The 56,176-nt window shown below is 71.9% G+C and carries 49 protein-coding genes, 1 pseudogene and 2 riboswitches; of the genes and pseudogenes, 21 read left to right on the top strand and 29 right to left on the bottom strand.

All coding sequences use genetic code 11. The features are described from left to right. Positions 1–17: 17 nt before the first annotated feature. Together ACWGPF_RS10495 and ACWGPF_RS10490 are read right to left on the bottom strand one after the other, a co-directional pair. Positions 18–1,682, bottom strand: a complete 1,665-nt coding sequence (locus ACWGPF_RS10495; protein ID WP_452332775.1) for a DHA2 family efflux MFS transporter permease subunit — start codon at positions 1,680–1,682, stop codon at positions 18–20. A gap of 155 nt (positions 1,683–1,837) precedes the next feature. Continuing rightward, on the bottom strand, positions 1,838–2,515 hold the full coding sequence (locus ACWGPF_RS10490) for a YqaJ viral recombinase family protein (RefSeq protein WP_345440498.1): 678 nt from the start codon (positions 2,513–2,515) through the stop codon (positions 1,838–1,840). A 287-nt stretch (positions 2,516–2,802) separates the two neighbouring features. Here ACWGPF_RS10490 and rplJ point away from each other — a divergent pair, with 287 nt between their 5' ends. From rplJ to ACWGPF_RS10465, 5 genes are all read left to right on the top strand, one after another. After that, the gene (gene rplJ / locus ACWGPF_RS10485) at positions 2,803–3,291 is read left to right on the top strand and encodes a 50S ribosomal protein L10 (RefSeq protein ID WP_345440501.1); all 489 of its coding nucleotides are present in this window, start codon (positions 2,803–2,805) and stop codon (positions 3,289–3,291) included. A 51-nt stretch (positions 3,292–3,342) separates the two neighbouring features. Beyond that, a complete protein-coding gene (gene rplL / locus ACWGPF_RS10480) occupies positions 3,343–3,723 on the top strand; it encodes a 50S ribosomal protein L7/L12 (protein ID WP_345440504.1) in 381 nt (126 codons plus the stop codon). Between the two features lie 169 nt (positions 3,724–3,892). Further along, positions 3,893–5,230, top strand: a complete 1,338-nt coding sequence (locus ACWGPF_RS10475; protein WP_452332774.1) for an ABC transporter substrate-binding protein — start codon at positions 3,893–3,895, stop codon at positions 5,228–5,230. A 10-nt stretch (positions 5,231–5,240) separates the two neighbouring features. Further along, complete coding sequence (locus tag ACWGPF_RS10470) at positions 5,241–6,374, top strand: carbohydrate ABC transporter permease (RefSeq protein ID WP_345440510.1); 1,134 nt, start codon at positions 5,241–5,243, stop codon at positions 6,372–6,374. Then, positions 6,374–7,309, top strand: a complete 936-nt coding sequence (locus ACWGPF_RS10465) for a carbohydrate ABC transporter permease (protein WP_345440513.1) — start codon at positions 6,374–6,376, stop codon at positions 7,307–7,309. Before ACWGPF_RS10470 ends, ACWGPF_RS10465 begins: the two co-directional genes overlap by 1 nt. Positions 7,310–7,358: 49 nt before the next feature. Here ACWGPF_RS10465 and ACWGPF_RS10460 read toward each other — a convergent pair whose 3' ends face one another. Then, complete coding sequence (locus ACWGPF_RS10460) at positions 7,359–8,033, bottom strand: DUF305 domain-containing protein (protein ID WP_452332773.1); 675 nt, start codon at positions 8,031–8,033, stop codon at positions 7,359–7,361. Between the two features lie 7 nt (positions 8,034–8,040). Then, positions 8,041–8,754: a DUF3105 domain-containing protein gene (locus ACWGPF_RS10455; RefSeq protein WP_452332772.1), complete on the bottom strand. Its 714-nt coding sequence runs from the start codon at positions 8,752–8,754 to the stop codon at positions 8,041–8,043. A gap of 187 nt (positions 8,755–8,941) precedes the next feature. Between ACWGPF_RS10455 and ACWGPF_RS10450 the strand changes: the two genes are divergently transcribed. From ACWGPF_RS10450 to ACWGPF_RS10440, 3 genes are all read left to right on the top strand, one after another. Continuing rightward, entirely contained in the window at positions 8,942–10,303 is a 1,362-nt protein-coding gene (locus ACWGPF_RS10450) for a multidrug effflux MFS transporter (protein ID WP_452332771.1), read from the top strand. Between the two features lie 37 nt (positions 10,304–10,340). Then, positions 10,341–10,973: a phosphatase PAP2 family protein gene (locus ACWGPF_RS10445; RefSeq protein WP_452332770.1), complete on the top strand. Its 633-nt coding sequence runs from the start codon at positions 10,341–10,343 to the stop codon at positions 10,971–10,973. Positions 10,974–11,127: 154 nt separating this feature from the next. Beyond that, complete coding sequence (locus ACWGPF_RS10440) at positions 11,128–13,005, top strand: helicase HerA-like domain-containing protein (protein WP_452332769.1); 1,878 nt, start codon at positions 11,128–11,130, stop codon at positions 13,003–13,005. A gap of 83 nt (positions 13,006–13,088) precedes the next feature. On the opposite strand, the gene ACWGPF_RS10435 is transcribed toward ACWGPF_RS10440, so the two are convergent. The 4 genes from ACWGPF_RS10435 to ACWGPF_RS10420 all read right to left on the bottom strand — a co-directional run bounded on the left by ACWGPF_RS10435 (position 13,089) and on the right by ACWGPF_RS10420 (position 19,615). Next, positions 13,089–14,072, bottom strand: a complete 984-nt coding sequence (locus tag ACWGPF_RS10435) for a malate dehydrogenase (protein WP_452332768.1) — start codon at positions 14,070–14,072, stop codon at positions 13,089–13,091. A 45-nt stretch (positions 14,073–14,117) separates the two neighbouring features. Further along, positions 14,118–14,912 carry an alpha/beta fold hydrolase gene (locus ACWGPF_RS10430; RefSeq protein ID WP_452332767.1) on the bottom strand — a complete coding sequence of 265 codons (795 nt, stop codon included), beginning with the start codon at positions 14,910–14,912 and terminating at the stop codon, positions 14,118–14,120. 22 nt (positions 14,913–14,934) lie between these two features. Next, complete coding sequence (locus ACWGPF_RS10425) at positions 14,935–18,102, bottom strand: sigma-70 family RNA polymerase sigma factor (protein ID WP_452332766.1); 3,168 nt, start codon at positions 18,100–18,102, stop codon at positions 14,935–14,937. Between the two features lie 346 nt (positions 18,103–18,448). Continuing rightward, positions 18,449–19,615, bottom strand: a complete 1,167-nt coding sequence (locus tag ACWGPF_RS10420) for an N-acetylglucosamine-6-phosphate deacetylase (protein WP_452332765.1) — start codon at positions 19,613–19,615, stop codon at positions 18,449–18,451. A gap of 31 nt (positions 19,616–19,646) precedes the next feature. Then, a riboswitch (ZMP/ZTP riboswitch) is annotated at positions 19,647–19,730 on the top strand. 34 nt (positions 19,731–19,764) lie between these two features. On the opposite strand from ACWGPF_RS10420, the gene glyA reads away from it, so the two are divergent. From glyA to ACWGPF_RS10405, 3 genes are all read left to right on the top strand, one after another. Next, entirely contained in the window at positions 19,765–21,063 is a 1,299-nt protein-coding gene (gene glyA, locus ACWGPF_RS10415) for a serine hydroxymethyltransferase (protein WP_452332764.1), read from the top strand. Between the two features lie 115 nt (positions 21,064–21,178). Beyond that, the gene (locus ACWGPF_RS10410; protein WP_452332763.1) at positions 21,179–22,060 is read left to right on the top strand and encodes a bifunctional methylenetetrahydrofolate dehydrogenase/methenyltetrahydrofolate cyclohydrolase; all 882 of its coding nucleotides are present in this window, start codon (positions 21,179–21,181) and stop codon (positions 22,058–22,060) included. Positions 22,061–22,118: 58 nt separating this feature from the next. Beyond that, a complete protein-coding gene (locus tag ACWGPF_RS10405; protein WP_452332762.1) occupies positions 22,119–23,690 on the top strand; it encodes an AMP-binding protein in 1,572 nt (523 codons plus the stop codon). Between the two features lie 2 nt (positions 23,691–23,692). Here ACWGPF_RS10405 and ACWGPF_RS10400 read toward each other — a convergent pair whose 3' ends face one another. From ACWGPF_RS10400 to ACWGPF_RS10380, 5 genes are all read right to left on the bottom strand, one after another. Continuing rightward, positions 23,693–24,142, bottom strand: coding sequence for a hypothetical protein (locus ACWGPF_RS10400; RefSeq protein ID WP_452332761.1), 450 nt, complete (start codon positions 24,140–24,142; stop codon positions 23,693–23,695). Positions 24,143–24,154: 12 nt separating this feature from the next. Next, positions 24,155–24,328, bottom strand: coding sequence for a hypothetical protein (locus tag ACWGPF_RS10395; protein WP_452332760.1), 174 nt, complete (start codon positions 24,326–24,328; stop codon positions 24,155–24,157). Between the two features lie 171 nt (positions 24,329–24,499). Next, a complete protein-coding gene (locus ACWGPF_RS10390) occupies positions 24,500–25,261 on the bottom strand; it encodes an amino acid ABC transporter ATP-binding protein (RefSeq protein WP_452332759.1) in 762 nt (253 codons plus the stop codon). After that, positions 25,258–26,118, bottom strand: coding sequence for an amino acid ABC transporter permease (locus ACWGPF_RS10385; protein ID WP_452332758.1), 861 nt, complete (start codon positions 26,116–26,118; stop codon positions 25,258–25,260). Before ACWGPF_RS10385 ends, ACWGPF_RS10390 begins: the two co-directional genes overlap by 4 nt. 28 nt (positions 26,119–26,146) lie before the next feature. Continuing rightward, complete coding sequence (locus tag ACWGPF_RS10380; RefSeq protein ID WP_452332757.1) at positions 26,147–26,992, bottom strand: ABC transporter substrate-binding protein; 846 nt, start codon at positions 26,990–26,992, stop codon at positions 26,147–26,149. Positions 26,993–27,228: 236 nt separating this feature from the next. Here ACWGPF_RS10380 and ACWGPF_RS10375 point away from each other — a divergent pair, with 236 nt between their 5' ends. Next, the gene (locus ACWGPF_RS10375; protein ID WP_452332756.1) at positions 27,229–28,788 is read left to right on the top strand and encodes a glucoamylase family protein; all 1,560 of its coding nucleotides are present in this window, start codon (positions 27,229–27,231) and stop codon (positions 28,786–28,788) included. Between the two features lie 42 nt (positions 28,789–28,830). On the opposite strand, the gene ACWGPF_RS10370 is transcribed toward ACWGPF_RS10375, so the two are convergent. Continuing rightward, positions 28,831–30,288: a helix-turn-helix domain-containing protein gene (locus ACWGPF_RS10370; protein WP_452332755.1), complete on the bottom strand. Its 1,458-nt coding sequence runs from the start codon at positions 30,286–30,288 to the stop codon at positions 28,831–28,833. A gap of 121 nt (positions 30,289–30,409) precedes the next feature. Between ACWGPF_RS10370 and ACWGPF_RS10365 the strand changes: the two genes are divergently transcribed. Beyond that, positions 30,410–32,263, top strand: coding sequence for a phosphoenolpyruvate carboxykinase (GTP) (locus ACWGPF_RS10365; protein ID WP_452332754.1), 1,854 nt, complete (start codon positions 30,410–30,412; stop codon positions 32,261–32,263). Between the two features lie 98 nt (positions 32,264–32,361). Here ACWGPF_RS10365 and ACWGPF_RS10360 read toward each other — a convergent pair whose 3' ends face one another. After that, positions 32,362–33,438, bottom strand: coding sequence for a winged helix DNA-binding domain-containing protein (locus ACWGPF_RS10360; RefSeq protein ID WP_452332753.1), 1,077 nt, complete (start codon positions 33,436–33,438; stop codon positions 32,362–32,364). 34 nt (positions 33,439–33,472) lie between these two features. Further along, on the bottom strand, positions 33,473–35,326 hold the full coding sequence (locus tag ACWGPF_RS10355; RefSeq protein WP_452332783.1) for an ABC transporter ATP-binding protein: 1,854 nt from the start codon (positions 35,324–35,326) through the stop codon (positions 33,473–33,475). A gap of 82 nt (positions 35,327–35,408) precedes the next feature. On the opposite strand from ACWGPF_RS10355, the gene ACWGPF_RS10350 reads away from it, so the two are divergent. Beyond that, complete coding sequence (locus ACWGPF_RS10350) at positions 35,409–36,809, top strand: dihydrolipoyl dehydrogenase family protein (RefSeq protein WP_452332752.1); 1,401 nt, start codon at positions 35,409–35,411, stop codon at positions 36,807–36,809. A gap of 55 nt (positions 36,810–36,864) precedes the next feature. Here the strand turns inward: ACWGPF_RS10350 and ACWGPF_RS10345 are convergent, their stop codons facing one another. The 7 genes and pseudogenes from ACWGPF_RS10345 to ACWGPF_RS10315 form a co-directional block, all read right to left on the bottom strand. Further along, entirely contained in the window at positions 36,865–38,280 is a 1,416-nt protein-coding gene (locus ACWGPF_RS10345; RefSeq protein WP_452332751.1) for an MFS transporter, read from the bottom strand. 125 nt (positions 38,281–38,405) lie between these two features. Further along, positions 38,406–38,756, bottom strand: coding sequence for a Fe-S protein (locus tag ACWGPF_RS10340; RefSeq protein WP_345440599.1), 351 nt, complete (start codon positions 38,754–38,756; stop codon positions 38,406–38,408). Between the two features lie 55 nt (positions 38,757–38,811). Then, positions 38,812–39,291: a 6,7-dimethyl-8-ribityllumazine synthase gene (ribH, locus tag ACWGPF_RS10335; protein WP_452332750.1), complete on the bottom strand. Its 480-nt coding sequence runs from the start codon at positions 39,289–39,291 to the stop codon at positions 38,812–38,814. Beyond that, on the bottom strand, positions 39,288–40,574 hold the full coding sequence (gene ribA, locus ACWGPF_RS10330; protein ID WP_452332749.1) for a GTP cyclohydrolase II: 1,287 nt from the start codon (positions 40,572–40,574) through the stop codon (positions 39,288–39,290). Before ribA ends, ribH begins: the two co-directional genes overlap by 4 nt. Before the next feature lie 200 nt (positions 40,575–40,774). Further along, positions 40,775–41,380: pseudogene (locus tag ACWGPF_RS10325) on the bottom strand (riboflavin synthase); the annotation flags it as partial. A 1-nt stretch (position 41,381) separates the two neighbouring features. Then, complete coding sequence (gene ribD / locus ACWGPF_RS10320; protein ID WP_452332748.1) at positions 41,382–42,413, bottom strand: bifunctional diaminohydroxyphosphoribosylaminopyrimidine deaminase/5-amino-6-(5-phosphoribosylamino)uracil reductase RibD; 1,032 nt, start codon at positions 42,411–42,413, stop codon at positions 41,382–41,384. A gap of 58 nt (positions 42,414–42,471) precedes the next feature. Next, positions 42,472–42,613, bottom strand: a riboswitch (FMN riboswitch). A 64-nt stretch (positions 42,614–42,677) separates the two neighbouring features. Further along, a complete protein-coding gene (locus ACWGPF_RS10315) occupies positions 42,678–43,541 on the bottom strand; it encodes an Fpg/Nei family DNA glycosylase (RefSeq protein WP_452332747.1) in 864 nt (287 codons plus the stop codon). A gap of 54 nt (positions 43,542–43,595) precedes the next feature. On the opposite strand from ACWGPF_RS10315, the gene ACWGPF_RS10310 reads away from it, so the two are divergent. Both ACWGPF_RS10310 and ACWGPF_RS10305 read left to right on the top strand, forming a co-directional pair. Next, on the top strand, positions 43,596–44,108 hold the full coding sequence (locus ACWGPF_RS10310) for a GNAT family N-acetyltransferase (protein ID WP_452332746.1): 513 nt from the start codon (positions 43,596–43,598) through the stop codon (positions 44,106–44,108). Between the two features lie 245 nt (positions 44,109–44,353). Then, positions 44,354–45,232 (top strand): endonuclease domain-containing protein, encoded by an 879-nt coding sequence (locus ACWGPF_RS10305; protein ID WP_452332745.1) that lies wholly within the window; start codon positions 44,354–44,356, stop codon positions 45,230–45,232. Positions 45,233–45,435: 203 nt separating this feature from the next. Here ACWGPF_RS10305 and ACWGPF_RS10300 read toward each other — a convergent pair whose 3' ends face one another. Genes ACWGPF_RS10300 through ACWGPF_RS10280 form a run of 5 tightly spaced genes read right to left on the bottom strand, consistent with a single transcriptional unit; the run spans position 45,436 to position 50,996 of the window. Beyond that, entirely contained in the window at positions 45,436–46,086 is a 651-nt protein-coding gene (locus tag ACWGPF_RS10300) for a GNAT family N-acetyltransferase (protein WP_452332744.1), read from the bottom strand. Next, positions 46,079–47,086, bottom strand: coding sequence for a tryptophan--tRNA ligase (gene trpS, locus ACWGPF_RS10295; protein ID WP_452332743.1), 1,008 nt, complete (start codon positions 47,084–47,086; stop codon positions 46,079–46,081). Before trpS ends, ACWGPF_RS10300 begins: the two co-directional genes overlap by 8 nt. Positions 47,087–47,115: 29 nt before the next feature. Continuing rightward, positions 47,116–48,060, bottom strand: a complete 945-nt coding sequence (locus ACWGPF_RS10290) for an NUDIX hydrolase (protein ID WP_452332742.1) — start codon at positions 48,058–48,060, stop codon at positions 47,116–47,118. Continuing rightward, on the bottom strand, positions 48,057–50,240 hold the full coding sequence (locus tag ACWGPF_RS10285) for an RNA degradosome polyphosphate kinase (protein ID WP_452332741.1): 2,184 nt from the start codon (positions 50,238–50,240) through the stop codon (positions 48,057–48,059). The genes ACWGPF_RS10290 and ACWGPF_RS10285 overlap by 4 nt, the downstream gene beginning before the upstream one ends. Before the next feature lie 54 nt (positions 50,241–50,294). Further along, positions 50,295–50,996, bottom strand: a complete 702-nt coding sequence (locus tag ACWGPF_RS10280) for a response regulator transcription factor (RefSeq protein ID WP_452332740.1) — start codon at positions 50,994–50,996, stop codon at positions 50,295–50,297. 146 nt (positions 50,997–51,142) lie between these two features. On the opposite strand from ACWGPF_RS10280, the gene ACWGPF_RS10275 reads away from it, so the two are divergent. The 4 genes from ACWGPF_RS10275 to ACWGPF_RS10260 all read left to right on the top strand — a co-directional run bounded on the left by ACWGPF_RS10275 (position 51,143) and on the right by ACWGPF_RS10260 (position 54,470). Next, entirely contained in the window at positions 51,143–51,433 is a 291-nt protein-coding gene (locus ACWGPF_RS10275; protein WP_452332739.1) for a hypothetical protein, read from the top strand. Between the two features lie 160 nt (positions 51,434–51,593). Continuing rightward, positions 51,594–52,196: an FABP family protein gene (locus ACWGPF_RS10270; RefSeq protein ID WP_452332738.1), complete on the top strand. Its 603-nt coding sequence runs from the start codon at positions 51,594–51,596 to the stop codon at positions 52,194–52,196. Between the two features lie 38 nt (positions 52,197–52,234). Next, positions 52,235–53,341 carry a CAF17-like 4Fe-4S cluster assembly/insertion protein YgfZ gene (gene ygfZ, locus ACWGPF_RS10265; RefSeq protein WP_452332737.1) on the top strand — a complete coding sequence of 369 codons (1,107 nt, stop codon included), beginning with the start codon at positions 52,235–52,237 and terminating at the stop codon, positions 53,339–53,341. Positions 53,342–53,351: 10 nt separating this feature from the next. After that, entirely contained in the window at positions 53,352–54,470 is a 1,119-nt protein-coding gene (locus tag ACWGPF_RS10260) for an FUSC family protein (protein ID WP_452332736.1), read from the top strand. Positions 54,471–54,507: 37 nt separating this feature from the next. On the opposite strand, the gene ACWGPF_RS10255 is transcribed toward ACWGPF_RS10260, so the two are convergent. Next, entirely contained in the window at positions 54,508–55,335 is an 828-nt protein-coding gene (locus tag ACWGPF_RS10255; protein ID WP_452332735.1) for a class I SAM-dependent methyltransferase, read from the bottom strand. 69 nt (positions 55,336–55,404) lie between these two features. Between ACWGPF_RS10255 and ACWGPF_RS10250 the strand changes: the two genes are divergently transcribed. After that, positions 55,405–56,148 (top strand): phosphoglyceromutase, encoded by a 744-nt coding sequence (locus ACWGPF_RS10250; RefSeq protein ID WP_452332734.1) that lies wholly within the window; start codon positions 55,405–55,407, stop codon positions 56,146–56,148. The last annotated feature ends 28 nt before the right edge of the window (positions 56,149–56,176 follow it).

Here is a 56,176-nt window from a genome sequence, read left to right as displayed (position 1 = left end):
GACGACATTCTCTCGCGTCAGCGCGTGCGGTCCGCGTCGTCGGCCACGTGCACCGGGATGGACCCGGTCTCCGCGGTCGCCACCGCGAGCTCGCCCTCCAGGCGCTGGGCGCGCATCCGCTCGACGTTGTTCTGGCGCGTGAGCGGCTTGTTCGGGAGGAAGGCGATCGCGATGAGGCTCAGGACGGCCAGCGGCACGCCGATGAGGAACGCGTGCGAGATGGCCTGGGCCGATGCGTCCTCGATGATGACGGCGATGGCCTCCGGCATGTCGCGCGTCGTGGGCAGGGCACCCGACTGGAGCTCGGCGAGGATGGTCTGGCCCTGCTCGCCGAGGGTCGCGATCGCGGCCCCGATCTCGGCCATCCGGTCGGTGAGCTGCTGCGACAGGCTCGACGCCAGCACGGAGCCCATCACGGCGACGCCCGTCGTGCCGCCGACGGTGCGGAAGAAGTTGACACCCGAGCTCGCGACGCCGATCTCCTGCGGCTTCGTCGTGTTCTGGACGACGAGGACGAGGTTCTGCATCGTCATGCCCGTGCCGGCGCCGAGGAGGAACATGTACGTTCCCACGAGCCAGAGCGACGTGTCGTAGCGCAGGGTGGAGAGGAGGCTCGTGCCGGCGATCATGAGGATCGCGCCGACGACGAGGTAGCTCTTCCAGCGGCCGAAGCGCGTGACGAGCTGGCCGACCACGGTCGAGGCGATGAGCATGCCCGCCGCCATCGGGATCGTGAGCAGGCCGGCCTCGGTGGGACCGTAGCCGCGCGAGATCTGCATGTACTGGCCGAGGTAGACCGACGTGCCGAACATGGCGACGCCGATGGAGATCGAGGCGAGCACCGAGAGCGTGAACGTGCGGTTGCGGAAGAGCGTGAGCGGGATGAGAGGCTCCGACACCCTGAGCTCGACGAGCACGAAGGCGACGGCCGCGATCACGGCGATGCCCACCATGTACAGCGTCTCCCAGCTCGCCCAGCCGTAGTCGGAGACGTTCGAGATCCAGATCAGCAGGAGCCCGGCCGCGACGCTCAGCAGCACGATGCCGAGGTAGTCGATGCGCACCTTCGCGGCGCGGACCTGGTCGATCTTGAGCGTGCGCAGGAGGACGACGAAGGCGATGATGCCGAGGGGCACGCCGACGTAGAAGTTCCAGCGCCATCCGATCGTGTCGGTCATGACGCCGCCGAGGAGCGGGCCGCCCACGGTCGCGACCGCCATGACGCCCGCGAACAGGCCCATGTACTTGCCGCGCTCGCGCGGGCTGATGATGTCGGCCATCAGCACCTGGCTGAGGGCGGCGAGTCCGCCGCCGCCGAGTCCCTGGAAGGCGCGGAAGGCGATGAGCATCTCGGCGCTCGTCGACATGCCGGCGCCGGCGCTCGCGAGCACGAAGATCGCGAGGGCGAGGAGCATGAGCGTCTTGCGGTTCACGAGGTCGGCGAGCTTGCCCCAGATGGGGGTCGAGATGGCCGTGGTGAGGAGGGTGATGGTGACGACCCAGGTGTACGACGCCTGGGTGCCGCCGAGCTCGGGGACGATGATCGGCAGCGAGGTGCCGACGACGGTCGTGGAGACCATGGAGCAGAACATCGCCAGGAGGAGGCCCGAGAGGGCCTCCAGCACCTGGCGTCGGGACATCCGCGCGGCCGTGGCCTGCGTGTCCGTGGAGTGCGCGCTCATATGCGCCTTTCGATGAAGCGGTGGAGAGGGCATGGCGACGTCGGCATGCAGAAGTTGATGGAAGTCAACGATACCCGGAACGTTGACCTGGCGCAACTAATTCCCGGGCGCGCTCGTCTGTCGGCCGGATGGCCGTCCGCCGCGTCCGCCCAGCCTCAGTCCATGAGCGCGAGCGCGCGGTACGCGGAGCGCTGGATGGCGCGCTCGCGCGGCGTGGGCGCGTCGTCGGCGCGCCGCGTCGGCGGCTCGTTCCCCGTGGTGCGGCGGTACAGCTCGTCGATCAGCGCCGTGGCGAGACGCACGAGCTGGCCGATCTCCGCGTCGTCGCGCTCGATCCAGAGGCACTTCGGCTCGTCGTGGAGAGGGCGGAAGTCGCGGTGCTCCTCCCAGGCGAAGAGCGTCCGCTCCGCGCCCAGCACGTGCTGCTGCCACCACACCTGCCGCAGGTAGGAGCGGGGGATCGACCGCCACGACTTGTTCGTCGTCTTGATCTCCGCGAGCAGCACGCGACCGCCGCCGTCCACGGCGATGCCGTCGGGTGTGGCGAGGTGGCGCCGCTCGACCTCCGCGTGGAAGAGCGCGCTCGACGGCTGGATGCCGTGCGTCGCGGCGACCCATGCCGCGATCTCGGGCTCGCGTCGGCGGCCGTGGTCGGTGTACGCGTTGCCGCCGAACGACGATCCGCGCAGCTTCTGCTCGGCGGCACGCGGGATGACGCGCTCGCTCGTGATGGTGGCGATGTCGGTGGCCGTGATGCCCTGCGACCGCGCCCGCAGCCACGCGACCCGGTCGCGCGAGTCCGCGACGATCCGGGCGGCGAGTTCGGGGGTCACGGCTCGACCCTAACCCCGGCGCCCGACAGGTCCCCGCGCGGACGCGCCCGATTCGGCGGATGGCCGTCCGGCCTGCTACAGTGGACGAAGCCGAAGACCGCCGGTCATCGTCGTGTGCGCAAGCGCCGACGATCGAAGCTCTGCGAAAGCAGGGGCCCGCGCAGGTGTCACGAAATCTCCTCAGAGCTCCGTGCGCTTGCGCCGGGGCTCTTCCTGTTTCTCCGGGGCGGGCGGCGCGGCCGGTGCCCCACCACCGTGGGGCTCCCCGTATCCACCAAGGAGTGACCATGGCGCAGAAGGATGCAACGGTCTCCGAGCTCACGAAGTCTTTCGAGAACTCGAACGCCGTCCTGCTGACCGAGTACCGCGGTCTGACGGTTGCCCAGCTCAAGCAGCTGCGCAACAGCATCCGTCAGGACGCCGAGTACGCCGTGGTGAAGAACACGCTGACCAAGATCGCCGCGAACAACGCGGGGATCACCACGCTGGACGACGACCTCAAGGGTCCGTCGGCCGTCGCGTTCGTGCACGGCGACTTCGTCGCCACCGCCAAGGCTCTGCGTGACTTCGCCAAGGCCAACCCGCTTCTCGTGATCAAGGGCGGCGTGTTCGAGGGCAACACCCTCACCGCCGCCGAGGTCGAGAAGTACGCATCGCTCGAGAGCCGCGAGGTTCTGCTGGCGAAGGCCGCGGGCATGATGAAGGCGACGATGGGCAAGGCTGCCGCCACCATCGACGCGCTTCGCGAAAAGCTGGAGACCGCCCAGGCCGCGTGAGCGGACGGCGCTTTCTTTCCCCACAAACCCCATCTATCTAGGAGATACATCATGGCGAAGCTCACCACTGACGAGCTGCTCGAGCAGTTTGCCGACCTGACCCTCGTCGAGCTCAGCGAGTTCGTGAAGGCGTTCGAGGAGAAGTTCGACGTCACCGCCGCCGCTCCCGTCGCGATCGCCGGTGCCGGCGGTGGCGCCGCTGCCGAGGAGGTCGAGGAGAAGGACTCGTTCGACGTCATCCTCGAGGCTGCCGGCGACAAGAAGATCCAGGTCATCAAGGTCGTCCGCGAGCTCACCTCGCTCGGCCTCGGCGAGGCCAAGGCCGTCGTCGACGGTGCTCCCAAGGCCGTGCTCGAGGGCGCGAACAAGGAGACGGCCGACAAGGCGAAGGAGGCCCTCGAGGGCGCCGGCGCCACGGTGACGCTCAAGTAAGTCTTCCCCGCGAAGAACCTCGAAGGCCCCGGGCTCGTCCCGGGGCCTTCGTGCGTCTGCGGACGTTACGTCTCCGTGACTGTCAAGAGATTGTGGAAGCGCTCCTACGGCTCCTACGTTGGGGACCGTACCCGTTCCACGAAGACATGGCTCGAGATGGGAGCAGACGATGGAGACTGCAGGACGCAAAAGGATCCTCCTCGCGACGGCGGGGCTGGGGATCGCGGGGCTCGCGCTCGCGGGCTGCACGAGCGGCCCTGGCGCCTCGGACGGAGGCGGCGGATCGGACGGCGGGGGCGACGGAGACACGCCCCAGGTGACGGTCTACGGCACGATCGTCGACGCCGAGGCCGAGCTGCTCGAGGAATCGTGGGCCGACTGGGAGGAGGAGAACGGCATCGACATCGTGTACGAGGGCTCGCAGGAGTTCGAGGCGCAGATCGCGGTGCGCGCCCAGGGCGGCAACCCGCCCGATCTCGCGATCTTCCCGCAGCCGGGACTGCTCGCCGACATGGCGAGCCGCGGCTACCTCACGGAGGCGCCGGAGGGCGTCGTGTCGAACCTCCGCGACTACTGGGCGGAGGACTGGGAGACCTACGCGTCGGTCGACGGGACCGTCTACGGCGCACCGCTCATGGCGAACGTGAAGGGATGGATCTGGTACCAGCCCGGCGTGTTCGAGGAGAACGGCTGGGAGGTGCCGACCGACTGGCAGGGGCTGCTCGACCTCACCGCGCAGATCCGCGAGGAGACCGGTGCGGCGCCGTGGTGCGCCGGCTTCGGCTCCGACGCCGCGACCGGATGGCCGGGCACCGACTGGATCGAGGACCTCGTCCTCCGCCAGGCCGGCCCCGACGTGTACGACCAGTGGGTCGCCAACGAGGTGCCGTTCACGGACCCGCAGATCACGGCGGCCTTCGACGCGACGGGCGAGATCCTCCTCAACCCCGATTACGTGAACGCCGGGTTCGGCGACGTCGCCTCCATCGGGTCGACGCCGTTCGGCGACGTGGCGAACGCGCTCGTCTCGGGAGACTGCCTCCTCACGCACCAGGCGTCCTTCCTCGACGGCTTCATCGTCGAGGCGGGCGGCGAGGTCGGCGAGGACGGCGACGTCTGGGCCTTCATGCTCCCGCCCGTCGAGGCCGGCTCCGGCCAGGTCATCACGGGTGGCGGCGAGATCGTCGGCGCCTTCAGCGACGACGAGAACGTCGTGAAGGTGCAGGAGTACCTGTCGAGCCCGGAGTGGGCGAACTCGCGCGTCGCGCTCGGCGGCGTCATCAGCGCCAACACGGGCCTCGACCCCGCCAACGCGCAGAGCCCCATCCTGCAGGCGGCGATCGAGATCCTGCAGGACGAGAACACCACGTTCCGCTTCGACGGCTCCGACCTCATGCCCTCCGCGGTGGGCGCCGGCACCTTCTGGACCGGCATGCGCGACTGGGTGAACGGCTCGTCGACCGACTCCGTGGTCGAGCAGATCGAATCGGGCTGGCCGGAGGAGTGACGGCCCGGCCATGAAAGCCTTCCTCGACTGGCTGAGCACCCTCTCGCCGTGGCTCGAGATCCCGATCATCATCGGGGTGTTCCTGCTCGCGGTGGGCGTGCTGCTCTTCTTCATCGAGATCGCGCCGCGCGCGGGCCGGATGTACACCGTCATCCGGCTCGCCGCGTGCGTTCTCTTCCCCCTCGCGATCCTGTGGATCCTCCAGTCGTACTGGTGGGCCATCCTCGCGGCGGGCGCGCTCGGCCTCCTCTTCTTCTGGCTCGACTACCGGTCGAAGCAGGGGGCGGGCTACCTCTTCCAGCTGGTCGGATTCCTCGCGCCCGCGCTCATCCTCCTGCTCATCGGACTCGTCTTCCCCGTCATCCAGACGTTCGGGCAGTCGATGTTCAACGCGGCGGGCAACCGCTTCGTGGGGCTCGACAACTTCATCTGGATCTTCACGCAGCCGCAGGGCATCCGCACGGTCGTCAACACGATCGTCTGGGTGCTCGTGGCGCCCGTGGTTTCGACCGTGATCGGCCTCGTGTACGCGTACTTCATCGACAAGACCCGCGGGGAGAAGATCTACAAGATCCTCGTGTTCCTGCCGATGGCGATCTCGTTCGTGGGGGCGTCGATCATCTGGCGCTTCATGTACACCGCGCGGCCGGCCGATGCCGAGCAGATCGGCTTCGTCAACCAGATCCTCGTCTGGCTGGGCGGCTCGCCCGTGCCGTTCCTGCAGGTGGAGCCGTGGAACACCCTGTTCCTCATCATCGTCTTCGTCTGGATCTACACGGGCTTCGCGATGGTGGTGCTCTCGGCGGCGATCAAGGGGGTTCCGGCGGAGCAGCTGGAGGCGGCGGAGCTCGACGGCGCGAACGCGTTCGAGCGGTTCATGAACGTCGTCGTGCCGGGCATCCGCGCGTCGATCGTCGTCGTGTTGACCACGATCGCCATCGCGTCGATGAAGATCTTCGACATCGTGCGCACCATGACGGCGGGCGCGAACAACACCTCGGTCCTCGCGAACGAGATGTACTCGCAGTTCCGCAGCTTCGAGGCCGGACGGTCTGCGGCGTACGCCGTCGTGCTGTTCGTGCTCGTGCTGCCGCTCGTCATCTACAACGCCCGTCAGCTCAAGGCACAGAGGGAGGTGCGCTGATGACCGCGACGGAGCTCGTCACGACGGCAGGGAAGCCGTCGAGGAAGCGCGCGCTGAGCGACACCAAGCGCCGGCTCACCAACCCGTGGGCGACGGTCGCGGCCCTCGTGATCGCCGTGATCTGGACCATCCCGACGTTCGGCGTCTTCATCTCGTCGTTCCGTCCGCGCGTGGAGATCCAGACGACGGGATGGTGGACCGTCTTCGAGAACTGGGGCTGGACGTTCGACAACTACGTCGAGGCGCTCGGCACCTCGACGGGCGGTCTCACGATGCTGAGCGCGTTCGTGAACTCGTTCGCGATCACGCTGCCGGCGTCGATCATCCCGCTCATCATCGCGACGCTCGCGGCGTACGGCTTCGCGTGGATGGACTTCCGCGGCAAGAACGTGCTGTTCGTCCTCGTGTTCGCGCTGCAGATCGTCCCCATCCAGATGGCGTTCATCCCGCTCCTGCAGCTGTTCTCGCAGGGCACGCTGTTCGGCGTCGAGGTGATCCAGGCGGTGGGGTCGTCGGGCTACGCGCAGGTGTGGATCGCGCACACGATCTTCGGCCTGCCGCTCGCGATCTTCCTGCTGCACAACTTCATCGCCCAGATCCCCGCCGACGTGATCGAGGCGGCGAAGGTGGACGGTGCGGGGCACGGGCAGATCTTCTTCCGCATCGTGCTGCCGCTGTCGATGCCGGCGATCGCGTCGTTCGCCATCTTCCAGTTCCTCTGGGTGTGGAACGACCTGCTCGTCGCCCTCATCTTCGCGGACGGCAACGTGGCGCCCGTCACGAAGCTGCTCGCCCAGATGACGGGCTCGCGCGGTCAGGACTGGCACCTCCTCACGGCGGGCGCGTTCATCGCGATCATCGTGCCGCTGCTGGTGTTCCTCTTCCTGCAGCGCTACTTCGTGCGGGGCCTGCTCGCGGGATCGGCGAAGGGCTGACGCACGACGAAGGGCCCGCCGCGAGGCGGGCCCTTCGTCGTGTCCGGCATCAGGCGGAGCAGCCGAGGCGCTCCTGGATGTCCTGCATCGCGGCGATCTCCGCGGTCTGGTTCTGTCCCATGTGCCGTGCGGTGTCGATGACGCGCGGGTCGCTGCCGAGCTCGACGACGGCGTCCGTCATCTCGATGGCGCCGGCGTGGTGCCGGATCATGAGGTCGAGGAACAGACAGTCCCGCGCGGTTCCGGACGCCTCCTGCAGCCGCGCCATCTCTTCGTCGTCCGCCATCCCCATGGCGGCCTCGAGCTCGGCCGTCGTCGCCTCGGCGCCCGCCCCGTGGTCGTGGCCCGTGCCCGACATCCACGACATGAGCGGATCTCCCGACTGCGGCAGGCCCCATCCCACGAGCCAGCCGTACATCTCGCCGCGCTGCCCTGCCTGTGCCGTCGCGATGTCGTAGGCGAGCACGCGCAGCTCTTCGTCGGCGGTCGAGCGGTATTCGATCATCGCCATCTCCACGGCCTGCGAGTGATGCACCTGCATGTCGCGGGCGAAGCCGGCATCCGCCGCGTTCGGCCCGGCCGTCGCCCCCGTGGCCTCGGAGAGGAGACCGAACGTCGAGAAGCGGCCGATGGCGAACGCGAGCGCGCCCACGAGCACGATCGCGACGACCGCGAGCAGCCAGGGGATGCCCGGTCGTGCGGGTCTCTCGACGGGGTCGCTCATGACGCCGTCAGGCGGTCTTGCCGGGGCCGTCGATGGCGCCCGTGCAGACGGCGTTCGGCTCCGGCACGTTCTGGTTGCGCCAGTACTCCTCGAAGAACTCGGGGATGCGCTCGTCGTCGACCGAATCGAGCTTCAGCTGCGCGTTCCATGCGCTCACGGCGACCGCGGTGCCGAGGTCGGGATAGGGGGAGAGGATGGTGTAGCTCGAGGGCAGGTAGCTCTCGAGCGTCGCGACGCCCTCCTCGTCCACGAGCTCGGGGTCGTAGGTGACCCACACGGCGCCGTGCTCCATCGAGTGGACGGCGTTCTCGTTCGTCTGGGGGTCGGTGTAGACGCCGCAGTTCAGCCAGTACGGGTTGTGGGGGCCGCCGGCAGGCGGGGTCTGCTCGTAGTCGACCGTCCCCTCGACGTGCGTGTTGGTGTTGGAGAACGTCTCGACGCCTTCGATCTCCACGCCGTCGCCGCCGGCCGTGTACGTGACGCGGTTCGACTGCGGCGTGAACACGATGGAGGCGACGATGGCGCCGACGACGGCCACCGCGGCGACGGAGCCGACCGTCCACCAGACGACCTTGCCGCGCTGGCGCTTCTGGAGCTGCCGCTGGTACTCGGCCAGCTTCTCCTGGCGCTTCGCCTCGCGCTGCTGCTTCACGGACTGGTTGATCTCGGCCTGCTTGGCGGGGTTGCCGCTCGACCGCTGGGGGCGCTTCTGCGTCGACACGCCTCGATCCTATGCGGGCGCATGGACGCCGTGCCTGGGAGAACCGGGCGACGATCCTGGCTTTCTCCCCTATGCATCGCCTGGCCGCGGGCCTAGGATCGGGTGAGTCCCCATCGCCTGTCGAGGAAGCGGTGTCCGGGACCTCTTTTCTTTTCTCCCCCATCTGCGAAAGCGCCGACGCCTCACGATGACCCACGAAGAGCACGACTCCGCCCATCCCCGTACCGGGATCATCCCCACCGCGACGGGCGTCATCCCCGTCCCGACGGGGTCGTTCCGCCTCCCGGACGCTGCGCGCGCGGCGGCGGGCGAGCTGCCGCCCACGCATCGGGGCGATGCGCTCTCGAGCCGTCGGCGTCTCACCTACGTGCTGCTGCTCGGCGCGCTCACGGCGCTCGGGCCGTTCACGATCGACCTCTACCTGCCGGCGTTCCCCTTGCTCGAGCGCGACTTCGACACGACGAGCGCGGCCATCCAGCTCACCCTGACGGGGACCATGATCGGGTTCGCGCTCGGCCAGCTCATCGTGGGGCCGCTGAGCGACAAGGTCGGGCGGCGCGTTCCGCTGCTCGTCGTGACCGCGCTGCACGTCGTGGCGAGCATGGCGGCCGCGTTCGCGCCATCGCTCGCCCTGCTGGGCGCTGCGCGCGTGCTCATGGGGGTGGGCGCGGCGGCGGGCGGCGTCGTCGCGATGGCGATGGTGCGCGACCTGTTCGGCGGTCGGCGCCTCGTCGTGATGCTCTCGCGGCTCGCGCTCGTGACAGGCGTCGCGCCGGTCGCGGCGCCGCTCATCGGCTCGGCGCTGCTCGCCGTCATCCCGTGGCGGGGCATCTTCATCGTGCTGGCCGCGTACGGCGTCGTGATGCTCGTCTGCGCGATCTTCGCGCTGCCCGAGACGCGCCCCGCGGCGGATCGGACGTCGCACGAGACCGTGTCGGTGCTGCACCGCTACCGCGTCGTCCTCACGGATCGCGTCTTCCTGGGCGTGCTCGTCATCGGCGCCATGACGTTCTCGGGGCTGTTCTCCTACCTCTCCGCGTCGTCGTTCCTCTTCCAGGAGACCTACGGCTTCACGCAGGTGCAGTACGGCCTGCTGTTCGCGGCGAACTCGATCGGGCTCGTCATCGGGAACCAGATCGCCGCGCGGCTCGCCGCGCGGTTCGGACCGCAGTGGGTGCTGGCCTGGTCGACCGCGTCGCTGCTGGTGTCGGCCACGGCGATCATCGTGTGCGATCAGCTCGGCCTCGGCGTCTGGGGCATCGTCGTCCCCCTCTTCGTCTTCATGTCGACGTGCGGTTTCACGTTCCCGTGCGCACAGGTGCTCGCGCTCGACCGGCATCCCGAGGCGGCGGGAACGGCGGCGTCGATCCTCGGAGCGACCAACAACGGCATCGCCGGCGTGATCTCGCCCGTCGTCGGGCTGATCTCCGCGGCGTCGGGGATCACGGGCACGACGATGGCGGTCGTCATGGTCGGCTGCGCGGCGATCGCGGTGCTGTCGCTGTGGACGGTCGTGCGACCGCGCTCGCTCGGGCAGCTGGCCGATTGAGCGGTCATCCGCCGTCCGCAGCGGGCACAATGAGGCGATGAGGCTGTCGCGCAGAGCGGAGGGATGGTGGGGGCTCGGGCTGCTCGTCGCGGCCGCGGTCCTCGGCTACGCGACGATGCTCCACGGCATCCCGTTCGCGATCGACACGTGGTGGGCCGGCGTGCTCGCCGATCCGCCGCCGGGCGCGCGACTGGCGTTCTCGCTCCTGCTCGACGAGGTCGGAGGCGGCTGGTGGGCCATCCTCGTCGTGCCGCTCGCGGCGGTCGCCGTGCTGCTCATCCGGCGGAGGCGGGTGGGTGCGCTGTACTTCGCGCTCGCCACGGCGACGAGCGCCGCGCTCGTGCAGCTGCTCAAGGCGCTGTTCGGGCGGGAGCGACCGGAGGACATCCTCGTCATCGTCGACGAGGGCTCGTTCCCGTCGGGGCACGTCGCGAACGCCGCGACGGTCGTCTTCGCGCTGTGGGTGATCGTCGACCGGTGGTGGATGGCCGCCATCGCCGTCGTCTGGACGCTGTCGATGGCCTTCGCCCGCACCTACCTCTCCGCGCACTGGGCGAGCGACACCCTCGGCGGCGCCCTCATCGGCGTGGGGATCGCGCTCGTGCTCGCCGCGCTGCTGCACGCACCGCTCGATGCGGAGGAGCAGCGGCTTCGCGCCCTGCGGGCGTGACGCCGGCCGGCGCGTGCCGTGACACAGCGCAGGAAATCCGGGGTCGCGGGGCGGCGGGTGGCCGCGGGATGCCGGCGACGCGCGCGCTGACAGGGCGGGGATCTCCTGCATCGTGTCCGCCGGATCGGCGCCGCGCCCTGGCTAGGCTGTCGCCATGAGTGCCGAGAACGCGCCCGATGCCGCTGCCGCAGAACTCGAGAGACTCCGCGCCGAGGCCGCCGCGGCCGACGCGGCGCTGAAGGCCGCGGAGGCCCGCGCCAAGCTCGCGGCGGCGGAGGCGGCCGCGGCGGCCGCCCGCGACGGTGCGGCGGGGGAACCGCCGGCGCCCGCCGAGACGGCGTCCGCGGAGCCCCCGGCGTCCGCGGCGTCCGCGGCGGAGCCATCGCAGTCCGCGCCCGCCGCGGCGGCGCCATCCGGGGGGCCGCTCGACGAGGCCGAGGTGCAGCGCATCCGCGACGGATACGCGTTCGCGGGCGAGACGCTCGACCTCGGGGCGCTCGTGAACGGGGAGCCGAGGGCCGACGTGCAGGTGCGCATCCCGCTGCCGATGCTCAACCGTCACGGGCTCGTGGCAGGGGCGACGGGCACGGGCAAGACCCGCACGCTGCAGGGACTCGCCGAGCAGCTCGCGGCGAAGGGTGTCCCCGTGTTCGCCGCCGACATCAAGGGCGACCTCACGGGGATGGCGTCGCCGGGCGCCTCGAGCGACAAGCTGCTCGCCCGCACGACCGCGATCGGGCAGGAGTGGGAGCCCGAGGCGGCCGCCGTCGAGTACTTCGCGCTCGGCGGCCTCGGAACGGGCGTTCCCGTGCGGGCCACGGTGACGGGGTTCGGGCCGCTCCTGCTGTCGAAGGTGCTCGGGCTCAACGACACCCAGGAATCGAGCCTCGGGCTCGTGTTCCACTACGCCGACGAGAAGGGGCTCCCGCTCGTCGACCTCGCCGACCTCCGCGCCGTCCTGCAGTACCTGACGAGCGACGAGGGCAAGGGCGAGCTGAAGGGCATCGGCGGCATCTCGGCGGCGACCGCCGGGGTGATCCTGCGCGAGCTCGTCGCGTTCGCGGAGGGCGGCGCCGACGTCTTCTTCGGCGAACCCGAGTTCGACGTGCAGGACTTCCTCCGGACGGCGCCGGATGGCCGCGGCATCGTCTCGCTGCTCGAGGTGCCGGGCGTCGTGGACCGCCCGCAGCTGTTCTCGACGTTCCTCATGTACCTGCTGGCCGAGCTGTTCGAGCTGCTCCCCGAGGTGGGCGACGCCGACAAGCCGAAGCTCGTGTTCTTCTTCGACGAGGCGCACCTGCTCTTCCGAGACGCCTCGAAGGACTTCCTCGCCGCGATCACCCAGACCGTGCGGCTCATCCGGTCGAAGGGGGTCGGCGTCTTCTTCGTGACGCAGACCCCGAAGGATGTGCACGGCGACGTGCTCGGGCAGCTCGGCTCGCGCGTGCAGCACGCGCTGCGCGCGTTCACGCCCGACGACGCGAAGGCGCTGCGTGCGACGGTCGGCACCTATCCGACCTCGGGATACGCGCTCGAGCGCGTGCTGCAGGAGCTCGGCACGGGCGAGGCGATCGTCACCGTGATGAGCGAGAAGGGCGCACCGACGCCGGTCGCGTGGACGCGGATGCGTGCTCCGCAGGGGCTCATGGACGCGTCGCCCGCTGCGACGGTCGAGGCGGCCGTGGCCGCTTCGCCGCTGCTCGCCGCCTACGGCGAGAGGGTCGATCGGGAGTCGGCCTACGAGATGCTCACCGCGAAGATGAACGCCGCCGCCGCGGCGGCCGAGACGGAGGAAGCGGCGCTCGAGAAGGCCAAGACCGACGCGGAGTACGAGAAGCAGCGGGCCGCGATCGAGAAGAAGGCGCAGAAGGAGTACGACCGGCTGCTGAAGGCGACGACGGGGCGCTCGACGACGAAGCGGCAGACGCGCACGAGCACGGACCGCGTCGTGGAGCGCGTCGTCGGGTCCGCCGCCACGACGCTCGTCAACAGCGTCATCCGGGGGCTGTTCGGCACGGGGCGGCGGCGCTGATGCGCGTCTCACCGTGAGACGCACGGTCGCCTCGACGCGGGAGCAGACGTCCGAGGGCGCGCAGGCGCGCTTCGCGGCCGCTGTCAGCGCGGGATGAGCCCGAGCGCGCGCACGGCCTCGCGCTCGGCGGCGAGCTCCGCGACGGACGCGTCGATGCGCGACCGCGAGAACCCGTCGATCGCGAGGTCGGGGACGATCGCCCAGCGGCCATCCGACGTCGTCACGGGGAACGACGACACGAGCCCGTCGGGGACGCCGTAGGAGCCGTCCGAGACGACGGCCATCGAGGTCCAGTCGTGCGGAGCGGTGCCGTTCAGCCAGTCGCGCGCGGCATCCACCGTCGCGCTCGCCGCGGAGGCGGCCGAGGAGGAGCCTCGCGCCTGGATGACCGCGGTGCCGCGGTTCGCGACCGTGGGAAGGAAGTCGTCCTCGACCCAGGCGCGGTCGACGAGGTCGAGCGCCGGGCGGCCATCGACCAGGGCATGCGAGAGGTCGGCGTATTGCGTCGCGGAGTGGTTGCCCCAGATCGCAAGGCGCGTGATGACGCGGACGGGCGAACCGGTCTTCTGCGCGAGCTGGGCGACGGCGCGGTTGTGATCGAGCCGCGTGAGCGCGCTGAAGCGGTCGGCGGGGATGTCGGGCGCGTTCTGCTGGGTGATGAGCGCGTTCGTGTTCGCGGGGTTGCCCGTCACGAGCACGCGGACGGCGTCGCCCGCCGCATCGTTCAGCGCGCGACCCTGGGCGGTGAAGATGGCGCCGTTGGCGGAGAGCAGGTCGGCGCGCGTCATGCCGACTGTGCGGGGCCGGGCTCCGACGAGGAGCGCGAGGTCGGCGCCCTCGAACGCGACGCGCGGGTCGTCGGTGAGGGTGAGACCCGCGAGCTGCGGGAAGGCGCCGTCGACGAGCTCCATCGCGACGCCGTCGGCCTTCTCGAGAGCCGGCGTCACCTCGAGGAGGCGCAGATCGACGTCGCGTGGGCCGAGCGCGCCGGCGGCGAGTCGGAAGAGCAGGCTGTAGCCGATCTGGCCGGCGGCACCCGTGACGGCGATGCGGAGCGGAGCGGTCATGTGGCCGACGCTATCGCGGATGGCGAGGGCGGGGGAGGTGACGTGTCAGCTCGGGAGGTCCCGGCGCAGGAACCGGTCGGCGATCTGCAGGCCGAGGCCGCCATCCAGCACGATGCCGTGGCGGGCCCCTTTGACGATCGTCAGCCGCGCGGTCGGGATGTGATCGTCGAGGATGCGCGCGTTGTCGACCGGGGTGAGCTCGTCGTGCTCCCCGTGCAGGACGAGCGTCGGCGCGGAGATGCGCGAGAGGTCCGCGAGGGCATCGTGGTGACGGCTCGCGCGATGATGCCGCGCGAGCGCCGTGCGGTCGCGCCCCACAGCGAGCAGCCGGACGAGGTCGCGACCGGAGTCGTCCCAGAACACGCTCGCGACCACCTCGGGGTCGGGCGAGCGGATGGCGCGGTCGACCTCGTCGGTTCGGCGCGTGCCGTAGGCGTCGCCGGCCGAGGTCGACGCGAGGACGAGCCGCCTGACCCGGTCGGGATGGTCGGCCGCGAGCCACTGCGCCACGCGACCGCCCATCGAGTGGCCCAGCACGTCGGCGCGTTCGACTCCGGCGTCGTCGAGGACGTGCACGATGTCGTCGGCGAACAGGCGCGTCGTGAAGCGATCGGCGTCCCCGAGCTCGCTGTCGCCGATGCCGCGGTGGTCGAAGACGATCACACGGCGCCCCGGCAGCAGCATCGGACCGGCGATCTGCCATGACCGGTGGTCGACCGCCTGACCCGCGATGAGGATCAGCGGATGGCCCTCGCCGGCGCTCCAGTACGCGAGCCGGATGCCGTCGGCCGCGATCGCATCACGGCGCACCCATTCGGGCCCGTACGGGTGTTCGGTCACGAAAGGCGATCGTAGCGGGGGATCAACCACCGGAGAAGGGAGGGATGAGATCGCTGAGCGGTGCGAACCGCGATCCGTCCGCGTTGCTGATCTCAACCTCAGCGCCGGTCAGATACAGAGCCGTGAGATTGACCAGCGAACCGGTGATCGTGACCGTTGCCTCGCCGAAGCCGTCGTGGTCGGTGTCGTCGTCAAGAGGTTTCGTGGCTTCAGAGTTGTTGAATCGGGCGGTGAATTGGGTGCCCGGCTCGCCGCGCACGATGAAGGTCAGCTCGACGTTCACGCCTGCCGGCGTCACGGTGGATTCCTGCACGGAGCCGAACTCGAGCCACCGATCAGGGGCCCAGTCGAGGACGCCGAGTTCCGCCAGAGAATCGTCTGTCCCCTTCGCGTACACGGGAGCGGCGTAGGTGGCGGACACTCGCGAGTCGTATGCACGCGAGGGGTCATCCTCGACGAGGAACTGGACGAAGGTGCCGTCTGGATCGATGACGACCGGCGCCTCTTGACCCTCATAGGTCAACACAGCCGAAATCCCCGCAGTGCCGTACACCTCGAAGCCGACGGTGAAGTGATTGCGATCTACTCGCGTGGCGCTGGTGATCGGTCCCAGCACGAGGTCATCATCGCTCAATGCCTGAAGGACACCGAGCTGGTCCAGTTTCTGAGAAAGCGAGGGAGCGCTGGCGTGAGCCGCGACGTACGAGATGACGAGGCCTGTCGAGCTCGCCGCGTGGTACTGCTCGACGCTCACAGGAAAGGACACCTCGGCGTGACCATTGACGAGGGTGGTGGCCTGGATGCTGTCACCGAAAACCACGGTGACGGCGGCGTTGACCTCGCCTGATATGACGAGTTCCAGGACCTTCGAACCAGGAGCGACGGAGCCGAGCGCCGATATCGGCTCGTCGATCGCGACGTCGTCGATGTCGATGAGCGCACCCAGCGTCGTCGTGGCATCCCGTTCGCTCAGACCCTCGCCGGTGTACGCGACGCGGATCGGGAGGTTCGCGACGGCCTGACCGGCCCCGAGCGAGAACTCGAGCTCGCCGGTTCCGTTTCCGCGCAGCCTCACCGAATCCGCGGCAGCATCGCTGTCGCCGATATAGACGGCGACGTCATACTTGCCTTCTCCGCGCACTTCGATCTCGACGCGTCCGGCGTTCTTGTCGACGACCGTCCCGCCCTCCACGGTGAGCGACGCGATCGGGGCAGGCGTCTCGATGGGCGGAGTGATCGTCGGTGTCGGTGTCGGTGTCGGTGTGGGCTCGGGTGTCGGTGTCGGCGTGACCGTCGGCGTCGGCGTGACCGTCGGGCTCGGCTCCGGCGTCGCCGTCGGCTCGACCGCGGCGAGCAGCGGATCCCGCACTCCGGCCGCCGAGAGCGTGAACGTCAGCGCGTCGCCCTCGACCTCGGCGTAGGAGACGACGACGTCCACATCCTCCGCCACCTGCTCGGCCGTCAGCTCCACCTGCAACTCGGCGAGACCGTCATCCGAGAACGACGCCGTGCCGAGCGAACCCGCGAGCGTCGTGAAGAACGACATCATCCGCACCGACGACACCGGCGACACCGACGACACGGGCGACGCCTCGCCCGTCGCGACCGTCACGGTCTCATCGGGCTCGCCGGAGAGCTCGAGCGACACGATCCGCTGCGCCGCATCGACGACGGACGCCCCCTCCAGCGCGATGGGCGCCGCGACCGCGGGTGACGCGGAAGGCGCAGGCGACTCCGAGGGGGACGGAGTCGGCGCGGGCGACGGAGAGGCCGTGGGCGACGGAGTGGCCGTGGCCGAGGCCGTCGGCTGCGGAGCCGGCACGACGGGAGCGGCGGGCTCGGTCGGCTCGGGCTCCGGCTCCGTCGGCTCAGCCGTCGGCTCGGAGGTCGGCGCCGCCGTCGGCGCAGCGGTCGGGGCCGCCGGCGGCACGGGCGCGAGGGTCGGCGACGGCGAGGGCGCGGCGGTCGGCGTCGCGCTTGGCTCGGGCGTCGCGAGCGGGGGCTCGACGACGTCCTCCGCTTCGGTCATGAGCTCGTCCGACGCCTCGATCGACGCGTCCTGCTGCGCCGGGTCGTCGAACGACGACGCGGCCTCGCTCGCCGAGCCTCCGAAGCCGCCCGTCAGCGTCGCGGCCAGCACGGCTCCCGCCACGGCGGCCGCGGCGACACCGGCCCCGACGATCCCGCCGATGGTCCACGCCGGGTTCGTCGCGGCGCCGCCGCCCGATCCCGATGCCGCGCCCGCGCCTGCGAGCGCCTTCGCCGCGCCATCCGCCCCGGCCGCGCCCACGACTCCACCGGCGCCGACAGCGCCGCCCGCCACCACGACGGCGCCCTCGTAGACCGACGACGGCATGGCCGCGAGCGCGATGTAGGCCGCCTCGTCCCGCTGCAGCGAGGCGAGGTACGACGTCGCGCCGGCGGCGCCCATCGCGAGCGGCAGCAGCACGAGCGCGAGCCGGCTGCCGACCTCCTTCGCCTCCGACGCGACGATCGCGCACCGCGCGCACTCCGCGAGATGGGCGTCCATCTTCGCCCTGTCGCGTGCGCCGAGGTTGCCGCGGGTATGCGCTCCGAGACGCTCGATCGTCCAGGCGTGCTCCGACCCGGCGTCGACGGAGGCGATGTGCGCCTGGATCCACGCCTCCCGCAGGCCCTCGCGCGCCCGGAACGCGAGCTGCGACACGGCGGCCGCCTTCATCCCGAGCAACGGCGCGATCTCGCCCGGCTTCATCTGCTCGATCTCGGTGTACCAGAGCACCTCCTGCCACCTCGTCGGCAGGCTGCGGAACGCGCTGTGCGTGAGACTCCGGTCGAGTGCCTCGTCGGTCGCCGCCTCGGTCGACTCCGGATCCTCGACCTCGTCGAGGAAATCGCTCGTCGCGGCCGACGGCGCGCGCCCCCACGTCGCCGCGATGTTGCGGATGGTCGTGAACAGGTACGCGCGGAACGACCCCGTCGGGCCGTTGCCGCGCTGGATCGACTGCAGGATCTTCGCGTACGCCTCCTGCACGAGGTCGTCGGAGTCGATGCTCGACGTGATCGACCGTGCGGCGACGATCCCCGAACGGTAATGACGGCGCCACAGCTCCCCGTACGCCTGCTGGTCGCCCGAGCGCGACCTCAGCACGAGGTCGGCGTCCGGGGTCGCCGAGCCCTCGGCGTCGGGGATGGTGTCGTCAGTCGTCATTCGCGGGTCGTGTCCGGTCGTCAGGCATGCCGATCACCGCTTCGGTTCGCGGTGGCCGCTGGCAGGCCCGCGTTCGGGTTCGCAGGCCTCCGGACATCTTCCTCCGGATCGTCCGCCACCGCCACCCCCGGGTGGGATCTCACGGCGTATTCCCCTGGACGGGGGCTGTTTCCGGGCATCCTCGAGAATTTTTCCGAACCCGCGTAATGAAACCGGCCGCACCCCGTCTCATGGGGTGTAGGAGACGCCGACCCGGCAGCTGGGGAGCGCGGGGCGGTCCTCCTGGGGGACTCGTCGCGTACGCGGCGCAGGGGCTCGGACGACTCGGGGGAGGGGTCCGAGCCCCTTACTCGTCCCCCGCCGTCCACACGCGCGCGATCTCGAGCCCGGACGTCCACAGCACGAGATCGGCGCGCGCCGCCACGCGCAGCGTCCCGATCTCCCCGGCCATCCCCAGCACGCCGGCCGGCGTCGACGTGGCCGCGCGCAGCGCCTCCGCGCGCGGGACGCCGAGCCCCGCGATCCGCCGAACGGCCGCGTCCTGCGTGAGCGTCGACCCGGCGATCGTGTCCGTCCCCGCGACGCGCGCCACGCCGTCCGTCACCACGACGTCGAGATCGCCCAGCCGGAAGTCGCCGTCGGCCATCCCCGTCGCCGCCATCGCGTCCGTGACGAGCGCGATGCGACCCGGTGCCGACCGGAGCAGCATCCGCATCACCTCGTCTGCGACGTGCACGCCGTCGGCGATGAGCTCGAGCACGACGCGGTCGTCGTCGATCGCGACCGGCACGGGCCCTGGCGCGCGGTGGTGGATGCCCGGCATGGCGTTGAAGGTGTGCGTGAGGAGCGTCGCCCCCGCCTCGACCGCCTGCCGGGTCGTCGCGGCGTCGGCGTCGGTGTGGCCGATCGCGGCGACGATCCCCGACTCCGTCAGGCGCCGGATCGCCGCCATCGCGCCAGGGAGCTCCGGCGCGATCGTCACCTGCCGGATGGTCTGGCGCCCGTCCACGAGGCCGGCGTCGAGCACGCGCGCGACGGCATCCTCCGACGGGGCGACGAGCAGCGCCGGATCGTGCGCGCCGTGGTGGCCCGGATCGAGGAACGGCCCCTCGAGGTGGCTGCCGAGCACGCCGGCGTCCTCCCGCGTGAGCCGTGCGACGGCGCCGACGCGTTCGACGAGCGCATCGATCGAGGCGGTCACGAGCGAGACCACGGCGCTCGTCGTGCCGTGCGCCCTGTGCAGCGCCCTCGTCGTTCGGATGGCCGTCGCGCCGTCGTCGACAGCCGCTCCCGCTCCGCCGTGGACGTGGAGGTCGACGAGGCCTGGCGACAGGACGGCGCCATCGCCCGCGAGCTCCCGGAGGTCGTGCACGACATCGCCCGCCTGCGCGGCGGCACGCCAGCCCTCGCCGTCCCCCGATGCGACGATCCTGCCGTGCTCCGCGCGCAGCCATCCGTCGCGCACGGCACGCCCGTCTGTCACGAGCATCGCGGAGTGGAGCAGCAGACCCATGTCGAGAACACTTCCACATCGCGCGCTATGCTGTTCGCGTCGCGACTGGCGTTGAGGTGGTGTACCACCGGGAAGCGACCGAGACGGCATTCGACCGCACGCCTGGGCCGATGCGATGACCCCTTTTCGCCTGTCGTCTGGAGATCGTCATGACCGATCCGCTGTTCAACGCCCCCCTCGCCGAGGTCGACCCCGAGATCGCCCAGGTGCTCCAGCGCGAGCTCGACCGCCAGCGCGGCTTCCTCGAGATGATCGCGTCGGAGAACTTCGTGCCCGTCTCGGTCCTGCAGTCGCAGGGATCGGTGCTCACGAACAAGTACGCCGAGGGCTATCCCGGCCGTCGCTACTACGGCGGCTGCGAGGAGGTCGACGTCGCGGAGGAGCTCGCGATCGAGCGCGCGAAGTCGCTCTTCGGCGCCGCGTTCGCGAACGTGCAGCCCCATTCGGGCGCCACCGCGAACGCGGCCGTGCTGCACGCCATCGCCCGCCCCGGCGACACGATCCTCGGGCTGTCGCTCGACCACGGCGGCCACCTCACGCACGGCATGAAGATCAACTTCTCCGGCCGGCTCTACGACATCGTCGCGTACGGCGTCGACCCCGAGACGTCGCTCGTCGACATGGACGAGGTGCGCCGCCTCGCCATCGAGCACAAGCCGAAGGTCATCATCGCGGGCTGGTCGGCGTACCCCCGCCAGCTCGACTTCGCCGCGTTCCGCGCCATCGCCGACGAGGTGGGCGCGTACCTGTGGGTCGACATGGCGCACTTCGCGGGGCTCGTCGCCGCCGGCGTGCACCCCAGCCCCGTCCCGCATGCGCACGTCGTCTCGTCGACCGTGCACAAGACGATCGGCGGTCCGCGTTCGGGCTTCATCCTGACGAACGACGCCGACCTCGCGAAGAAGATCAACACGGCTGTCTTCCCCGGTCAGCAGGGCGGCCCCCTCATGCACGTCATCGCCGCCAAGGCGACGGCGTTCAAGCTCGCGGCGAGCCCCGCCTTCAAGGACCGCCAGGAGCGCACCGTCCGCGGCGCGGCCATCCTCGCCGATCGCCTCGCCCGGCAGGACGTCAAGGACGCCGGCATCGCGGTGCGCTCGGGCGGCACCGATGTGCACCTCGTGCTCGTCGACCTGCGCGACGCGGCGATCAACGGCAAGGAGGCGGAGGACCTCCTCCACGACATCCGCATCACGGTCAACCGCAATGCGGTCCCGAACGACCCGCGCCCGCCGATGGTGACGTCGGGTCTGCGAATCGGCACGCCCGCCCTCGCGACGCGCGGCTTCGGCGACGCGGAGTTCACCGAGGTGGCCGACATCATCGCGCTCGCGCTCATCCCCGGCGCCGACGTCGCTGCGCTCCGCGACCGCGTCGCCGCGCTCGCCGACGCGTTCCCGCTCTACCCGGGCCTCGAGCAGTCCGGCCAGGGCTACGCGGGCGTCTGACCCACTGCACGTCCTGCCGAGACCGGCCACGGTCGCCGGGACCCGCGCTCTCCGCGCGGTCTCGTCGACGCAGGCTGGTCTCGGCGGAACCCGACCGAGGAATGAGGGAATCCGGATGACCGCGCAGATCCTCGACGGCAAGGCCGCGTCGGACGCCATCAAGGCGGAGCTCGCCGACCGCGTCGCCGCGCTGAAGGAGAAGGGCGTCACGCCCGGCATCGCGACCGTGCTCGTCGGCGCAGACCCGGCGTCGCAGCTGTACGTCGGCATGAAGCACAAGCAGTCCGTCGCGATCGGGATGAACTCGATCCAGCGCGAGCTGCCGGCCGACGCCACGCAGGCCGAGGTCGAGGCGCTCATCGACGAGCTCAACGCCGACGAGACGTGCCACGGCTACATCGTGCAGCTGCCGCTGCCGAAGCACCTCGACACCGATGCGATCCTGGAGCGGATCGACCCCGCGAAGGACGCCGACGGCCTGCACCCGACGAACCTCGGGCGGCTCGTGCTGAACGTCAACGCGCCCATCGCGACGCCGCTGCCGTGCACGCCGCGCGGTGTCATCGAGCTGCTCGTCCGGGGCGGCTACGACCTCGGCGGCAAGCACGTCGTGGTGGTCGGCCGCGGCGTGACGATCGGCCGTCCGATGGGTCTGCTGCTCACGCGGCGCGACGTCAACGCGACGGTGACGCAGGTGCACACCGGCACTCCCGACATGGCGCCCTACCTGCGGCAGGCCGACGTCATCGTTGCGGGAGCGGGCGTCAAGCACCTCATCCGCGCCGCCGACGTCAAGCCCGGCGCCGCCGTGCTCGACGTGGGCGTGACACGCGAGACCGACGCCGAGACGGGCAAGTCGAGGGTCTACGGCGACGTGCACCCCGACGTCGCGGAGGTCGCGGGCTTCGTCTCGCCGAACCCCGGCGGTGTCGGGCCCATGACGGTCGCGCTGCTCATGACCAACGTCGTGGAGGCGGCGGAGCGCTCGGTCGCCTGAGGCGCGGCGCGCGCGCCGGATGGTGGCGCGTCGGCGGACGGGGGGTCAGGATGTCCCCATGCACACCGACGCAGCTGTGTTCCCCGAGACCTCCGTCCACGCGCTCCTCTTCGAGGGCCTGACCGCCGAGGAGCGGGCGCTCCCCGCCGTCGTCGACGGGCCGACGGGGGCCGTCACGACCTACGGCGAGCTCGTCGACGCGATCGACGCGTTCGCGGGCGCCCTGTCCGTCCGGGGCATCGGCGTCGGCGACGTCGTCGCCCTGCACGCCCCGAACTCCGCCGCGTTCGCCATCGCCTTCCACGGCATCCTGCGTGCGGGGGCGACGGCGACGACGGTGAACGCCCTGTTCACGCCCCGCGAGATCGAGAAGCAGCTGCGGATGGCCGGGACCGTCGCGCACGTGACGGTCGGCGCGCTCGCCGAGGGATCGATCATCGCGGCCCGCGCGGCGGGGATCGCGGACGACCGGATCGTCGTGCTCGACGGCGCCGCCGGCCATCCCTCGCTCTCCGGGATGCTGGCCGAGCGGGCTCCGGCTCCCGAGGTGTCGTTCGATCCCGCCGCCCACGTCGCCGTCATCCCGTTCTCGTCCGGCACGACGGGGGTGCCCAAGGGCGTCATGCTCTCGCACCGCAACCTCGTCGCCAACGTGCAGCAGTGCGTCGACCGCATCGGCGTCGACCAGGGCGAGCGCGTGCTCGCCGTCCTGCCGTTCTTCCACATCTACGGCATGACCGTGCTGCTGAACCTCGCCTTCCGCGTGCGCGCGACCCTCGTGACGATGCCGAGGTTCGACCTCGCCGACTTCCTCCGCACCATCCAGGACGAGAAGGTGTCGTACGCGTTCATCGCGCCGCCCATCGCCGTCGCGCTCGCGAAGCACCCGCTCGTCGACGCGTACACGCTGACGACGCTGCGGACGGTGTTCTCGGGTGCCGCCCCGCTCGACGAGCGTCTCGGCCGGGCCGTCGAGGAGCGCCTCGGGGTCGAGGTGCTGCAGGGGTACGGGATGACCGAGCTCAGCCCCGTGTCGCACGCCATGTCGCGGGGGTCGGGGCACACCGTGCCGCTGTCGTCGATCGGGCCGGCGGTCCCGGCGACCGAGGTGCGGATCGTCGACATCGACGACGGGCGCGAGATCGCGGTGCCGGCCGACGGGCGTTCCGCGTCGGGCGAGCTGTGGGTGCGCGGCCCGCAGGTCATGCTCGGGTACCTCGACAACCCGGAGGCGACGGCGGCGACCATCACGGCGGACGGATGGCTCCGCACGGGCGACATCGCCGCCTACGACGCCGCGGGAGCCGTGTACATCGTCGACCGGCTGAAGGAGCTCATCAAGCACAAGGGGTACCAGGTCGCCCCCGCCGAGCTGGAGGCGCTCCTCCTCGCGAGCGACCGCGTCGCGGATGCGGCCGTCGTGGGCGAGCCGCTCGAGGACGGCGACGAGGTGCCCGTGGCGTTCGTCGTGGCTGCGGGTGAGCCCGACGAGGCGGCCATCCTCGCGGAGCTCAACGCGCAGGTCGCGCCGTACAAGAAGGTGCGCCGCGTCGTCTTCGTCGATGCCGTGCCCAAGTCGGCGACGGGGAAGATCCTGCGGAAGGACCTCAGGCAGCGCCTCGTGCCGTGAGCTCAGCGTGCATCCCGACGCGCCCTCATCCGCGCCCGGGTGCCGTCGTAGAGCCGCGTCGCGCGGCGCGCGAGCCGGTCGTCGACGAGGTCGTAGACGACCCAGGCGATGAGCAGGTACAGCGGCGGCAGCACGTAGCCCCAGAACCATCCGCGGACGGAGACGTCGGAGAGCCAGACGACGAGCAGCCAGATGACGAGCTGGACGGCGAAGGACGCGAGGTACTGCACGAGCTTCTCGCCGATTTGCGCGCGTCGGGCGACCGATGACGCGGCGCCGCGGAAGAGCCGCGCGAGCAGCGGCTTCAGCCAGATCGTGGCGAGGGCGAGGACGAGCGCCGCCCACCAGGCGGCCCAGCCGACGTGCACGGAGCCGACGAACCAGCCGACGAGTGACAGCACGAGCACGTCGAAGAGGTACAGGCACGCGAACCGGATGAGCCACGTCTTCATGTGCTCAGCCTGTCACCCCCGGCCGGCCTGCGCGAGGTGCAGCGTGCTGATCGACACGGTCGACTCCGTGCCGAGGAAGACGAGCGACCCGGCGGCGATCCGCAGCGCCGTGTAGGCGGGATCGGCGACGCGGGCGCGCGGTGCGGCCTGCGAAGCGGACGACGGCGTGACGGCGATGGCGGGCATGTCTCCTCCTGGCGGTGCGCGACTCGGATGTCTCCAGCCTCTGACAGGAGGGACGGCCGGCGCATCCCGCTGGGGGATGAACCAGGGGCGGCTCAGGGTCATCCCCTGGGAGGACGTCCGGATCGTCTGGGGAGCGCCGGGCCGGCAGGCGACGTCCCCTCCGCAGACGACTCAGGCGGTGAAGCGGGTCAGGAAGGCGCGCGTGCGCTCCTCGCGTGGAGCGCCGAACATCTGCGACGGCGGCCCCTCCTCGACGATGCGCCCGTCGTCGAGGAAGACGACGCGATCGGCCACGTCGCGGGCGAAGGCCATCTCGTGCGTCGCCATGACGATCGTCGCACCGTCGTCCGCGAGTGCGCGGACGAGCTCGAGCACCTCGCCGACGAGCTCGGGGTCGAGCGCCGACGTGATCTCGTCGAGGAGGAGCAGCTCCGGTGCGCTCACGACGGCGCGGGCGAGCGCGACGCGCTGCTGCTGGCCGCCGGACAGCCGATCCGGATGGGCCGACGCCCTGTCTGCGAGGCCGACGCGCGCGAGCGCCGCGAGCGCCTCCTCCTCGGCGATCGCCCTCGGCCGTCCGTGGACGTGCCGCAGCGCCAGCGCGATGTTCTGTCGCGCCGTGAGGTGCGGGAAGAGGTTGTACTGCTGGAACACCACGCCGATCCTCGCTCGCACGGCGTCGGCGTCGACGCGCGGATCGCTCACATCGACATCCCTCAGCCAGATGCGGCCGTCGTCGACGGGCTCGAGGAGGTTGATCGTGCGCAGGAGCGTCGACTTCCCCGACCCGCTCGCGCCGATGAGCGCGACGACCTCGCCTTCCGCGACGTCGAGATCGACGCCGCGCAGCACGTCGTGGCCGTCGTAGGACTTCCAGACGCCGCGAAGCCGCAGCACGGCGCCGTCCGGGGTGCCGCCTCTCGTGCCGCTCATACGATGCCCCCGATCTGCTCGCGCGACCTGACGCGGTCGGTGTACCAGTCCGTGAAGCGGATGGTCGGGATCGCGAGGAGCACGAAGAGCAGGCCCGCCAGCACGTACGGGGTGAAGTTGAAGAACGCGGCCGTCTCGATCTGCGCTGCCCTGACGGCGTCCGTCGCGCCGAGCACCGAGATGAGGCCGACGTCCTTCTGCAGCGCGACGAAGTCGTTCATGAGCGCTGGCGTGACCTTGCGGACAGCCTGCGGCACGACGACGAGACGCATGGTCTTCGCGTGGCTGAGGCCCAGCGACCGCGCCGCCTGGCGCTGGGAAGGATGCACGGCCTCGATGCCGGCGCGGAAGACCTCGGAGACGTACGCCGAGTAGGTGAGGGACAGCGCGATCGTGCCCCAGAACTCGTACGGCAGACGGTCGGGGAGGAATCCGAGCCCCGGGACTCCGAATCCGACGAGGTAGAGCACGATCAGGAGCGGCAGCCCGCGGAAGACGTCGGTGTAGCCCGCCGCGATCGCGCGGACGGGCAGCCACACGGGCCCGCGCAGCGTGCGCGCGGCCGCGATGAGCAAAGCGAGCACCGGGACGATCACGACCGTCATCGCGAGCACGCGCAGGTTGAGGAGGAAGCCGTCCCACACGCGGGGAAGCGCCGCCACGAGCACGTCGAGGTCGAAGAACGTCAGCTGCACGCGCTCCCACCCCGGGAGGTTCACGAGCGTGAGCCAGATGACGGCCGCGAAGGCGAGCGTCGAGACGACGCTCACGGCGACAGAGCGGAGGCCCTGGCGGCGTCGGTACGCCCGCCGCTCCTGCTCGACGGCGCTCACGGCGCGCACGTCGGTCGGGGTCATCCGCCCAGGCTTTCGAGTCGCGTGACGCTCAGCCGAGGAGCGGCGCCTCGTCGTCGCCGCCGAGCCACTCCTCGGCGATCGCGTCGAGGGTGCCGTCCTCGCGGAGCGCGTCGACCGCGGCCGTGACGTCGCCGGTGAGCGGCGAGTCCTTGGCGAGCACGAGCCCGAACTCGTCGCCCTCCTCTCCGCCGATCTCGGGGAGCTGTCCGACGAGGACTCCGTCGCTGAGCTCGGCGCCCGAGATGTAGAACGCCGTCGGCAGATCGACGACGATCGCGTCGACCTGGCCGTTCTCGAGCGCGAGCTTGGCGTCGTCGTTGGAGGTGAACGCCTGCGCGCCCTGTGCCGGCGCGATGACCTGCTCGACGGCCGTGAAGCTCGTCGTTCCCGTCTGCGCGCCGATGAGGAGATCCTTCAGATCGGCGATCGACGAGGCGTCGGCGGCAGGCGAGTCGGCGGTAGTGACGACGACCTGCGAGGTCGTGTAGTAGGCCGAGCTGAAGTCGACGGACTCCGCCCGCTCGGGCGTGATCGAGAACTGCTGCAGGTTGATGTCGAACGACTTCGGCCCCGGTGCGATCGCCTCGTCGAACGTCGTGCGCACCCACACCACGTCCTCCGCGGCGAAGCCGAGCTCCTCCGCGACGGCGTATGCGACGGCGGCCTCGAAACCCTCGCCCGACTCCGGGTCGTCGTCGATGACCCACGGGTAGTAGGCGGGCTGGCCCGTGCCGATCGTGAGCTTGCCGTCGGTGACGTAGCCGGAGTCGGCGTCGTCCGCCCTGTCGTCGTCCGAGCCGCCGGTCGCGCAGCCGCTCAGCACGATGAGCGCCGCCGCTCCGCATGCGACGGCGAAGGGGATGCGACGGGTCATGCTGTCCTCCGGGCGCCCGGATGTCGGGAGACCGGGCTCGCTCCATCCTGCCGCGCAGGGGGAAGCCCGGGAAGTCGTGCTACGCGATATTGCAGCGTGAGCCGACTGCGTCGTGCGCGACGTCCGCTCGGTGCAGACCTGTCGTCGTCGCTGAGCGTCCACCGCGCTCCTTCCGAGGGTTGCCCCGCGAGATGTAAGCGCATACAGTTTGGTCGAGTCCGAACGAGGAGGTTCCGATGATCCGAACGAAGACGACGACCCGCGCCCTCGCGGCGGCGGTGCTTTCCGCGGCCCTCGTGGCGTCCGCCGCAGCCGCATGGGCGGGTGGCGGAGGGCATGGTCGCGACGACGGGGACCAGCAGGACGACACCCTGCTGCGCTACGCCGAGGACACCTGGACGTCGATGGCGGCGATGGCCGACGAGCGCACGGGCCTCGTCGCCGACCACATCGACGGCGACCTCCAGACGGCGAGCGGATACACCTCCCCGACGAACATCGGCGGCTACCTGTGGTCGGCCGTCGTCGCCGAGGAACTCGATCTCGTGTCGCACCGCGAGGCGCGCGACCGGATCGCGACCACGCTCGACACGCTCGAGGAGCTCGAGCGGCACGAGCCGAGCGGCATGTTCTACAACTGGTACGCACCGCAGACGGGCGAGAAGCTGACGACGTGGCCCGACAGCGGCGACGTCGTCCATCCGTTCCTCTCCACGGTCGACAACGGATGGCTCGCGGCCGCCCTGCGCGTCGTCGCCGACGCCGAGCCGTCGGTGCGGAAGCAGGCGCAGGCGCTCTACGACTCCATGGACTTCGGATGGTTCCACGACACCGAGGCCGCGGGCGGCGCCGGTCTCAACCGCGGCGGATTCTGGGTCGATCAGCCCGGCGACACCTGCACCGTCCCCGGCAACTACGGCGGCGAGGGCGCCGACGTGCTCTACACGTGCCACTGGTACGACACCTCGGTCAGCGAGGCGCGCATCGCGACGTACCTCGGCATCGCCAACGGGCAGATCCCGCCCGAGGCCTACTACGGAACGCTCCGCACGATGCCCGATCAGGGCTGCGACTACGCGTGGCAGGAGCAGAAGCCGGAGGGTGTGGTCCGCGAGTACGGGGGCGTGGAGGTGTTCGAGGGCACCTACGCGTACGCCGGCATGCGCATCGTGCCCGCGTGGGGAGGCAGCATGTTCGAGGCGCTCATGCCCGACCTCTTCGTCCCGGAGGCGGACTGGGGACCGCGATCATGGGGGCTCAACCATCCCGCCACCGTCGCCGCCCAGGAGCATCACGGACTCGAGGAGACGGGATTCGGCTACTGGGGCTTCAGCCCCGCCAGCGACCCCTTCGGCGGCTACCGGGAGTACGGCGTCGAGGAGCTCGGCATGAGCGCCGACGGCTATGCGAGCGACGAGCCGGCGACCGACGTCGACCGTGGCTACGAGGGGTGCCGCGAGGGCGGGAACCCCGATCCGGTCTTCGGCGAGGGCGTCGTGACGCCGCACGCCGCGTTCCTCGCGTTGCCGTACGACCGCGACGGCGTGCTCGAGAACCTCGCGGGAATCGAGCACGAGCTCGGGGCCTACGGTCCCGGCGGCTTCTACGACGCCGTCGCGACGACGTCGGGCACGGCCGCGGAGCGGTACCTCAGTCTCGACCAGTCGATGATCCTGGCGGCCATCGGCAACGAGCTGGCCGACGACGTGCTCAAGGAGCACTTCGTCGACGGCCGCTTCGAACGCGTCGTGCGCCCCCTCGTCGCCGCGCAGGTGTTCGGGACCGACCTCGGCTGACCGCGGCGCCGTCTGAGCCGCGACGGCCGAGGCCGTCGCGGCTCAGCTGTCGGCGTGCCGCTCCAGGAACTCGAAGACCTCGAGGTCGTCGACGCCGGGGAACGCGCCGCGGGGGAGGGGAGAGAAGATGTGCGTGTGCACGCGCGCGCTCGGCCACGCCTTGCCGCGCCACCGCGAGTCGGCCGCGCCGGGGGGCCGCCGGCAGCACGACTCGTCGGGGCACGTGGAGACCGCGCGCACCGAGGTCTCCCGCCCGCGCCACCATTTCGCGTCGTCGAAGGGCACGCCCACCGTGATCGAGAACTCGCCCGTCGAGCGCGAGCCGGTCTGCGTCGAGCACCAGAACGTCCCCGCGGGGGTGTCGGTGTACTGGTAGTGCTCGGTCGTGCGGTTCTGCTGCTCGAACGCGCTGCGCGCCGAGAACCGCCGGCACACGATCTGGCCCTCGATGGCTCCCGTGACGTCCTCCGGGAGCGGCAGCCCGTCGTTCTCGTAGACGCGCTCGACCTGGCCCTCGCCGCCCACCCGGAGGAAGTGCAGCCGCATGCCGAGGTGCGTCGTGAGGAGGTTCGTCATCCGCATGCCGGCCGCCTCGTGCGTGACGCCGAACGCGTCGCGGAAGTCCTCGACCGCGAGGTTGCGGTCCTTGCGCGCCTGCTCGAGGAACGCGACGGCGGGGGTCTGGGGGATGAGGCAGCACGCCGCGTAGTAGTTGATCTCGAGCCGCTGCTGCAGGAAGTCGGCGTAGTCGGTCGGACGCTCGTGCCCGAGCAGCCGATGCGCCATCGCCTGCAGCGCCATCGACCGCAGGCCGTGGCCCCCGGGGATGGACGCGGGCGGCAGGTAGATGCGCCCGTTCTCGATGTCGGTGATCGACCGCGTCGACGCGGGCAGATCGTTGACGTACAGCAGCTCGAAGCCGAGCTGCTCGGCCATGATGCTCACCGTGCGGTGGGTGAGGGCACCCGACGTGTGGCCGGCCGCCCTCAGCTGCCTCTCGGCGAGCTCCTCGATCGCGGGGAGGTGGTTGTCGGCCGCACGCTGCCGCAGCCGCAGCTCGGTGTTGGCCCGCCTGGCCTCCTCCGGCGTCGCGATCGCCTCGCTCTCTCGCCGCTGCAGCTCGCGGTGCAGGCCGATGATCGACGCGATGGTCTCGTCGCTGAGACCCTTCGACACCTTGACGGGGGCGATCCCGAGCTGGCGGAACAGCTGGCTCGACTGCGCGCGCTCGAGCTCGATCTCGAGCGCGGCCCGCCGGTTCGGGGGCTCGCCGGAGATGAGGTCGGTCACGTTCGTGCCGACCGCGTCGGCGATCGCCTGCAGCAGCGACAGCTTCGGCTCGCGCTTGCCGTTCTCGATGAGGCTCAGCTGGCTGCCGGCGACGCCAACGAGCGCGCCCAGCTCGTCGAGCGTGAGGTCCTTCTGGATCCGGTGGTGGCGGATGCGGTGGCCGAGCGTCTTCAGCTCGAGCCCCGTCTTCTGATCGCTGGCGGGAGGCATTCCTTGATGATAGCGAAAGATCCCTCCTTCTTTCGGGTGCGGATGGCCGAAAGGTCGCCTGAAACCGCGCGAACCTGGTCAGACCACCCCGTGGCACCACCAATGACACCGAGGAGCTCTGATGGCGATCGCCGAACCTCTCGCCCCCCGACGCGACGACCTCGCCGAGATCGGCGCCCGACCCGCCTACGAGGGCGCGGGCATGACCGCGCTCGCCGCCTGGGTCGACGAGGTCGCCCGCCTCACGCAGCCCGACCGCGTGCACTGGGTCTCCGGCTCGGCCGAGGAGAACGCCGCGCTGACGGCGCAGATGGTCGCCGACGGGACACTCATCCCCCTCGACCCGGAGAAGCGCCCGAACTCCTTCCTCACACGCTCGCACCCTGGCGACGTCGCGCGTCTCGAATCGCGCACCTACATCTGCTCGGCGCGCGAGGAGGACGCCGGGCCGACGAACAACTGGGCGGCGCCGGACGACATGCGCGCGACCATCCGCCCGCTGTTCGAGGGGTCGATGCGCGGGCGCACGATGTACGTCGTGCCGTTCTCGATGGGGAAGGTCGGCGGCCCGCTGTCGCAGCTCGGCGTGCAGCTCACCGACAGCCCGTACGCCGTCGTGTCGATCGAGATCATGACGCGTGTCGGCGACGACGTCACGCGCCTCATCGCCGACGGCGCGCCCTGGGTCCGCACGGTGCACTCCGTCGGCGCCCCGCTCGAGCCGGGGCAGGCCGACGCGGCCTGGCCGTGCAACGACGAGAAGTACATCGTCCACTTCCCCGACGACCTCGAGGTGTGGTCGTTCGGCTCCGGCTACGGCGGCAACGCGATCCTCGCGAAGAAGTGCTACGCCCTCCGCATCGCCTCCGTCCTGGGGCGCGACCAGGGCTGGATGGCCGAGCACATGCTGCTCATCCGCGTCATCGACCCGCAGGGCCGGGCGTACCACGTCGCGGCCGCGTTCCCCTCGGCGTGCGGCAAGACGAACCTCGCCATGCTGCGCCCGACCATCCCGGGATGGCGCGTGGAGACGCTGGGCGACGACATCACGTGGATCCGGCCCGGAGCCGACGGGCGGTTCCACGCCATCAACCCCGAGGCGGGCTTCTTCGGCGTCGCGCCGGGAACGGGGGCGTCCACGAACGTCACGGCGGTCGAGACGCTGTGGGGCAACGTCCTCTTCACGAACGTCGCGCTCACCGACGACGGCGACGTGTGGTGGGAGGGGCTGACGGACGACCCGCCCGCGCACCTCGTCGACTGGCAGGGCGAGGACTGGACGCCCGATGCGGGGCGCCCCGCCGCCCACCCGAACTCGCGGTTCACGGTGAGCGCCGCGCAGGCGCCCTCCATCGCCGCCGACTGGGAGGAGGCGGTGCCGCTGGACGCCATCCTCTTCGGCGGGCGCCGCGCGACGAACGTCCCGCTCGTCGTCGAGGCGCTCGACTGGGAGCACGGCGTCTTCCTCGGGTCGACGATCTCGTCGGAGCGCACGGCGGCCGCCGAGGGCGTCGTCGGCGAGCTGCGGCGCGATCCCTTCGCGATGATGCCCTTCTGCGGATACAACATGGCCGACTACTTCGGCCACTGGCTCGCGATGGGTCGACAGGCCCCGCAGCTGCCTCGTGTGTTCCAGGTGAACTGGTTCCGCAAGGGCGCCGACGGGCGCTTCCTGTGGCCGGGCTTCGGCGAGAACTCGCGCGTCATCGACTGGATCATCCGCCGCCTGCAGGGCGAGGCGGAGGCGGTGCCCTCGCCGATCGGCCTGCTGCCGCTCGTCGCCGATCTCGATCTCGACGGCATCGACGTGCCGCAGGCCGACCTCGACGAGCTCTTCGCCGTCGACCCGGCGTCGTGGCTCGCGGAGGCCGATCTCACCGAGGAGTTCTACGACACGTTCGGCGACCGCGTGCCGGTCGAGCTGCGCGCGCAGCTCGACGCGCTGCGCGAGCGCCTCCAGACCGCGGAGGCCTGACCCGCACAGACGGCCCCGCCGCGTCGCCCGGACCGCACGCCGGACGCACGCACCTCAGCGGCCCGCCCCGTTCCGATCCGGGGCGGGCCGCTTCATCGTCAGGACCGCAGAAGGTGCAGGGCGCGTTCGACCGCCTCCCGCACATCCTCCGGGGAGCCGTCCGCGCCCTCGAGGAGCTCGAAGGACGCCTCTCCCGTCGCACGCACGGCCATGGCGGGCGGCCGCCACAGGCCGATGATCTCGCCGTCGTGCACGATCACGGGGCGCACCATGCCGTTGGTGCCCGGCCCCGCGGCGGCGAGCACCTCGGGCGTGCAGACGCGGCCCCGGTCGGCGTACGCGATGTAGTACTCCTCGAACGTGGGGAGCGCGATCGTGCGCGGGGCGTCCGCGCTCGCCCGCGGCGGCGACGGTGCCGCGAACAGGGGATCGCCGCCCTCGTCCGCCACGGTGCGCACGCGGTCGGCGGCGCGTTCCGCAGCGGCGCGCGCGGGAGTGAGGGCGAGCCCCGCCCACCACGCGTAGTCGCGCACGGTGGCGGGCCCGTGGCCGGCGATGTAGCGGACGAAGAGCTCGGCCTCGGGGTCGGCGGGAGCCGCCGACGCGGTGATCCAGTCCTCCGCCAGCACGAGGTGCTGCTCGCGCGGCTCGACGCCGGCCCGATGCACGACGGGACCCCACACGACGACGCCGGCGACGGCGAGCGCCGCGATGAGGTGGTAGGTCCGCTGCCCCGACGTCGCGACACCGCCGCTCTCCCACACCGCGGCGATCTCGGCGCGGGTGAGGCGTCCACCGCCGCGCAGTGCTCCGCGCGCGACCGCCTCGGCGCGGGCGACGTCGTCGCGCGAGAGACCGAGGTCCGCCATCCGCCGCTCCTCGAGCACGAGCATGCGCGGCCCCGTCACCGACAGGATCCAGGCGAGGTCGTCCGCGGCCACGGCGTGCAGGGTGCCGCGCTGCGTCCACGCGCGCACGATCGCGCCGCGGTCGTAGGCGCGGTCGACGTGAGAGACGGCGGCGCCGCGCGTGCGGCTCGCGAGCGCGAGCCGGCCGCCCCAGAGGTCCTGCGACTGGGTCGCCGTCAGATGACGGGCGGCGTCCGCCACGGAGCGCGCCGGAGCGTTCAGCCGATGATGGCGCAGGCGCGCCCGCCGGAGTGCGAGGGGATCCATGCGGCCATCCTGCCCTCGACCGCCGACGAGCGCATCAGACGAGCAGCTGGTGCTTCGCGAGATCGCGGTAGAGCGGCACGTCGCGGACGAGCTCGGAGTGCGTGCCGATGCCGATCACGCGGCCGCGCTCGAGGACGACGATGGCGTCGCTGTCGACGACGGTCGAGAGACGGTGCGCGATCACGATGAGCGTGCGGCCGGCGGCGACGGCGTCGATCGCCTCCCGCATCCGCTGCTCGTTGACGCCGTCGAGCGACGAGGTCGACTCGTCGAGCAGGAGGATGGGCGCGGCGGCGAGGAGCGCACGGGCGATCGCGAGGCGCTGCCGCTCGCCGCCCGACAGCATGACGCCGTCCTCTCCGACCGGGGTGTCGATGCCGAGCGGCCCGCGGTCGACGACGTCTCCGAGGTTGACGGCCCGGAGCACGCGGTCGCAGTCGTCGTCGGAGGCGTCGGGCGACGCGAGGCGGAGGTTGTCGGCGAGGGTGCCCGCGAGCGTGGGCGCATCCTGCTCGACGTAGCCGAATGACGCGCGCAGCCGCTCGCGGGGGAGATCGCGGATGTCCACCCCGTCGAGCAGGACGGCCCCTCCCGTCGGGTCGTAGAAGCGCTCGACGAGCGACAGGATGGTCGACTTGCCCGCCCCCGACGGGCCCACGAGGGCGATGCGGGATCCGCGCGGCACGTCGAAGGAGACGCCGCGGAGCACCTCTCCGTCGCCCGCCGGCGCATCAGCGAGCTCGAGGTGCGCGACCTGGGCCCGTTGCGCGGCCTCCTCCCGGGCGGCGACCGCGGCCGCGGGATAGGAGAAGCGCACGTCGCGGAACGCGATCGCCGGCGCGCCCTCGACGGGCGACGCGTCCGCCGCGACGCGGTCGTCGGCGTCCTCCGTCGGGAGGTCGAGCACCTCCTGGATGCGGCCGAGCGCGCCGAGCGCCTGTCCCACGCTCGCGATCGCCCCGAACGCCGAGGCGAGGGGCATCACGAGCAGGAAGAGGAACATGACGAACGTCACGAGGCTCGCGATCGACAGGGCGCCCGAGGCGACGCGCATGCCGCCGACGCCCAGCACGACGAGGATCGACGCCTGCAGCGCGATGCCCGCCACGGGCACGACGAGCGCCGAGGCCTTCGCGACGCGGATGCCCGCGCGGTAGGCGTCGGTCGCCATGGCCCCCACCGCCTCCTCCTCACGGTCGGTCGCGCCTGACGCGCGCACGGTGCGGATGGACCCGATCGCGCGCTCGACGCCGCTCGCGAGCGCGCCCACCGCCTCCTGCTGCGCCGCCGACGCCGCCCGGATGCGGCCGGAGAGGAGCCCCACCGACGCGGCCGAGACCGCGAGGACGCCGACGATCGCGAGCAGCAGCACGGGGTCGATGAACGCCATCGCGATGAGCGCGCCGACGAAGAGCAGGGCGTTGCCGACGCTGTCGGCGAGCCCCTGCGTGAGCACGGCGTAGAGGAGCGTCGTGTCGGAGCCGACACGCGAGACGAGGTCGCCCGTTCGCCGGGCGTCGAACTCGCGGACGGGGAGGTGGAGGATGCGCGAGATGAGGCGACGACGACTCGAGTAGACGACCGCGGTGCCCGTCTTCTGCAGGAGGAAGTGCTGGTACGCCCCGACGGCGCTCGAGAACAGGACGAACCCCACGAGACCCCACAGGAGCCATCCGAGGGCCGTGCCCGTCTCGACGCGGCCGATCACCTCGCCGATGAGGAGCGGCTGCACGAGCGTCGCGACCGCCTCGATGATGCTCAGCACCGCCACGGCGACGAGCACGCCGCGGTGCTCGAGGAGGAACGGGAGCAGCTGGCGGAACGACGCACGGGGGCCGTCCTCCGCGCGAGGGCGGGTGAACGGGGATCTGCGGGTGTCGCTCACGATGACTCTGCTTTCCTGCCGGCGGCGCGAACCAGCCTACTGTCAAGGTCTCCGCGTCCGGCCGGGCCGCGGGTACCGTCGGAGCATGACAGTGCGCGAGACGGATGTGGTGGTGATCGGCGCCGGCCCCGTGGGCGAGAACGTCGCCGATCGCGTGGTGCGGGGCGGCCTCGGGGCGGTGCTCGTCGAGTCGGAACTCGTCGGCGGCGAGTGCTCCTACTGGGCGTGCATGCCCTCGAAGGCCCTGCTGCGCACGGGCGCGGCCCTCCGCGCCGCGCGGGCCGCAGGCGTCGAGGGCGGCGCGCTCGACCCCGCAGCGGTGCTGCGCCGTCGCGACGGCTTCACGAGCGGCTGGGACGACTCCGGCCAGGTGCGCTGGGTCGAGGGCGCGGGCATCGGCCTCGTCCGCGGCCACGGCCGGCTCGCGGGTGAGCGGCGCGTCGTCGTGTCGGGTGCGGATGGCGACACCACGCTGATCGCGCGCCGCGCCGTCGTCGTCGCGACGGGATCGGCCGCGCTGCTGCCCGACATCGCAGGGCTCGCCGACGCCCGGCCGTGGACGAGCCGCGAGGCGACCTCGCTGCAGGAGGTTCCCGGTCGCGTCGCGATCATCGGCGGCGGCGTCGTCGCCGCGGAGGCCGCGACGTTCCTCTCCGACCTCGGCGCCCGCGTCACTCTGCTCGCCCGATCGGGCCTGCTGTCCGCTTTCGAGCCGGTCGCGGGGGAACGGGTGACGCAGGCGCTGCGCGACCGCGGTGTCGAGGTGCGCCTCGGCGCGCACCCGTCGCGCGTGGACAGGGAGAGCGGCGGCGTGCGCATCGAGCTCGCGGGCGGCGAGGCCGTGGAAGTCGACGAGGTCGTCGTCGCGACGGGGCGCGTGCCCCGCACGGCCGATCTCGGCCTCGACACGGTCGGCCTCGAGCCGGGCTCCTGGCTCGCGGTCGACGACACGCTCCGCGTCGCAGGCACCGACTGGCTCTACGCGACGGGGGATGTGAACCACCGCGCACTCCTCACCCACCAGGGCAAGTACCAGGCGCGCGCGGCGGGCGACGTCATCGTCGCCCGCGCGCGCGGCGAGGAGGTGCGCGACCGCCCGTGGCAGGCGCACGCCGCGACCGCCGATCACGCGGCCGTGCCGCAGGTTGTCTTCACCGACCCCGAGGTCGCGTCGGTGGGGCTCACCGCGGCGCAGGCGGAGGAGCAGGGCATCCCCATCCGCGTGGTCGACTACGACCTGGGATCGGTGGCGGGAGCGTCCCTCACGGCGGACGGCTATGCGGGGGCCGCGCGCGCGGTCGTCGACGAGGAGCGCGGCGTGCTCGTCGGCGTCACGTTCGTCGGACCCGGTGTCGCCGAGCTGCTGCACGCCGCGACCGTGGCCGTCGTCGGCGAGGTCCCGCTCGAGCGGCTCTGGCACGCGGTGCCGTCGTATCCGACCATGAGCGAGGTGTGGCTGCGCCTGCTGGAGGCGTACGGGCTGTGAACGGCAGAGGCACCCCGTCCGGGAGGACGGGGTGCCTCTGCCGTTCACGTCGGCATCAGCGGCGAGCCGTCGCGGCGACGGGCGCGTCGTCGTCGAGCTCGACGTCCTTCGTCTCCTTCCCGAGGAGGAGCGCGACGAGGGTGAGCACGCCGGCTGCGGCGAGGTACACGCCGACGAGCCACGGGTTGCCGTCGCCGAGGGCCCACAGGCCGAGGGCGATCGACGGCGCGACGGCCGCGCCGAGGATGGACGCGACGTTGTACGAGATGGCGGAGCCGGTGTAGCGCACGTTCGTCGGGAACAGCTCGGGGAGCAGCGCGCCCATGGGCCCGAACGTCATGCCCATGAGCAGGAAGCCGAAGATGAGGAACGCCTGCACGAGCGCACCCGTGAACTTCGCGTCGCCCTGCGGCAGGAGGAAGACCACGAACAGCAGGCCGAACGCGATGATCGCGGAGGTGACCCAGATGAGGAGCTTGCGGCGGCCGATGGAGTCGGCGAGCGGACCGGACAGCAGCGTGCAGAGGCCGAAGAACACGACGCCGATGATCTGCATGAGCACGAAGTCGACGTAGGTGAAGCCGAGGCCCGGCACGAACGCGGCGGGGTCGGCGCCCTCGGGCGCCGCCGTGGGCCGCGTGCCGTACGCGAGCGTGAAGCTCGTCATGAGGTAGAAGAGCACGTACGTCGCGAGCATGTAGAACGTGCCGAGGATGAGCGGTCGCCAGTGGCTGCGGACCGTCGCGCCGAGCGGGAACTTCTGGATGGCCCCGCGCTTCTCGGCCTTCACGAACGAGTCGGACTCGACGAGCTTGAGGCGCACCCACAGGCCGATGATGACCATGACGGCGGAGAACAGGAACGGGATCCGCCACCCCCAGGCGAGGAACGCCTCGGAGGCCGCGCCGCCCTCGGCGGGCATGAGGAAGTTGATGACGAGGAAGAGGCTGTTCGCGATGATGAAGCCGATGGGGGCGCCCAGCTGCGGGAACGTGCCGTAGAGGGCGCGCTTGCCGGCCGGGGCGTTCTCGGTCGCGACGAGCGCGGCGCCCGACCACTCGCCGCCGAGCGCGAAGCCCTGCGCGAGTCGGAGGATGAGCAGCAGGAGCGCCGCCCATGCGCCGATCTGGGCGTGCGTGGGGAGGACGCCGATGAGGAACGTCGCGATGCCCATGGTGAGCAGCGATGCGACGAGCGTCGCCTTGCGTCCGAGCTTGTCGCCGAAATGGCCGAACACGATGGCGCCGACGGGGCGGGCGAGCATGGCGGCGCCGAAGGTCGCGAACGACGCCAGCAGCGCCGTGGTCTCGTTGCCCGTCGGGAAGAACAGCGCGGGGAAGACGAGCACGGCGGCGGTCGCGTACGCGTAGAAGTCGTAGAACTCGATCGTCGTGCCGACGAGGCTCGCCGTGATGACACGGCTGCGGGAGTTCGCGGGCTTCGAGGGGGGAGAGGCGGGTGCGGTTTTCATGACGATCGTCCATCCTATGCCCGCATCGCGCAGGAAGACGCGGACGGCCGCCCGTCGCGCACGCAGTGCGCAGCGGGCGGCCCGTTGCGATCGGAGTACTGAGCGGAGTGCTCAGCCCGCGCGCCTCACCAGATCGCCGCGATCGAGGCGTTCGCGAGGGTCAGGATGCCCACGGCCCAGAAGAGCGGAGCGGCGATCTGCGCACCGCGCTTCTGCCGCGCGGCGAGGATGCCGAGGAGGGCGCCGATTGCGAGCAGGATCGCGAACTTCACGCCGATCTTCGCGTAGTTCAGCGGATGGTCGATGCCCCACGGTGCGGCGAGCGCGAGGCCGGCGACGCCCGCGATCGCGAGTCCCCAGTGCATGAGGCGCGTCACCTGCGTGCGCTTGTTCACCGCCTCGACGAGCCAGGCCCCGAAGAGGGTGGCGAAGCCGACGAGGTGGACGACGAGGACGATGCTGCGCAGGATCTCCATGGCGCCACCCTAGGGGTTTTCTACGTGATGTAGAAGCAAGGGGAGCCTTAGTCGCTCAGCCCCTGCCGCGCAGGTCCCGCAGGGTCAGCGCGGTGCGGATGGCGGCATCCGCTGCCTCCGCCCCCTTGTCCTCCTTCGAGCCGGGGAGGCCGGCGCGGTCGATGCCCTGCTGCTCGTCGTCCAGGGTGAGCACGCCGAAGCCGACGGGCTTTCCGGTGTCGAGGGCGACGCGCGTGAGGCCGTCCGTCGCCGCGTTCGAGACGAAGTCGAAGTGCGGAGTGCCGCCGCGGATGATGACGCCGAGGGCGACGACGGCGTCGGCACCCCCGTCGAGCGCGGCCTTCGCGACGACGGGGAGCTCGAACGACCCGGGTACGCGCACGAGCGACCAGTCCGCTCCGGCCTCCTCGAGGATGCGGCGCGCTCCGGCGATGAGCCCGTCCGTGATCTGCTCGTGCCAGGTACCGGCCACGACCGTGACCGTCAGGCCGTCTCCTGCGATGCCGCCCTGCTCGGGCGCTCCCTTGCCGCTCACTGCTGTGCTCCTTCGTGCATCCGGGCGACCGCCTGCGCGAGCGCCTCTTCCCCGATGATGTGACCCATGCGGTCGCGCTTCGTCTCGAGGTACTGGTGGTTGTTCGGTCCGACGCCGACGATGAGCGGCACCTGCTCGGCGACGTCGAGGCCGAGCGCGCGCAGCTGGTCCACCTTGTCGGTGTTGTTCGTGAGCAGGCGGATGCGCTCGACGCCGAGGTCGGCGAGGATCCCGGCGGCCGCCGCGTAGTCGCGCGCGTCGGCGGGCAGGCCGAGCGCCGTGTTCGCGTCGACCGTGTCGTAGCCGCGCTCCTGCAGCGCGTAGGCGCGCAGCTTGTTGATGAGGCCGATGCCGCGGCCCTCGTGGCCGCGCATGTAGATGACGACGCCGCCGTCCTGCTCGATGGCGTCGAGCGCGGCGTCGAGCTGCGGGCCGCACTCGCACTTGAGCGAGCCGAACGCCTCGCCCGTGAGGCACTCCGAGTGCACGCGGACGAGCGGGGCGCCGTCCTTCAGGTCGCCCTTGACGACCGCGAGGTGGTCGGTGCCCGTGACGCGGTCCTTGTACGCGAGGAAGCGGAAGACGCCGTGGGAGGTGGGCACCGTGGAGTCGGCGCGCAGGCTCACCTGGCGACGGAACGGCACCGCGGGCGCCTCCGTCGGCTCGTTCTCGTGCAGGTGCGCGATGAGCTGCTCGATCGTGATGACGGGGATGCCCTCGCGCGCTCCCAGCTCGAGGAGCCCGGGGAGGCGCATCATGTCGCCGTCCTCCGCGACGATCTCGCCGATGACGCCGACGGGCTGCAGGCCCGCGAGCTTCATGAGGTCGACCGCGGCCTCGGTGTGGCCGGCGCGCTCGCGCACGCCGCCGTCGACCGCCCGCAGCGGCAGGATGTGCCCTGGCCGGATGATGCTCGTCGGCGTCGACGAGGGGTCGGCCAGCACGTTGACCGTGCGGGCGCGGTCGTGCGCGCTGATGCCGGTCGTCACGCCGTCGGCCGCGTCGACGCTCACGGTGTAGGCCGTGGAGCGGGCGTCCTCGTTGACCGCCACCATGGGCGGCAGGTCGAGCCGGTCGGCCCACTCCCGCGGCATGGGCGCGCAGAGGAATCCCGAGGAGTATCGAACGGCCCACGCGATCGCCTCGGGCGTCGCGAGCTGAGCCGAGAGGATGACGTCGCCCTCGTTCTCGCGGTTCTCGTCGTCCGCGACGATGACGGGGCGCCTGGCGCGCAGCGCCTCGATCGCGTCGGAGAGGGGGGAGAGCTGGCTCGCGAGGCTCATCGCGTGGGTCCTTCCGCGGGGGTCCGCAGCACGACGAAGTCGGCCGCGGGGACGTCGTAGGTGGCGAAGGAGGTCTCCTCGCCCGTGCCCGCCGCGCGCTGGGCGCGGAGGGCGCCCCGGCCGGGGCCGGGCTGCGGCGCGCCCGCCGAGACCGCCGCGACCGGGGCCCCGGCACCGGCCGCCGTCGTGCCCTGCGCCGCCGCTCCGAAGGAGAGCAGGCGCTGCACGTGACGAGCGAGGATGTCGGTCTCGAGGTTCACGGCATCGCCGACACGGCGCCCGCCGAGCGTCGTCGCGGCGAGGGTCTCGGGGATGAGCGACACCTCGAACCAGGGCGACGGCTCGTAGGCGGGGCTGACGGCGCTCACCGTGAGGGAGACGCCGTCGACCGCGATCGAACCCTTGTCGACGACGAGGGGCGCGAGATGCGCGGGGAGCGCGACGCGCACGACGCGCCACTGCTCGCCGGGTCGCACGTCGACGACCGCACCGGTGCCGTCGATGTGCCCCTGCACGATGTGGCCGCCGAGCCGTCCGCCCGATGCCGTCGCGCGCTCGAGGTTGACCGGCGTCCCCACGACGGCCCCGTCGAGGGTCGACATGTCGAGCGTCTGCCGCATGACGTCCGCCGTGAAGCCGTCGGCGTCCCAGTCGACGACCGTGAGGCACACGCCGCTCACGGCGATGGAGTCGCCGTGATGGGCGTCGACCACGACGGCGGGGGCGTGCAGGCTCAGCCGCACGCCGTCGCCGGACGGTTCGATCGCCGTGATGCGGCCGATCTCCTCGATGATGCCGGTGAACATGTCAGTGGCCTCCTTCTGGCCGTGCGCCGGGGCGCGCGATGATGAGCAGGTCGTCGCCGAGACGTTCCACGGCGTCGATCGAGAGGCGCCGCTGGGCGTCGATCGAGTCGACCCCCAGATCGCCGACGGCGAGCCGCGGCCCGCCGATGAGGGTGGGGGCGAGGTAGACGAGGACCTCGTCGCCGAGGTCGGCGGCGAGGAACGCGCTCGCGAGCGTGGGCCCGCCCTCGATGAACACGCGATGCACACCCCGGTCGAGCAGGTCGTCGAGCACGGCGCCGAGGTCACGGGTCGCGTAGTGTAGCGGCTCGCGCGGATGACGGGTCACGGCGGCGCCGTGCGGGATGGCCGCCGAGCCGATGACGACCGGGACGGGCTGGTGCGCGTGGAGCGTGTCGCCGTCGCGCGCCGTGAGCGCGGGATCGTCGGCGAGCAGCGTCCCCGTCCCGACGACGATGGCGTCTGCCGCAGCGCGGCGAAGATGCACGTCGGCTCTGGCCTCGGGCCCCGTGATCCAGCGGCTCGTGCCGTCGGCGGCGGCGGCGCGGCCATCCAGGCTCTGCGCCCACTTCACGGTGACGCGGGGGCGGCCGAGCGCGCGCACGTCGAGCCACGAGGAGAGCAGCGCATGCGCGTCGTCTGCCTGGAGGCCGCTCTCGACCGACACTCCCGCGGCGCGCAGCCTGTCGGCGCCCCCGCTCTCGACGTCGCCCGGGTCGTCGAGGGCGTAGACGACGCGTGCGACGCCGGCCTCGATGAGCGCCTGGGCGCACGGCCCCGTGCGGCCGGTGTGATTGCACGGCTCCAGCGTGACGACGGCGGTCGCGCCGCGCGCGGCCCCCGGCGCCAGCTGCGACAGCGCGTCGACCTCGGCGTGCGGCGTCCCCGCGCCGTGGTGCCAGCCCTCCGCGAGCGTCTCGCCCTCCGGCGACAGCAGGACGGCGCCCACCTGGGGGTTGCGGCTTCGCGGTCCCCGCCGGGCGAGCTCGAGCGCGCGGGACATCGCCCGTCGCTCCGCCTCGCTGATCGCCATCCGAACCTCCGTCTCGACGCGTCGGGGTTCGCGAACGGCGCCCTCGCAAGGACGTCATCGCGTGCTTCCTTCCATCCGGACTCGCAGGCTGCGCCTGCATCACCGTCGGTTCCGGAATCCCACCGGATCGGCCCCTCCCGAGGAAGGGGTTCGCGGACTGTCACCGCCGGTTCGGATTCTCACCGACCCCGGAGCACGTATCTCTGCACTCAGCATAGCCAACCGCGGTCGGGGGTCGTTATTCCCCGGCGCGCATGAGTCGCCTCATTTCAGCAGCCGCGACAGCCTCCGGTCGGCGAGCACCCTCCCGCCCGTCTGGCAGGTGGGGCAGTACTGGAAGTCGGTGTCGGCGAAGTAGACGCTGCGGATGGCGTCGCCGCAGACGGGGCAGGCCTCTCCCGATCGCGCGTGCACGGCCATCCCGCGTCGCTTGGCGTCCTTCAGCTCGGCGGGCGGCTTGCCCGACGCCGTCTCGACCGCATCCGCGAGCGTCGTGCGCAGCGCGTCGAAGAGCCTGTCGACGTCGTCGTCGCCGAGGGTCGCGGCGAGCGCGTAGGGCGACATCCGGGCGGCGTGGAGGATCTCGTCGGAGTAGGCGTTGCCGATGCCCGCCACGATCGACTGGTCGCGGAGCAGGCCCTTGATCTGCGTGCGGCGGCCGTGCAGGAGGGCGGCGAGCGCGTCGCGGTCGAAACCCGCGCCGAGCGGGTCGGGGCCGAGGCGCGCGACGCCTGGCACGTCGGCGGGGTCGCGCACAACGTACACCGCGAGCGACTTCTTCGTGCCGGCCTCGGTGAGGTCGAAACCCGAGCCGTCGTCGAACCCGACGCGCAGCGCGATCGGCGAGCGGCCGGGCTTCACGACCGTCGCGGGAAGCGCGTCGCTCCAGCGCAGCCATCCGGCCTTCGCGAGATGGAAGACGAGATGGGCGCCGTCATCCAGTCGCAGGTCGACGAACTTGCCGTGGCGCTCCGCGCCCTCGACGCGCATGCCGACGAGGGCGTCGACGGGAGGGTCGTAGGTCTTCAGCGCGGCGATCGCGGCGACCTGCACGCGCGTGATCGCGAGCCCCGTCGCGCGTGCCCGCAGGAAGCGGACGAGTCCTTCCACCTCGGGCATCTCGGGCATGACCCCATCCTCCGCGGCGCCGCCGGCATCCGCAACGGCTGGCAGACTGTCGGGATGATCGCCGACCTCGTCCTCCCGGTCGAACTCGAGGCGCGCATCGGCGCCGTCACGGTCCGCCCGGCGGATCCGTCCGACCTCGACGCGCTCATGGACCTGCTCGCCGACGACCCCGTGAGCGCGGCGCGCGGCGATGTCGCGGCCCCGGGCGACCGCGCCCGCTACGCGGATGCGCTCGCGGCCATCCAGGCGGAGCCGTCGAACGCGCTCCTCGTCGCGGTCGACGGCGCGGGGGCGCTCGTCGCGACGCTGCAGCTCACGCGCATCCCCGGCATGGCCCGGCGCGGCGCTTCGCGTCTGCTCGTGGAGGCGGTGCGGGTGCGGAGCGATCTGCGTTCCACCGGCATCGGCACGGCGCTCATGCGCTGGGTCATGGAGGATGTGGCGCGCGTCCTCGACTGCGCGCTCGTGCAGCTCACGTCGGACGCCGCGCGCGTCGACGCCCACCGCTTCTACGAGCGCCTCGGCTTCACCGGCTCGCACCTCGGCTTCACCTACGCCGTGCGCTGAGTCGCGCCGACGGCCCGCGGGCACGACGCAGGAGATCCTGGGCGGAAGCTCGGTCGATCGCCGCGAATCGCGGCGACTGTCCCGGCCCAGCGGCCGGATGTCCTGCGGTGTGCTCGCCGAACCCGGCCGCGCCGTGCGGATGGCAGGGGCCGACGTCCCGTGCACAGCCGCCCGACCGGGGGTGGAGCGTCCCCAGATGCCGCGGATGGCGGTGCCGCGTGTCCTCGACCAGAGACGATGCGGTCATGGTCACGAGCACGGAGCGTCGGGCGAAGGCGGGTCGCGTGCCGCGAGCCGAATCGTATGCCGATCTGCGGGCGCGGGGGCTCGGGCGACGCGGCATTCGACGGGCCCTCGAGCACGGACTGCTCGTGCGCGCTCGCCGCGACGTCTACCTGTCGGGCGGCGAGTCGACCGCCGTCCAGCAGGCCGGGCGCATTGGGGGCCGCCTCGACTGCATCTCGGCGATGGCCGAGCGCGGCGTGTTCGTCCGCTGCGCGGGCCACCTCCACATCCAGGTGCCCGCGAACGGCGGCCGACTCGGGTCCCCCGACGAGCGTCGGCGTCCGCTCGCGTCGGACGGCGGCGTCGTCGTCCATTGGCGCGACGACCGCGCCGAGGCCGCGGAGATGCTCTCCGATCCCGTCGCCGGCCTCGCGCAGGCGGTGCGGTGCCAGTCTCCGCGAGACGCTGTCGCGACGATCGACAGCGCGCTCTTCCTCGGCGTCGTCGACGAGCGCGACCTCGACGCCGTCTTCGCGTTCCTGCCCGATCGCTACGCCGTTCTCCGGCCCCTCGTCGACGGCCGCGCCGAGTCGGGTCCCGAGACCCTGGCGCGGCTCGCGCTGCGGGTGCTCGGCAGACCGGTGGACGTGCAGGTCCGCATCTCCGGCGTGGGGCGCGTCGACCTCGTCGTGGACGGCTGGATCGTCGTGGAGTGCGACAGTCGCGAGTTCCACACCGGCTGGGAGGCACAGGTCGAGGATCGCCGGCGCGATCTCGCCCTCGCACGCTGCGGATACGCCTGCGTGCGCGTGACGGCTCGCATGATCTTCGACGAGCCGTGGCGGCTCGTCGAAGCCGTCCGCGGGCTGCTCGAGTGCGGCGCGCTTCGCCAGGGTTGAGCAACGGCCCGAATCGCGGCGCAGCGGGACATCCCTCCACCGGCGTCGGCGGACACAGCGCAGGGCATCCGGGGCTCGTCCCCGCCAGGTCGCCGCGAATCGCGGCGACCGTCCCGGCCCAGCGACCGGAACTCCTGCGGTGTGTCCCGAGGCGGCGGCTACCCCTGCAGCGCGACGGAGGCGGCGGTGTCCCGACGCGCCGGCTACCCCTGCAGCGCGATGGAGGCGGCGGTGCGCGGCGCGGAGGTCCGGGCGGGCCGGGGGCGACGGCGTCGCACCCGCAGCGGGGCCGTGCGCGGGGCGAGCACGGGCCACTCCACGGGCATGCGGTCGTCCGTCGACACGAGCCCGGCGATCCAGGCGTCCTCGCGGCGTCCGTCGGTGCGGAGGCCGTCGCGCCGGGTGCCCTCGAAGCGGAAGCCGAGCGACTGGGCGAGCCGCGCCGACGCCTCGTTGCCCGCGACGGCGTGCCACTCGATGCGCTCGAGTCGCATCGGGCCGAGCGCGAAGTCGACGACGGCGCACCCCGCCTCCGCGCCGTAACCGCGTCCGCGCGCCTCCGCGGACATCCAGTAGCCGATCTCGGCCGCGCCGTCGGCGATGCGGTGGAGGCCGATCATCCCGACGAGCCCCTCCGCGTCGTGCACGGCCCATGTGCACTCCTCGCCCGTGCGGCTCCGCTCGATCGAGCGGGCGACGAACGCCGCCGCATCGTCGCGCGTGTACGGGGAGGGGATGGCCGTCCAGCGCTGCACGGCCGGGTCCTGGCAGGCGAGGTGTATGGCGTCGACGTCGTCGGCGCAGGGCGGGACGAGCTCGAGGCGCGCGGTGCGCAGGGCCAGCGTCTCACGCACGGCGCAGCAGCCCCACGCGATCGTAGACGTCCTGCAGCGTCGCGTCGGCGACGGACTCCGCCTTGCCCGCGTTGACGGCCAGCAGACGGTCGAGCTCCGCCGGGTCGTCCAGCAGCTCGAGCGCGCGCGTGCGCACCGGCTCGAACTCCGCCACGACGACGTCGCGGAGGCCCTTCTTGAAGTCGCCGTAGCCGCGGCCGGCGTACTCGTCCTCGATCGACGGGATCTGCCGGCCCGTGAGCGCCGCGTAGATCGTGAGCAGATTGGACACCCCCGGCTTGCTCTCGCGGTCGTAGGCGACGACACCCTCGTTGTCGGTGACGGCGCGCATGATCTTCTTCGCCGTCACGTCGACGTCATCGAGCAGCCACAGCACACCCGCGTGCGACTCAGCCGACTTCGACATCTTCGCCGTCGGGTTCTGCAGGTCGTAGATGCGCGCCGTCTCGCTCTGGATGACCGGCTGCGGCACGCGGAACGTCTCGCCGTAGCGGGCGTTGAAGCGCTCGGCGAGATCGCGCGTGAGCTCGACGTGCTGCTTCTGGTCGTCGCCGACGGGCACGACGTGCGTCTGGTAGAGCAGGATGTCCGCTGCCATGAGGATCGGGTACGTGAACAGGCCGACGTTCGTCTGGTCGCTGCCGTAGCGCTGCGACTTGTCCTTGAACTGGGTCATCCGCCCGGCCTCGCCGAAGCCCGTGATCGTGGAGAGGATCCAGGCGAGCTCGGCGTGGGCCCGGACGTGCGACTGCACGTAGAGCGTCGACTTCGAGGGCTCGATGCCCGCGGCGATGTACTGCGCGGCCGTGCGGCGGGTCTTCTCGCGGAGCTCGGCCGGGTCGTTCGGCTGCGTGAGGGCGTGCAGGTCGACGACGGAGAAGAACGCGTCGTAGGTGTCCTGCATGTCGCGCCACTGCAGGAGGGCCCCGATGTAGTTGCCGATCTGGAGCGAATCGGCGGAGGGCTGCATTCCCGAGTAGAGGCGCGCTTTCTGAGTCACCCGTTGATTCTAGGCGCGGGCGCCGCGCCTCAGATCCCGGGGGAGTGGGTCTCGAACGCCACGATGCCCGAGCCCGGGTGCGATGCGGAGATGTGCGCGACGGAGAACGATCCCGGTTCGAGCGTCGACGCGGCGTCGAGGTGGCGGTCGCCGACCGTGCCCGTGGCGAGCGCGAGCTCGCGGGCGATCGTCGGCAGCACCGGACGGTGGCTGCACAGCACGGCGGGCTTGCCCGACCGCACGCGGCGCCCGACGACGTCGCGCACGTCGGCGGTGCCCGCCACGAACGCCTCCTCTCCCAGGGCGTCGGTCTCCACGATGCGGCGCCCGAGCGCCTTCGACAGCGGCGTCACCGTCTTCACGCAGCGCTCCGCCGAGCTCGAGACGATCTTGCGCACGCCGAACGCCGCGAGCGCCCCGACGACGGCCTTCGCCTGCTCACGGCCGCGCTCCTGAAGGGGTCGGTCGGCGTCGGCGCCGTCCCAGTCGTCCCGTGCGAGCGCCTTGCCGTGCCGCAGCAGGACGACGGGGAACGTGCGCAGCCCGTCCGCGCGCCGCAGCCGGTCGAAGCCGTCGAGGATCTCCTGGTCGACCGGGTAGCTGAGGCGCTCCCGCGCCGCGGGCACCGTGACCCACTCGATGCCCGCGATCTCCTTGTTGGGCACGAACGTCGACGCCCGGATGGCCTCGGCCGTCGCCTCCGCCGCCCAGTACTGCACGATCTTCTCCCGCCCCGAGGGCTGGAGGTACACGGAGCGGCCCACGGCCGGCCCGAGCGAGACGCGCAGACCGGTCTCCTCGTGGATCTCGCGGACGGCGGTCTGCGCGAGCATCTCGCCGGGGTCGAGCTTGCCCTTGGGGAGGGAGATGTCGCGGTACTTGCCGCGGTGCACGAGCAGCACGAGCAGCTCGCCGTCGAGCTCGCGCCACACGACGCAGCCCGCGGCGTACACGGGGCGGGGGCGTGCGCTCATCGGGTCGCGCGCGGGCGCCGCCGTCGCTGGATCGTCGCCATCGTGCGATCCTGCACGTCGGCGAGCGCCCTGCCCTCCGCGTCGACATGGTGGCGCGTCCACACGCCCTCCGCGCCGAGGTGCCAGGTCGCGGAGGAGTCGTCCATCGCGAGGTCGAAGAAGGCGCCCAGCTCGGCGATGTGCGAGGGCTTGACGACGCGGATGAGCGCCTCGACGCGGCGGTCCAGGTTGCGGTGCATCATGTCGGCGCTGCCGATGTACACCTCCTCGTCTCCGCCGTTGGCGAAGGCGAAGATGCGGGCATGCTCGAGGTAGCGGCCGAGCACGCTGCGCACGCGGATGTTGTCGCTCACGCCGGGCAGGTCGACGCGCAGGCTGCAGATGCCGCGCACCCACACGTCGACGCGCACGCCCGCGATGGACGCGCGGTAGAGCGCGTCGATGATCTGCTCGTCCACCATCGAGTTCACCTTGATGCGCACGCGTGCCGGCTTGCCGGCGAGAGCGTTGCGGCGTTCGCGCTCGATGAGCCGCAGCAGGCCCTTGCGCAGGTGGAGGGGGGCGACGAGCAGGCGCTTGAACTTCTTCTCGATCGCGTAGCCGCTCAGCTCGTTGAAGAGGCGCGTGACGTCGCGGCCGACCTCGGGGTCGCACGTGAACAGGCCGAAGTCCTCGTAGATGCGGCTCGTCTTCGGGTTGTAGTTGCCCGTGCCGACGTGCGTGTAGTGCCGGAGCAGGCCCTTCTCCTCGCGGATGACGAGCGCCAGCTTGCAGTGGGTCTTGAGGCCGACGAGGCCGTAGACGACGTGCACGCCGGCCTTCTCGAGCTTGCGGGCCCACTCGATGTTGTTGGCCTCGTCGAAGCGCGCCTTCACCTCGACGAGGGCGAGCACCTGCTTGCCCGCTTCCGCGGCGTCGATGAGCGCCTGCACGATGGGGCTGTCGCCCGAGGTGCGGTAGAGCGTCTGCTTGATGGCGAGCACGTGGGGGTCGCGCGCCGCCTGCTCGAGGAACGCCTGCACGCTCGTCGCGAACGACTCGTACGGGTGGTGCACGAGCACGTCGCCCTTGCGGATGGCCGCGAACACGTCGGCGCGTGCGTGCTTCGAGTCGGCGTCGGCCGGCTGGAAGGCGAGCGGGGTGACAGGGAGGTGCGGGGTGTACTTCAGCTCGGGGCGGTCGATCCGACCCATCCCGAACAGCGAGCGCAGGTCGAGCGGAGACGGGAGGCGGTAGACCTCCTGCTCGGAGATGTCGAGCTCGCGGACGAGGAGGTCGAGCGTGACGTCGTCCATGTCCTCGGTGATCTCGAGGCGGATGGGCGGGCCGAACCGACGCCGCAGAAGCTCCGCTTCGAGCGCCTGGATGAGGTTCTCGGACTCGTCCTCCTCGATCGTCACGTCCTCGTTGCGGGTGAGGCGGAACGCGTGGTGGTCGAGGATCTCCATGCCGGGGAACAGGTCGTCCAGGTTCTCGGCGATGAGGTCCTCGAGGGCGAGGAAGCGGATGCTCTCGGGGGCGTCGGGCTTCGCGGGCACCGGCACGAGGCGCGGCAGCATGGGCGGCACCTTGAGGCGCGCGAACTCCTCGCGGCCCGTGCGGGCGTTCCGGATGCGGATGGCGAGGTTGAGCGAGAGCCCCGAGATGTAGGGGAAGGGGTGGGCCGGGTCCACCGCGAGGGGCATGAGGACGGGGAAGACCTGCGACTGGAAGTAGTCGTAGAAGTAGGCGCGCTCGCCGTCGTCCAGCTCGTCCCAGCGCACGAAGTCGATGCCCTCGGCCGACAGCGCGGGCTTGACGTCCTCGTTCCAGACCTCGGCGTGGCGCGCCTGGAGGGTGTGGGCGAGGTCGGAGATGTTCGAGAGCACCTTCATGGGCGCCGTGCCGATGTTGGTCGGCAGGGCGAGGCCCGTCGCGATGCGTCGCTTGAGGCCCGCCACGCGCACCATGAAGAACTCGTCGAGGTTGCTCGCGAAGATGGCGAGGAAGTTCGCGCGCTCGAGGAGCGGCAGCGACGGATCCTCGGCGAGCTCGAGCACGCGGTTGTTGAACGCGAGCCAGCTGAGCTCCCGGTCCATGTAGCGGTGCTCTGGCAGCTCGGCGTCGTGCTTCTCGACGATCTCGTCGAAGTCGTCGTCCTCGGTGTCGAAGCCGGGATCGACCAGGGGCGCGTCCGTCATGCGCCTATCCTGGCACCGCTCGGTGACGGATGCGTGAACGCGCCGCGCGTCGGGTCAGTCGACCTCGGCGCGCGACTTGGGCGCCGGGACCTGGTCGTCCTCGTAGACGTTGAACCGGTAGCCCACGTTGCGCACGGTGCCGATGAGCTGCTCGAGATCGCCGAGCTTCGCGCGCAGGCGCCGCACGTGCACGTCGACCGTGCGCGTGCCGCCGAAGTAGTCGTAGCCCCACACCTCGCTGAGCAGCTGCTCGCGGGTGAACACGCGGGAAGGATGCGTGGCGAAGAAGTGGAGGAGCTGGAACTCCTTGTACGTGAGGTCGAGGGGCTTCCCGTGCACCTTGGCCGAGTAGGAGGACTCGTCGATCGTGATGCCCGACGTCTGGATGCGGCTGGACACCTGCTCGGTCGTCTGCCGGCCGATCACGAGCCGGATGCGCGCGTCGACCTCCGCAGGCCCCGCCGTCGCGAGGATGACGTCGTCGACGCCCCAGTCGGGGGAGACCGCCGTGAGGCCGCCCTCCGTGATGATGAGGACGAGGGGCGCGTCCATGCCCGTCGTCGTGAGGATCTTGCACAGCGACTTCGCGCCGACGAGGTCGAAGCGCGCGTCGATGAAGATCGCGTCGGCGTTGGGCGCGTTCACGAGCTGAGCGGGCTCCGCCGGGATCTGCCGCACGCGATGGCTGAGCAGCTCGAGCGCGGGCAGGGCGGGGCCTCCGCCGGGGGCGGAGCTGAGCACGAGGAGCTGAGCCAAGCGACATCCTTTCGGGCGGCGGGGGTCCGCACCGTGGTTCCGATGATAGGGCTTCCTGGGCGCGGGCTGAGACGCAGCGGGTCCGGCTCGTGCGACGCGCGCGTCCCGCTGCCCGGATGGGCGGGGCGTCGGGCGACAATGGACGCGTGACCGAACCCGTGCTCGTGCCGCGCCGCTCGCCGGCGCCGATCGTCGTCTCATGGCTGTTCGGCGCCATCGCCGCGATCGGCATCGGGCTGTTCGCGCCGTCGCCGGAACGGGCCGGATGGCTCGGCGCCGGCGCGGGGCTCGCCCTGCTCGTCGCGTTCGCCGTCAACCTCGCGATGGGCGAGGCGCACGGCTTCATCGTGCGCGTCGCGGCGTCCGCGGTCGGCGCGGTCGTCGTCATGGGGGCCGTCTCCCTCGTCTTCGCCCTCGCCGCGATCGCGCCCGCCTGACACCGCTCCGCGAGGGGTTAGAGTGGGGGCATGGACCTCGTCGCCCTCGAACTGTTCTTCGTCGGCCTGCTCGGCCTCGCGAGCCTCGCGATCGCCTTCTGCTCCGGCGCCGTCATCGTCAACCTCTTCCGCGGCCAGCGCTGAGCCCGGTCGGACCCTCGTGATCGAGATCCCGATGGGCCTGCCAGCCGATCTCGTGCCGCTGTCGTGGCTGATCGGCGTCTGGGAGGGCACCGGCGTCGTCGACTACCGGGTGGGCGACGTGCACTACGAGGCGGAGTTCACGCACCGCGTGAGCTTCAGCCACGACGGAGGGCCCTTCCTCAACTACGCCGCGACGGCGCGGACGCTCCCCGGCGAGGGGCGCGACGCGCAGCAGCTCGTCGCGGAGACGGGGTTCTGGCGGCTCGCGCGTCCCGCCGACGACGCGTCTGCGGGCCCCGGCCTGCTCCCCGCCCTCGGAAAGGCTCCCGAGCGCACGGCCGACGACGTCGAGCGTCTCCGCACGGCCGACGGCTTCGAGATCGAGGTCGGACTCGTGCACTCCGACGGGGTGAGCGAGCTCTACCTCGGCCGGGTGGCGGGCCCGCGCATCGATCTCGCGACGGATGCCGTGGTGCGCACGGCGTCGGCGAAGCCGTATGCCGCCGCGACCCGCCTGTACGGGCTCGTCGAGGACCACCTGCTGTGGGCGTGGGACATCGCGGCGCTCGGGCGCGAGCTCGGCTCGCACGCCTCAGCGCGTCTCGCGCGCGTCGCCTGACGCGCCCACCCCGCCCGTCGGGGGCGGAGAATGGGTGCATGACCGACGTCTTCTCCTCGCTCCCCGGTGCCGTCGCCTCGGATGACGGGATCGCCCACTTCGGCGACCCCGTCCGCGAGCAGCGGCTGCTCGCCGGCGGCACGGCGATCGTCCCGCGCGACGACCGTGCTGTCGTCTCCGTCTCGGGACCGGACCGTCTCACCTGGCTCGACTCGATCACGTCGCAGGCGCTCACGGGGCTCGCGCCCGGTGAGAGCACCGAGCTGCTCGTCCTGGACCCGCAGGGACGCGTCGAGCATGCCGCGGCCGTCGTCGACGACGGCGCGACGACGTGGCTCGTCGTCGACGGGGGAGATGCGCCCGGCCTCGCGAAGTGGCTCGGGATGATGCGGTTCCGCGCCCAGGTGGAGGTCGCCGCGCGCCCCGAGCTGCGGGTCGCGGGCTTCGTCGCGGGAGGCGATGCGGCCGCGGCGGCCGTCGCGGCGGCCATCCGCCCGGCGGGTGCCGCCATCGTCTGGCAGGACCCGTGGACGGGGGTCGCGCCGGGCGGATGGCAGTACGCCGACACGGCGGCGCATCCCGGCGCCGAACTGGCGTGGGAGGAGGCCGTCGTCGACGAGGACGGATGGCGGCGCCTGGCCGAGCTGCCGCCCGCGGGCCTCCTCGCGGCGGAGGCGCTCCGCATCGCGGCCTGGCGGCCGAGATGGGCGGGCGAGGTCGACGAGCGCTCGATCCCGCACGAGACCGACTGGCTGAGGAGCGCCGTGCATCTCGCGAAGGGGTGCTACCGCGGCCAGGAGACGGTCGCCAAGGTGCACAACCTCGGCCATCCGCCGCGGCGGCTCGTGCTGCTGCACCTCGACGGCAGCGATTCCGTGCTGCCCGCGCACGGGGACGCCGTGCTCGCGGGTGAGGTCGAAGTGGGGCGCATCACGTCCGCGGCGCGTCACCACGAGCTCGGGCCCATCGCGCTCGCCGTCGTGGCGCGCCGTGTCGCGGCCGATGAGACGCTCGTCGTCACGGTCGGCGACGCCCGTGTCGCGGCCGCTCAGGAGGTCGTCGTGCCCGCCGACGCGGGGGCGACGGCCGAGGTGCCGCGGCTCACGCGCCTGTCGCGCCGCCCCGTGGCGCACGGGCGGGCGTAGCGTCGGCACGGTGACCGATCCCCGCGGCGAGACCTCGCCCCTCACGGCCGCCGTCCCCGTCACCTGGCGCAGGCGGGTTTCGCCGCGCCCCGGTCTGGAGCGCGTACGGGGCTCGGCCATCGCCATCGCCCAGATCGTCATCGCCGCGACGGGCGCGTTCCTCCTCGCGCACCTCGTCCTCGGCCACGAGTCGCCGCTCCTGGCGGCGACGGTCTCGATCTCGAGCCTCGGTCTCGCGCGCGACGCGCGACCGCGGAAGGTGCTCGAGACGGTGCTGGGGATGCTCACCGGCATCCTCATCGCCGAGCTGCTGCGGCTCCTCGTCGGAACGGGCCCGTGGCAGCTCGCCCTGACGCTCTCCGTCACGATGGTCGTCGCGCGCTTCCTCATGCCCTCGCCGCAGTTCGCCGTGGCGGCCGCCATCCAGTCCGCGATCGCCCTCGTGCTGCCCCTCGGCCCGTTGCCCTTCATGCGGCTCGCCGACGGGGCGATCGGCGGCGCCCTCGCCATCGCGGTGACGGCGCTGCTCCCGCGCAACCCCATGAGCGCCGAACTGCGCGACGGGCGCACCGTGCTCGCGGGCTTCGACGCGGCGGCCGAGCGCATCGTGCAGGGACTCCGCCGCGGCGACGCGCTGCGCGCCGACCGCGGGCTCGAGAAGGCCCGCGCGCTGCAGGCGCCCGTGGACGCGTGGCGCACCTCGCTGGAGTCGGCTCAGGCGGTCTCGGCGCTCTCACCGTTCCTGCGCTCGCGTCGGATGGAGATCGCGCGGCATGCGCGGGTCCTCCAGAACATGGACCTCGCCGCCCGCAACCTCCGCGTCGTCGCGCGGCGGGCCGCCTACGTCGTGCGAGACGGAGTCGCCCGTGAGGTCCCCGCCGACCTCCTGGCCGAGGTGCGACGCGCGGCCGCGCTCGTGGGCGACGCCCTCGACGACGTCGCGGCGGAGCCGCCCGCGCGCGAGGCGCTGCGGGCGATCGCGGCCCGCCTCGACCCCGCGGACGTCCTCCCGGACGCCCCGCAGGGCGACCTCGCGCTCGTCGCGTCGCTGCGGCCGCTCGTCGTCGACCTGCTCATCGCGGCGGGGATGCCGCGCGAGGAGGCGTCCCGCGCCATCCCCCGCATCTGACCGGCCCCGCATCCGCCACGGACCGCGTCCGCGGCCGTCACGCGGGCGCAACGGCCTCCCAGGGGACGGCGACCTCGCCGAGCCGCCAGCGGCCCCGCCGGCCGGCGACGGGCCATCCGGCCGCGCGGAGCGCGCCGACCGCCGCGATCCAGCGCTGCACGGGGCCGAAGGGGGAGAGCGCGGCCGCGCGCTCCCACTCCGCGTCGAGGGCGCGCAGGTAGGCGTGCACGCGCTCGCCCGGGACGTTGCGGTGGATGAGCGCCTTCGGCAGCCGCTCCGCGACGACGCCGGGATGGTCGAGGCCCTCGAGCCGCAGCGAGATCGTGAGATGACGCGGAGCGCCCGAGGGGTCGACGTCGACCCACGCGCACACCCGCCCGAGCTCGTCGCACGTGCCCTCGACGAGCACGCCGTCCGGCGCGAGCCGTGCGGCCATCCGCCGCCACGCCGCCGCCACCTCGGGCTCGTCGTACTGCCGCAGCACGTTGAACGCGCGGATGACGGCCGGCCGCCTGCCACCGGGGAGCGGCACCTCGAAGCCGCCGCGTGCGAACGACACGTCGAGGTCGGCGGGGAACGGCGTCCTGCCCGCACGCACCGAGACGAGCTGCGTCGTCGCGCGCGCGACGCGCTCGGGGTCGATCTCGAGTCCCCGCACCGCGACGTCCGGGCGCGCGCGCCGCAGGCGGGCGGCGAGCTCGAACGCCGTCACGCCGCTCGCGCCGAAGCCCAGGTCGACCACGAGGGGATCGTCCGCGCGCGCCAGGGCGGGATGCCGGGCGATCCAGCGGTCCACGCGCCGCAGGCGGTTCGTGCCGGTCGTGCCGCGCGTGGGGCGTCCCTCGGTCGTCGGCATGCCGTCCATTGTCGCGCGCCGGCGGCGCGCACCGGCATCTCGGCGGGCGCGGGCGCGCCGCCTCGCTAGGCTGGGAGCATGACGCACACCCTGATCCTGCTCCGCCACGGGCAGAGCGAGTGGAACGAGAAGAACCTCTTCACCGGCTGGGTCGACGTGCGGCTCACCGAGCAGGGGAAGGCCGAGGCGCACCGCGGGGGCGAGCTGCTCGCCGAGCAGGGCGTGCTGCCCGACGTGCTGCACTCCTCCGTGCTGAGCCGCGCCATCCAGACCGCGAACATCGCGCTCGACGCCGCCGACCGCCTGTGGATCCCCGTGAAGCGATCGTGGCGCCTCAACGAGCGCCACTACGGCGCGCTGCAGGGCAAGGACAAGGCGCAGACGCTCGCCGAGTTCGGCGAGGAGAAGTTCATGGAGTGGCGCCGCTCCTTCGACGTGCCGCCGCCCGTCATCGACCCCGAGGACGAGTTCGCGCAGACGCACGATCCGCGCTACGCCGGCATCGACGGCGAGATCCCGGGCACGGAGTCGCTCGCCATCGTCATCGACCGCCTGCTGCCCTACTGGGAAGCGGAGATCGTCCCCGACCTCAGGGACGGCAAGACGGTGCTCGTCGCGGCGCACGGCAACTCGCTGCGGGCCCTCGTGAAGCACCTCGACGGCATCGGCGACGACGAGATCGCCGGCCTCAACATCCCCACCGGCATCCCGCTCGTGTACGAGCTCGACGACGACCTGCGCCCCACGGGCCCGGGCCGCTACCTCGACCCGGAGGCCGCGGCCGCCGGCGCCGCCGCCGTCGCGGCGCAGGGCAAGAAGTAGCCCGAGACGACGAAGCGCCCCGCCGTCC

It is taken from the genome of Microbacterium sp. NPDC055683 (assembly GCF_053617895.1).
Note: the sequence above shows the minus strand (reverse complement) of the source record. Positions and strands in the feature narration are given on the sequence as shown.

Bases quoted from the DNA above. Each gene is read 5' to 3' on its own strand.
- ACWGPF_RS10425 (WP_452332766.1), bottom strand. From the start codon at position 18,102: ATGACGACTGACGACACCATCCCCGACGCCGAGGGCTCGGCGACCCCG.
- ACWGPF_RS10255 (WP_452332735.1), bottom strand. From the start codon at position 55,335: ATGGACGGCATGCCGACGACCGAGGGACGCCCCACGCGCGGCACGACC.
- ACWGPF_RS10465 (WP_345440513.1), top strand. From the start codon at position 6,374: ATGACCGCGACGGAGCTCGTCACGACGGCAGGGAAGCCGTCGAGGAAG.
- ACWGPF_RS10440 (WP_452332769.1), top strand. From the start codon at position 11,128: ATGAGTGCCGAGAACGCGCCCGATGCCGCTGCCGCAGAACTCGAGAGA.
- ACWGPF_RS10390 (WP_452332759.1), bottom strand. From the start codon at position 25,261: ATGAGCGGCACGAGAGGCGGCACCCCGGACGGCGCCGTGCTGCGGCTT.
- ACWGPF_RS10385 (WP_452332758.1), bottom strand. From the start codon at position 26,118: ATGACCCCGACCGACGTGCGCGCCGTGAGCGCCGTCGAGCAGGAGCGG.
- ACWGPF_RS10340 (WP_345440599.1), bottom strand. From the start codon at position 38,756: ATGGAGATCCTGCGCAGCATCGTCCTCGTCGTCCACCTCGTCGGCTTC.
- ACWGPF_RS10400 (WP_452332761.1), bottom strand. From the start codon at position 24,142: ATGAAGACGTGGCTCATCCGGTTCGCGTGCCTGTACCTCTTCGACGTG.
- ACWGPF_RS10315 (WP_452332747.1), bottom strand. From the start codon at position 43,541: ATGCCCGAGATGCCCGAGGTGGAAGGACTCGTCCGCTTCCTGCGGGCA.
- rplJ (WP_345440501.1), top strand. From the start codon at position 2,803: ATGGCGCAGAAGGATGCAACGGTCTCCGAGCTCACGAAGTCTTTCGAG.
- ACWGPF_RS10370 (WP_452332755.1), bottom strand. From the start codon at position 30,288: ATGCCTCCCGCCAGCGATCAGAAGACGGGGCTCGAGCTGAAGACGCTC.
- ACWGPF_RS10405 (WP_452332762.1), top strand. From the start codon at position 22,119: ATGCACACCGACGCAGCTGTGTTCCCCGAGACCTCCGTCCACGCGCTC.
- ACWGPF_RS10360 (WP_452332753.1), bottom strand. From the start codon at position 33,438: ATGGATCCCCTCGCACTCCGGCGGGCGCGCCTGCGCCATCATCGGCTG.
- ACWGPF_RS10420 (WP_452332765.1), bottom strand. From the start codon at position 19,615: ATGGGTCTGCTGCTCCACTCCGCGATGCTCGTGACAGACGGGCGTGCC.
- ACWGPF_RS10305 (WP_452332745.1), top strand. From the start codon at position 44,354: ATGGTCACGAGCACGGAGCGTCGGGCGAAGGCGGGTCGCGTGCCGCGA.
- ACWGPF_RS10350 (WP_452332752.1), top strand. From the start codon at position 35,409: ATGACAGTGCGCGAGACGGATGTGGTGGTGATCGGCGCCGGCCCCGTG.
- ACWGPF_RS10470 (WP_345440510.1), top strand. From the start codon at position 5,241: ATGAAAGCCTTCCTCGACTGGCTGAGCACCCTCTCGCCGTGGCTCGAG.
- ACWGPF_RS10410 (WP_452332763.1), top strand. From the start codon at position 21,179: ATGACCGCGCAGATCCTCGACGGCAAGGCCGCGTCGGACGCCATCAAG.
- ACWGPF_RS10365 (WP_452332754.1), top strand. From the start codon at position 30,410: ATGGCGATCGCCGAACCTCTCGCCCCCCGACGCGACGACCTCGCCGAG.
- ACWGPF_RS10345 (WP_452332751.1), bottom strand. From the start codon at position 38,280: ATGAAAACCGCACCCGCCTCTCCCCCCTCGAAGCCCGCGAACTCCCGC.
- ACWGPF_RS10290 (WP_452332742.1), bottom strand. From the start codon at position 48,060: ATGAGCGCACGCCCCCGCCCCGTGTACGCCGCGGGCTGCGTCGTGTGG.
- ACWGPF_RS10445 (WP_452332770.1), top strand. From the start codon at position 10,341: ATGAGGCTGTCGCGCAGAGCGGAGGGATGGTGGGGGCTCGGGCTGCTC.
- ACWGPF_RS10375 (WP_452332756.1), top strand. From the start codon at position 27,229: ATGATCCGAACGAAGACGACGACCCGCGCCCTCGCGGCGGCGGTGCTT.
- ACWGPF_RS10495 (WP_452332775.1), bottom strand. From the start codon at position 1,682: ATGAGCGCGCACTCCACGGACACGCAGGCCACGGCCGCGCGGATGTCC.
- ACWGPF_RS10250 (WP_452332734.1), top strand. From the start codon at position 55,405: ATGACGCACACCCTGATCCTGCTCCGCCACGGGCAGAGCGAGTGGAAC.
- ACWGPF_RS10380 (WP_452332757.1), bottom strand. From the start codon at position 26,992: ATGACCCGTCGCATCCCCTTCGCCGTCGCATGCGGAGCGGCGGCGCTC.
- ygfZ (WP_452332737.1), top strand. From the start codon at position 52,235: ATGACCGACGTCTTCTCCTCGCTCCCCGGTGCCGTCGCCTCGGATGAC.
- ACWGPF_RS10450 (WP_452332771.1), top strand. From the start codon at position 8,942: ATGACCCACGAAGAGCACGACTCCGCCCATCCCCGTACCGGGATCATC.
- ACWGPF_RS10435 (WP_452332768.1), bottom strand. From the start codon at position 14,072: ATGACCGCTCCGCTCCGCATCGCCGTCACGGGTGCCGCCGGCCAGATC.
- ACWGPF_RS10395 (WP_452332760.1), bottom strand. From the start codon at position 24,328: ATGCCCGCCATCGCCGTCACGCCGTCGTCCGCTTCGCAGGCCGCACCG.
- ACWGPF_RS10310 (WP_452332746.1), top strand. From the start codon at position 43,596: ATGATCGCCGACCTCGTCCTCCCGGTCGAACTCGAGGCGCGCATCGGC.
- ACWGPF_RS10285 (WP_452332741.1), bottom strand. From the start codon at position 50,240: ATGACGGACGCGCCCCTGGTCGATCCCGGCTTCGACACCGAGGACGAC.
- ribA (WP_452332749.1), bottom strand. From the start codon at position 40,574: ATGAGCCTCGCGAGCCAGCTCTCCCCCCTCTCCGACGCGATCGAGGCG.
- glyA (WP_452332764.1), top strand. From the start codon at position 19,765: ATGACCGATCCGCTGTTCAACGCCCCCCTCGCCGAGGTCGACCCCGAG.
- ribD (WP_452332748.1), bottom strand. From the start codon at position 42,413: ATGGCGATCAGCGAGGCGGAGCGACGGGCGATGTCCCGCGCGCTCGAG.
- ACWGPF_RS10460 (WP_452332773.1), bottom strand. From the start codon at position 8,033: ATGAGCGACCCCGTCGAGAGACCCGCACGACCGGGCATCCCCTGGCTG.
- rplL (WP_345440504.1), top strand. From the start codon at position 3,343: ATGGCGAAGCTCACCACTGACGAGCTGCTCGAGCAGTTTGCCGACCTG.
- ACWGPF_RS10475 (WP_452332774.1), top strand. From the start codon at position 3,893: ATGGAGACTGCAGGACGCAAAAGGATCCTCCTCGCGACGGCGGGGCTG.